Source organism: Pseudonocardia ailaonensis (assembly GCF_039531635.1).
In the GTDB taxonomy this organism is placed as follows: domain Bacteria; phylum Actinomycetota; class Actinomycetes; order Mycobacteriales; family Pseudonocardiaceae; genus Pseudonocardia; species Pseudonocardia ailaonensis.
The window spans coordinates 276,128-332,590 of the sequence record NZ_BAAAQK010000005.1 but is presented as its reverse complement, the minus strand read 5'-3'; the positions used below and the strand labels follow the sequence as shown (position 1 = coordinate 332,590).

The window sequence follows — 56,463 nt, the reverse complement described above, 5'->3', positions numbered from 1 at the left end:
ACCATGGAGGCTTCGTCGGGTGACCACACCGGAGGAACGGGGACCTCATGACCTGGCAGGACACCATCAAGGATCTCGTCGACAAGGCGAAGCCCTACATCGACGAGGTCGAGAAGAAGGCCGGCCCGTACCTGGACAAGGCGCAGGAGAAGGCCGGGCCGTACGTCGACCAGGCGCGCGAGAAGGCCGGCCCGCTGCTGGAGAAGGCCGCCCGGAAGGTCGACGAGGCCACCGGCGGCAAGTACAGCGACCAGATCGGCTCGGTGACGAGCAAGGTCGGTGAGGCGCTGAGGAAGGACGAGCCGACCCCGCCCCCGGCGCCCGGACCGACGGGGGCCGGACCCTCGAGCACCGGGCCGACCCACGCCGGGCCGACATCTGCCCCACCCACGCCGCCTGCTCCGCCCACAGCGACCGGAGAGCCCACCACCCCGGCGCCGCCGAAGCCCACGCCGCCGAGCACCGCCCCCGACCCGGACGAGCCCGGTCCCACGCCGTCGTCGGGCACCGCACCGGGAGCCTGACCCGGGGTCGGCTGCCGGACGGCGCACGGGTTCGACCCGACCCCCGGGGCCGGACCTGCGGGCCCGGCCCGGGGAGGGCTCAGCCGGCCTCGAGGCCGGAGAGCTCGCCGATCACGTGCGCGACCAGCGGCGACAGCGTGGCCATCCCGTCGCGCACCGCGGAGCGTGAGGACGCCAGGTTGACCACCAGGGTGCTCCCCGAGATGCCGACCAGGCCTCGGGAGAGCCCGGCGTCGACCGCGCCCGCGGCGAGCCCGGAGGCCCGCAGCGCCTCGGCGATGCCCGGGATCGGACGGTCCAGCACGCCGGCGGTCGCGTCCGCGGTGACGTCCCGCGGGGACACGCCGGTCCCCCCGACCGTGATCACGAGGTCGACGCCGCCGATCACGGCGGTGTTGAGCGCGTTGCGGATGGCCACCGCCTCGCCCGGGACGGTGATCGCGCCGTCCACGACGAACCCGGCCTCCTGGAGGAGCTCCGCCACGAGCGGGCCGGTGCGGTCCTCGACTTCGCCGTGGTTCACCCGGTCGTCCACGATCACCACGAGGGCACGGCCGAGTTCCGGGTTCGCCATCTCCATGGGCTCACCGTAGTCGGGCCATCACCGACGATCTCCTCGGGTGGGCCTCGCCCGGGAGGCGGGTCCGCGCCGGCACTGGGAGGGGGTGCCGGCACCGACGCGGGCCCTGTTCCGCGCCACGGGGCACCGCGGCGCAGACCCCCACTATGTCCCCGGAGAGCGACCCCCGCCGACCGGGAGCGCGCCCTCCGCCGGACGTACGAGAACGTCACCGCAAGCGGGTCAAGAGGGCTCCCCCGCGAGGACGACGGTCACCTGGCGATCGCCCAGCGTGACTCGAACCCGGTCGCCCGGGGCATGGGCCCGGACGGCGGCGATCAGCTCGTTCCCGTCGGCCACCAACCGCTCGTCGAGCGCCCGGACGACGTCGCCCGGCCGGACCCCGGCCTGGGCTGCCGGACCGCCGGGCGTCACCTGTCCCACGACCGCGCCGCCGGACGCCGGGCGCCCCGCCGAGATCGGGGCCAGGCCCAGCACGGCGTGGGTCGCACGGCCGGTGCGGGCCAGCTCGTCCGCCACCCGGCGGGCCTGGTTCACCGGGATCGAGAAGCCGACCCCGATGGACCCGCCCTGCGCCGAGCCGGTGCTGGCGATGGCGGAGTTGACGGCGACGACCCGGCCCTGCAGGTCGACGAGCGGGCCGCCGGAGTTGCCGGGGTTGATCGGGGCGTCGTGCTGCACGGCGTCGAGGACCGTGGACTGCCCACCGCCCTGCGGCCCGCCGACGTTCACCGCGCGGTCGAGCGCGCTGACGATGCCGGTCGTCACGGTGCCGTCGAGGCCCAGGGGTGCCCCGACCGCGACGACCTGCTGGCCCACCCGCAGCGAGGCCGAGTCGCCGAGCTCGGCCGCGGTCAGGCCGGTGGCGCCGTCGAGGCGGACGACGGCGAGGTCCGAGCCGGAGTCGCGGCCGACGATGCGGGCGGGGAGCGAGCGGCCGTCGTGCAGCTCGGCCGTGATCGTGCCGCCGGTGGCCGCGGGCGCGACGACGTGGTCGTTGGTGAGGACGAGCCCGTCGGCGCTCAGCACGATGCCGGAGCCCTCGTCCTCCCCCGGCCCGCCGCCCTCGACCCGCAGCTGCACCACGCTCGGCAGCACCTTCGCGGCGACCGCCTCGACCGGTGTGAGCGGGCCCGTCGCGGGATCGACGGCGGGCATCGGCGCGGACACCGCCCCGGGCACGGGACGGTCGGGGGTCGCCAGCGAGTGCCCGATCCATCCGCCGACCCCTCCCGCGACCAGGGCGATCACGAGCGCCGCGGCGAGCAACGGCAACGACCGGCGGAGTCCGGTGCCCCACGGCGAGCGCTCCGCGGGCGCGTGGGCGCTCGGCGAACCGGCGGCAGGCGGGCCCGCGCCGTGCTGCGCGGATCGTCCCGGATCGGCGGTCCCGGCGGTCAACCCCTGCCCGCCAGGGGATGCCTCCTCGCCCCCGAAAGCGTGCTGCGGCGCAGCCTCCACCGGCCGTGACGGCACCGGATCGGCGATCACCGGGGCAGCCCGCGGCTCCACCAGGGCGTGACGACCGGTGTCCGACAGGGGATCCGGCGCCGGAAGGCCCTCCATGACGGGCGTCCCGGCCGGGGGTGTGGGCACTGTGGGGTCCACGGCCGCCGGCCCCTCGGCGGGGATGCCCGACGCCGGCGTCCGGGAGTCGACGGACGGGGTCGCGACACCCACGCCTGCCTCCGACACGGTCGGCGGCTCGGCACCACCGTCGGATCCCTCGCCCCCCGCCGACCCGACCGACGCTCCCGGGGCGCTCGCCCAGCCCCCACCCGGCAGGCCCGAACCACTTCCGGTCCAGGCCCTCCCGCCACCCGGCAGGGCCGCCTCGCCACCCGGCACGGCTGTGCCTGCCCCCGGTAGGGCCGTACCCCCACCCGGCAAGGCCGTGCCCGCGCCCGGTAGGGCCATGCCCCCACCCTGCACGGCTCCCTCGCCGGGCAAGGCCGGCTCCTCATCAGGCAGACCCACCGTTGCGCCCGGCAAGGCCGGCTCCTCACCAGGCAGACCCGGTGTTCCGCCCGGCGAAGCCGCACCCCCGCCCGGCAGGGCCGTCTCGCCCTCGAGGAGGCCCGTCCCCTCACTCGGCAGGCCCGTCCCGTCCCCCTGCGGCTCCGGCCCGCCGCTCGCCGGTGGACCGTCCTCGGAGCGCTCGTGCTGCGTCATGCCCTCACCCGTGTGTGGCCGGCCGGTCGGGTGCGAAGGCTAGGGGGTCCGCCGGCCGCCCGCTCCCCGACCCACCGACAACAAACACATTCTTGACAGGACTTGTTGTCGGTGGGACCGTCGCCCCGTGACGAACCGGACAGCGGTGATCGAGGACCATGCCGCGGCCGCCGTGGCGCTGGACCCCGTCCGCGCCCGGCTCCTGGCCGCGCTGCGGGAGCCGAGATCCGCCACCACGCTGGCCGCCGAACTGGGCCTGACCAGGCAGAAGGTGAACTACCACCTGCGCGCCCTGGAGGCCCATGGCCTCGTCGAGCTGGTCGAGGAGCGGCGCAAGGGCAACATGACCGAGCGGGTCCTGCGGGCGAGCGCGGACGCCTTCGTCATCAGCCCCCAGGCGTGGGCCCTGGTCGCTCCCGATCCGGAGAGGCAGCCGGACAAGCTCTCCGCGCAGTGGTTGCTGGCGCTCGCGGCGCGGCTGCTGCGCGAGGTGGGCTCGCTCGTCGTCGCCAGGAGACGGGTGGCCACCTTCGCGATCGACGGCGAGATCCGGTTCGCCTCCGCCGCGGACCGGGCGGCGTTCGCGCGGGAGCTGGGCGAGGCCGTCACCGATCTGGTCGCCCGCCACCACACCGCGAACGGCCGGCCGCACCGGCTCGTCGTGGCCCTGCACCCCACCCCGACCGAGGAGACCTGAGTTGAGCAAGAGGTTCGAGATCCGCCGAGAGGTCACGTTGGCCGCCACCCCCGAGGAGGTGTGGCGCGCGATCGCGACCCGCGAGGGCCAGGCCGGCTGGTTCATGACGTTCGAGGAGGAGCCGCCCGGCGCCGAGATCGAGATGGACGAGCCGCACCGCCTCGAGCAGCGCTTCGGCACCCAGGCGATCGAGTACGTCGTCGAGGCGCGCGACGGCGCGAGCACCGTGCTGCGGTTCGTCCACAGCGGAATCCTCGAGGAGGAGTGGGGCGACGAGTTCGAGACGATGACGGCCGCCGGCTGGGACCTCTACCTGGCCACCCTCGGGGAGTACCTGCGCCACTTCCCCGGCCGCCCCGCCGTGTACGCGGAGGCCGAGGCTCCGTCCACACCGGACGCCTGGAAGCGGGTCCTGGCGGCGCTCGGCGACCCCGCGGAGGGCGACGAGGTGGGCGGCCCGTTCCCCGGCGTGGTCGACGTGCGCCACGAGCACTACCTCGGCATCCGCACCCCCGATGCCCTGGTGCGTTTCCACGAGCGTTCCCTGATCGGCATGCCCGTCGCCGTCGGCCACCACGAGATGACGGCGGACGCGGACCCCAAGGCCCTCGCGGACACCTGGCGCACCTGGCTGGCCGACCCCACGAGCTGAGCGTCTCCGCAGGTCAACCCGGGTCGTGAGTCCTCAGAGGGGGTCGGGGCGACCGGGGAGGCGGAGGGACAGCAGGGCGCCGCCCTCGGGGGCCTTGTCCGCCCAGACCGCGCCGCCGTGGCGGACCGCGACCTGGCGGACGATGGCGAGGCCCAGGCCGGAGCCGGGCATCGTGCGGGAGGTGTCGGCGCGGTAGAAGCGGTCGAAGACGTGCGGGCGGTCCGCCTCGTCGATCCCGGGGCCGGAGTCGGCGACCTCGATCACGACCGTCCACTCGTCGATCGGGACCATGCGCAGCCGCACGTGGCCACCGGGCGGACTCCATTTCACGGCGTTGTCCAGCAGGTTCAGCACCGCGCGCTCCAGCGCCGGGGCCTCGCCGACCAGCGTCCACGGGACGAGAGTGACGTCGAACCCGACGTCCGGCCCGGCCCGCCGGCGGACCCGCTCCAGGGCCCGCTCCACGACGTCGACCAGCTCGACCGGGCCGCGCTGGGCGTTGGGGGCGTCGTCGCGGGCGAGCTCGGTGAGGTCCCCGATCAGCTGGGTGAGCTCCTCGACCTGCGCCCTGACGTCGGTCAGCATCTCCTCGCGGTCCTCGCGCGGCAGGATCGGGGCGCCCGGCTTCTCGGCCGCGGCGAGCAGCTCGAGATTGGTGCGCAGCGAGGTCAGCGGGGTGCGCAGCTCGTGGCCGGCGTCCGCGACGAGGCGCCGCTGCTGTTCCTGGGAGGCCGCGAGCCCGCCGAGCATCTCGTTGAAGCTCTGGGTGAGCCGGGCCAGCTCGTCGGAACCGCTGACCCGGATCGGGGTCAGCTCACCCGTGGCCGTCACGCGCTCGGTGGCCGCGGTCAGCCGCTGCACGGGCCGCAGGCCCGCCCGCGCGACCGCGACGCCGGCGAACCCGGCCAGCACCACGCCGATGCCGCCGATCACGGGCAGGGCGGTGGCCAGCTGCGACAGCACGGCCTGGGTCGAGTCCATCTTCTGCGCGATCACCAGGGCCCGCCCGGCACCGGCCTGCACGGCCACCACCCGGTAGCCCGCGGCCGTGCGGAACGACTCCTCCGACTCCCCGCGCGCGACCGAGAGCTCCTCGTCCGAGAGCGGCGGCGCGGAGGCGGCCCCCTCCGCGGACTGCGCGAAGCCGGAGGCGTACACCAGCGCGAGCCGGATGTCCCCGGCCCCGAACACCTCGGTGGGCACGCTGGCCAACAGCTCCGGCTTGGCGAGCTCGCTCTGGGCCGCGGCGGTCGCGCGCTGGGAGAGGTTGTCGTCGAGGGTCTGCAGGATGCTCTCGCGCACGATCAGGAAGGCCGCGAGCGACACGAGCACCACCACCGCGGCGGCCACGGCGGCGGCCAGGATGCCGATGCGCGCGCGGAGGCTGACCCGGTCGAGACGCGGATACCGGCCCGCGAGAGTGCTCTGGTCGACCTCGGTCACGGGGGTGTCTCGCGCAGGACGTACCCGACGCCGCGCACGGTGTGGATCAGCCGCGGCTCGCCCTCGGCCTCGGTCTTGCGCCGTAGGTAGCCGATGTAGACCTCGAGCGCGTTGCCGGTGGTCGGGAAGTCGTAGCCCCACACCTGCTCGAGGATGTTCGCGCGGGTGAGCACGCGGCGCGGGTTCGACAGCAGCAGCTCCAGCAGCGAGAACTCGGTGCGCGTGAGCGAGATCGGCCGCTCCCCGCGCCGGACGTCCCGGGTCTCCGGATCCAGCGACAGGTCCGAGAACTCCAGGGCCGGCACGTGCCCGGCGGCCGCCGCGATGTCGTCGATCGTGCGGCGGCGCAGCAGCGCGCGCAGCCGGGCGAGCAGCTCCTCCAGCGCGAAGGGCTTGGGCAGGTAGTCGTCCGCCCCCGCGTCCAGGCCGGCGACCCGGTCGGACACGGCGTCCCGCGCGGTGAGCACGAGGATCGGCAGCTCGTCGCCCGCCGCGCGCATGCGCCGGCAGACCTCGAGCCCGTCGAGCCGGGGCATCATCACGTCGAGGACCATGGCGTCGGGACGCTGCGCGTCGACCGCCTCGAGCGCCGCGAACCCGTCGGAGGCCAGATCGACCTGGTAGCCGTTGAACGCGAGCGAGCGGCGCAGGGACTCCCGCACGGACCGGTCGTCGTCCACGACGAGGATTCGCATGGCTGCAGTCTCGCGCGCGGTTCTGAGAAGCGCATGAGAGCCCCCTGATATCCGACCGAACTGTGACGCGTGTCCGTTCTGGTTGGATCGAGCCGTGGGTTTCGCCCTGGGCATGATCGCCCTGCTGCTGCTCGTGCACCTCTACCTCTACAAGCGGGTGGTGCACGACGTCGTGTCGTCCCGTCGCGGACGGATCCTCGGCGGCGCGGTGCTCACCCTGCTCGGCCTCACCGTCACGGCCGTGTTCCTCACCCGCCGCGTGCTCACGGCACAGCAGGCGGAGGCGCTGAACTACGTCGGCTACTTCTGGTTCGCGCTCGCCCTCTACGCCGGGCTCGTCCTGCTGGTCGGCGAGCTGGTGCGGCTCGCCCTGCGCCGCACCATGAACCCGGAACGACGGCGCTTCCTGTCCCGGGTGATCGCCGGCACCGCGGGGGTGGTCGCGATCGGCACCGTCGGGTACGGCGCGATCGAGGCGCGCCGGCCGCGGGTGGAGCGGCGCGAGATCACCCTCGACCGCCTGTCCCCCGCCTTCGACGGCTTCACCATCGCCGCCGTGTCCGACATCCACCTCGGACCGCTGGTCGACGGCGCCGACCTACGGGGGTTCGTCGCCACGATCAACGCCGCGCGGCCGGACGCCGTCGCCGTCGTCGGGGACCTGGTCGACGGGTCGGTGGCCGACCTGGGCCCCTACGCCGCACCCCTGCGCGATCTCGACGCGGACACGTTCTTCGTCACCGGCAACCACGAGTACTACTCGGGCGCCGCCGAGTGGGTCGAGTTCCTGCCCACGCTCGGGATCCGGGTGCTGCGCAACGAGCGCGTGACGCTGCGCCGCGGGACCGACGTCCTTCACCTCGCCGGCTGCGACGACCGCACCGCCGCGGCCTCGGGCGTCCCCGGGCACGGCTTCGACCTGGACCGGGCGCTGACCGGCCGAGGACCCGACGAACCCGTCGTCCTGCTCGCGCACCAGCCGGTGATGGTCGACCAGGCCGCGCGGGCCGGCGTCGACCTGCAGATCTCCGGTCACACGCACGGCGGCCAGCTGACGCCGTTGACGCACGTGGCGCTGTTCGACCAGCCGGTTCTCGCGGGTCTGACGAAAATCGGCGGGACCTGGCTCTACGTCACCCGTGGCATCGGGTTCTGGGGACCACCGGTCCGCGTCGGGTCACCGCCGGAGATCACGGTGCTGACGCTACGGGCTCCCTGACCGGCGCGCGCCGCTCGACCACCAGCGCGATCGTGGCCACCACCAGGCCCGCGGCCGCGACGATCGCCGCGACGACGTTCGGCGAGGTCAGCCCGAAGCCCCAGGCGATGGCGAGCCCGCCGAGGTAGGCGCCCAGCGCGTTGGCCAGGTTGAACGCCGCGTGCATCGAGCCGGCAGCCATGTTCGGGGCGCCCGCCGCGCCGTCGATGATCCGCAGCTGGGCGCTCGGGATCAGCGAGAACGTGGTCACGGCGAAGAGGAACAGCACGATCGCGGCGCTGACCGGGTTGTGCAGCGCGGGCACCATCGCGAGCGCGACGACGACGTCCGCCGCCAGCACGAGCTGGATCGACCGCAGGGGGTTCCAGTCCGCCAGCCGCGCCCCGATGACGTTGCCGACCGTCATCCCGACGCCGAACATCGCGAGCAGCAGCGTGATCGCGCCGCCGGGGAAGCCGGCGACGTCCGTGAGCATCGGCGCGACGTAGCTGTAGCTCGCGAAGAGCGTGGCGCCGCCGAGGACGGCGATCAGCAGGGTCAGCCAGACCTGACGGCGGCCGAGCGCGCGGAACTCGTCGGTCAGGCGGATCCGGACCTCGGTCCGGTCGTCGGGCACGAACAGCCGCACCGCCACCGCGGTGACGAACGCGATCGCCGCGACCGCCACGAGCGTCCAGCGCCAGCCGACCTCCTGACCCAGCCAGGTGGCGGCCGGCACGCCGATGATGTTGGCGACGGTCAGGCCGGCGAACATCTGCGCCATCGCCCTGGCGCGACGGTCCGGGGCGGCCATCGCGGCCGCGGCGACCGCGGCCACCCCGAAGTACGCACCGTGCGGCAGCCCCGAGACGAACCGCCCGACGATCACCAAGGGGTAGCTGGGCGCGAGGGCCGTGAGAACGTGGCCGATGCCGTAGAGCGTGATGAAGAGGATCAGCGCCCACCGCCGGGGCAGCTTCGTGGCCGCCGCGATCAGCAGAGGTGCTCCCACGACGACGCCGAGCGCGTAGGCGGACACGATGTGCCCCGCCTCGGGGATGGTGACCGACAATCCGTCCGCCACCTGGGGCAACAGCCCCATCACGGTGAACTCGCCGGTGCCGAGGGCGAACGCACCCAGGGCCAGCGACAGCAGCGCGAGCCGGACGGAACGCACGAACCCCCCTTAGGTACAACGAATGCAGAACTACCACCCTACGCCGAGTGTCGGACCTCCACCGGTGACCGCGGTCTCATTGCACTGAGTGCAACGGACTCCCTAGTCTCGCGGACCGTGGTCGCCGACACCGGAACGAGGGACGCCCGAAAGGCGCGCACCCATCGTGCGTTGCTCGACGCGGCGTTGTCCCTCACCCGCCAGCGCGGCCCCGGCGGGCTCACCGTCGACGCGGTGGCCGAGCTGGCCGGCGTCTCGCGGCGGACGGTCTTCTACCACTTCGCCACCCTCGACGAGATCGTCCTGGCCGCCTGCACCGAGGTCCTCGACGTGCTGGTCGACGGGTTCCTGGCGGAGACCGCGGCCGTCCCGCCCGGGGAGCCGAGCCCGGCCGCGGCGTTCGACGACGTCGTCTGGGCCCTGCGCGCGACCGACCTCGTCGGCCCGATGGCCTACCTCACCAACGCGCTCTGCGAGCACGACCCGCAGGACGCCCGCGCCCGCGCCTTCGTCGACACCGCCTTCGGCCGCTGCACCACCCACCTGCTCGCCGAGGTCACCCGCCGCTACCCCGCCGTCGACCCGTTCGATCTCGAGCTGGCCGTGTCGTCCCTGCTCTCCGGCGTGCTCGTGATCCACGGCCGCTGGTGGGAGCGCACCGGCGCCACGGCGGACGCGGCCTCCCGCGAGGTATGGGCGGAACTGCTCGACCGGCTCGTCACCACCCTGCGTTCCGGCTTCGGCCGCTGATCCGTTCCTGGAGAACCCCGACATGGCAGAACTGCTCCATCGCCTCGGCGCGACCGCGGCCCGGCGGGCCTGGCGCGTGGTCGCCGGCTGGCTCGTGGCGCTGGCGGCGGTCGTCGTCGCGTTCGTGCTGGCCGGGGGCTCACTGAGCTCCGCCATCACGATCCCCGGCACCCCGACCGACGAGGTGTCGAAGCGGCTCGCGGCGGAGCTCCCCGCCGCGGGCGGGGGCGTCGGTCTGGTCGTGCTCCACAACCCGGACGGGACGCCGTTCACCCCTGCCCAGCAGACCGCGATCACGGCGGCGCTGCAGAAGGCCGGTGCGGTGAGCGGAGTGCGCCAGGTCGTCGACCCGTTCGCGGTCGCCGCCCAGAAGGCGCAGGCGGAGCAGCAGATCGCCGGTGGCCGCGCCCAGCTCGACGCCGCCCGCGCCCAGCTCGCGCAGGGCCAGGCTCAGCTGGACGCCGCTCGCGCCGCCGGCCTGCCCGTGGACGCGCAGCAGGCCCGGCTCGACCAGGGCCGCGCCCAGCTCGACGCCCAGGCCACCCAGCTCCAGGCGGGCGAGACCCAGCTCCGGCTCGCCGCCGGGATCCGCACGGTCTCCGAGGACCGCAGCGCCGCCGTCGCGACGATCGTATTCGACCGCCCGCAGATGGAGGTCGCCCCCGCGACCAAGACCGCGCTGATCGACGCCGTCCGCGGCGCGCCGCTCGACGGCGTGCAGGCCGACTTCTCCGCCGAGCTCACCCAGAGCGTCGACGGCCTCGCCGGACCCGGCGAGATCATCGGCGTGGTGATCGCGGCGATCGTGCTGATGGTCATGCTCGGCACGCTGGTCGCGGCCGGGCTGCCGCTGCTCACCGCGCTGATCGGCGTCGGGGTCGGGGTGGCGGGCGCGATGGCCCTGTCCGGCGTCATCTCCATGACGTCCGTGACGCCGATCCTCGGCCTCATGCTCGGCCTGGCCGTGGGCATCGACTACTCGCTGTTCATCCTCAACCGGCACCGCCGCCAGCTGCGCTCGGGCATGGCGGTGCGGGAGTCGATCGCGCTGGCCAACGGCACGTCCGGCAACGCGGTGGTGTTCGCCGGGGCGACGGTCGTCATCGCGCTGGTGGCGCTCAACGTCACCGGCATCCCGTTCCTCGGCCTGATGGGCTCGGTCGGCGCGGCATGCGTGGCGGTGGCCGTGCTGGTCGCGATCACGCTGACGCCCGCCCTGCTCTCGCTGCTCGGGCAGCGGGTGCTGCCGTCGCGGCTGCGCGGGAAACCGCCCGTCGTCAAGCCCGCCCGTCCGATGTCGACGGTCTCGGCCGTCCTGCGGGCCGTCGGCGGGATCGCGCTGCTCGTGGTCGTCGCCCTCCCCGCGCTCTCGCTGCGCCTCGGCCTTCCGGACGGCTCCTCCGAGCCGCAGGACTCCACGCAGTACCGCGCCTACTCGGTCGTCGCCGACAAGTTCGGGGCCGGACAGAACGGGCCGCTGGTCGTCGTCGCCGATCTCGCGGACCGGGCCGCCGCGCCGCGGATCGCCGAGGCGATCGGACAGGTGCCCGGGGTGTCGGCGGTGGCGTCGGTCGCCACGACCCCGACCATCGCCGTCTACCAGGTGATCCCGGTCGGCGGACCCACCAGCGAGGCCACCGAGGCGCTCGTCCACACCCTGCGGTCGACCACCGCTCCGGGCGCCACCGGCACCCTCGCCGTCGCCGGGGTCCCGTCGGGCAACATCGACATCTCCGACAAGCTCGCCTCCGCGCTGCCGCTCTACCTCGGCGTCGTCGTCGGGCTGTCGCTGCTCATCATGATCGTGGTGTTCCGCTCGATCCTGGTCCCCGTGTCCGCGACGGTCGGCTTCGTGCTCTCGTACTTCGCCGCGATGGGCGCCGTGGTCGCGATCTACCAGTGGGGCTGGGCCGGCGCGGTCTTCGGCGTCCACGATCCCGGCCCGGTGCTGAACTTCCTGCCCACGATCCTGGTCGGGATCCTCTTCGGACTCGCGATGGACTACCAGCTGTTCCTGGTGTCCGGCATGCGCGAGGCGTTCGTCCACGGGTCGCCCGCCCGCCGCGCCGTCACCGAGGGCCTGCACGCCGGCCGCGCCGTGGTCACCGCCGCCGCGATCATCATGATCTCCGTCTTCGGCGGGTTCGTGTTCTCCCACCTCGCGATGGTCCGGCCCATCGGCTTCGGCCTGGCCTTCGGCGTCCTCATCGACGCCTTCGTGGTCCGGATGCTGATCATCCCCGCGGTCATGCACCTGGCCGGCGACGCGGCGTGGTGGCTCCCCCGCTGGCTCGACCGCATCCTCCCGGATGTCGACGTCGAGGGCGCCGCCCTGGAGAAGAGCCACCCCGCCCACGTCCCGGCCCAGCGGGAGGAGCCCGCGGCCCGCGTCACCACCTGACGGTCAGGGCACCAGCACGATCTTCCCGCGGGCGTGCCGGGTCTCGCTCAGCTCGTGCGCGGCGGCCGCCTCCTCCAGGGGGTAGGTCGCCGCGACGGGGACGTGCAGCAGGCCCTGCCCGGCGAGCTCGACCGCGATCCGCAGGCCGTGCACCGCAAGGGGATCGGCGGCGGAGCCGACGGCGTCACCGGTCTCGTCCGCCGGTGCCCCGTGGGACATGTGGACGCCGTGGGCCCCTGCCTCGAAGTCGGCGATCGTCACCACGCGGGCGGGGTCGCCGGTGATCTCCAGGAGGTCGGGCAACGCACCGCCGGCGCAGTCGAACACGGTGTCGACGCCGCCCAGCGCCCGGACCCGGCCGGGCAGTCCCGGCCCGTAGGTCGTGGGCTCGGCGCCCAGCGACCGCAGGAAGTCGTGATTGGACTCGCTCGCCGTCCCGATCACGGTGGCGCCGCGGGCGATCGCGAGCTGGACGGCGACCGCACCCACTCCACCGGCCGCGCCGTGGACGAGCACCCGGTCACCCGCGCCGACGCCGAGCCGGTCGAGCACGCGCGTCCCCGTCTCGACGCTGCCGGCCGCGCCACCCGCCTCCTCCCAGCTCCACGCCTCCGGCTTCGGCGCCCACTCCGCGAGGACCGCGAACTCGGCGTTCGCCCCGCGGGCCGTCACCGTGGCCATCCCGAACACCTCGTCGCCGACCCGCACGCCGGTCACCCCGGCCCCGATCTCGTCGACCACACCGGCGGCGTCGAAGCCCGTCCGGTAAGGCAGGACCATGGGCACCAGGTCGCGCAGCCGGCCGGACCGGATCAACGTCTCCCCCGGTGAGAGCCCGGTCGCCCGGACGGCGACGCGGACCGTCCCCGACCCGGCGTGTGGCTCCTCCACCTCGGCGACGTGCACGACGGCCGGTGGTCCGTACTCGGTGAACTGCACTGCTCTCATGTGGCGGAACGTAACGGAACACCCCGTCCGTTTGGCTAGAGTGAGAGTGGTGACGGGTGAAGTGATCCAGCGTTCCGATGCACGCGACAACCGGCTCCGCATCCTCGCCGTGGCGCGCGCCGCCTTCGCGACCGACGGTCTCGACGTCCCGATCCGCGAGATCGCGCGCCGCACCGGGGTCGGCCCCGCCACCGTCTACCGGCACTTCCCGACCAAGGAGGCGCTGTTCGCGGAGGCCTTCGCCGAGTCGATGACCCTCTGCTCCCAGATCGTCGAGGACGGCCTGGCCGACCCGGACCCCTGGCGCGGCTTCAGCGCGGTGGTCGAGCGGCTGCTGGAGATGCACTCCGTCGACCGAGGGTTCTCCCGCGCCTTCACCTCGCGCTTCCCCGAGGCGGCCGCCTACTTCACCTCGGACCGCGACCGGACGCTCCGCTCGATGGTCCGGCTCATCCGCAAGGCCCAGGACGCCGGGGACCTGCGCCCGGACTTCGTCCTCGAGGACGTCATCCTCGCGATGATGGCCAACGAGGGCATCCGCGCCGACTCCGTCCCCGCCCGCACGGCCGCCACCCGCCGCCTCGCCGCGTTCCTGCTGCAGTCCTTCCGCGCCGAACCGAGCGCGGCTCCGCTGCCGCCCGCGGCCCGTCTCCCGATCTCGGCCCGCTGAGCCGAACTGTCGGTGCCGGCTGCTATCCCTGCCCCATGTCTCTCCCGGGGTCGCGCCCCCAGCCTGTGTCCCGCCCCGCCGACCTCGACACGGTCCGCGACTCCTACGACCGCGTGGCGGACAACTACGTCGACATGATCGCCGCGACGGACCTCGGCGACATCCGCCTCCAGCCCTGGCTCCGCGCCGCGATGGACGTGTTCGCCGACGCGGTGAAGGACCTCGGCCCGGTCCTCGACGTCGGCTGCGGCCCGGGCACGATCACCGCCTACCTGGCCGAACGCGGACTCGACGTCTCCGGCGTGGACCTCTCGCCCCGCATGATCTCCCACGCCCGCCGCCTCCACCCGCAGTGCCGGTTCGAGGTCTCCTCCTCCACCGAGCTCGACCTGGAAGACGCGTCGTACGGCGGCCTGATGGGCTGGTGGTCCCTGTTCAACCTGCCGAGAGACGTTCTGCCCCAGGTCCTCTCGTCCTTCGCCCGAGCGCTGGTCCCAGGCGGCCAGGTGATCGTCGCGACCCACGTGGGCGACGGCGAGCGGATCCGCACCGAGGCCTACGGCGGGGTCCCGGTCCGGTGGACCACCCACCTCTGGCGCCCCGAACAGCTCGTGACACTGCTCGACGAAGCCGGCCTCGCAGTCTCGGCCGAACTCCGCCTACCGGGCTGGGGCGAGATCGGCCCCGGAGTCGTCCTCGTCGCCCAGCGCTGAGCTGCTCCGCCGAGCGCAGCGCCTGGACCCGGCACATCGCCGGTCGCCGCAACGACACCGAGGCCCCCGGGTAGGCTTCCCCCAGGCCCTCGTAGCTCAGGGGATAGAGCACCGCTCTCCTAAAGCGGGTGCCGCAGGTTCGAATCCTGCCGGGGGCACAAGGTCGGAGACGTGTTGAGCGATCTCTGACCTGCCACATGGAGCCATTCGTGGAGCGAGTCCGTCTACCATAGCTCCATGGCTCCAGGCGGGACTGCCCCGAAGCGGCGAGAGCGCGGCGAGATCGAGGCCCTGCCCAGTGGATCACTGCGAGTCCGCGTCTATGCCGGAGTTGACTCTCTGAGCGGCAAGCGGAACTACCTCGTCGAGACTGTCCCGGCCGGCCCGAAGGCCGCCGCCGAAGCAGAGAAGGTCCGCCGGCGGCTGGTCCACGAGGTCGACGAGCAGCGCAGCCCGCGAACGAAGGCGACCGTCAACCAGCTCATGGACCGGTACCTAGAGCTCGTCGACGTCGACGAGACGACACTGATCCGGTACGAGCAAGTCATCCGAGTCCACATCCGTCCGCTCCTGGGGCACCTGCCGGTCAGCAAGCTCAACGGCGAGACCCTCGACGCCCACCAAGCGCTCCTCCGCCGATGCCGCAGTCACTGCGATGGCCGACCGTTCATTGAGCACTTCACCGAGCAGCCGCATGAATGCAACGCGCGCTGCGGGACCCACCTCTGCCATCCCTTGGCTGTCTCCACGATCCGCAAGGCCTACTTCTGCCTCAGCGGCGCGCTGACGCGGGCCGTCCGCTGGCGGTGGATCACCGTCAACCCGATGGACCAAGCCGAGCCACCGCGCGGCGCGAAGTCCGACCCGGACCCGCCTTCCGCAGAGCAAGCTGCCGCGATCCTCAACGCGGCCTTCAAGGACGTCTGGTGGGGAGTCTTTCTCTGGGTCGCCATGACAACGGGCGCTCGACGCGGCGAACTCTGTGCGCTCCAGTGGGACCGCCTCGACCTGGATCGAGCCACCGCCACGATCCGAACCGCTATCGCTCAACAGAACACCCGGACTTGGGAGAAGGACACCAAGACCCACCAACAGCGGCGGCTGGCGCTCGACTCCAGCACTGTCGGGCTCCTGCGGGCCTACAAGCAACGGTGCATAGAGGAAGCTTCCGCCCTCGGCCTCGAGCTCGCGCCAGACAGCCGTGTCTTCTCCGCGGCTGTCGACCACAGCACTTGGCGGCGACCTTCCTCAATCACCAATCGGTACGTACGGATGTGCAAGCGGCTGGGATGGGACATGCACCCCCACCAGCTTAGGCACTACTCCGCCACGGAGCTCATCGCTGCGGGTGTCGACGTTCGGACGGTCGCTGGTCGACTAGGACACGGCGGGGGCGGTTCGACAACCCTGCGTGCCTACACAGCTTGGGTAGCCGAGGCAGACCAGCGAGCGGTTAAAAACCTCGGCGTGCGCATGCCCGAGCCGCCGATCCGCCTCGAGGAGAGCAGCGCAACGGCGGCCGCGGCCGCTACCGTCGACAGTCCTTACCAGAAGATCGCCGCAGACCTTAGAGCGGCGATTACTTGCGGCGCTCTGCTCCCCGGCGACTTCCTGCCGACCGTTGAGATGCTCAAAGAGCGCTATCAGGTGTCGGCCGGAACGGCTAATCGAGCAATCGCGGTGCTCAAAATTGAGGGAGCCGTCAGCGCCAGCCGAGGCAAGCGCGCAATCGTCGCCAACGGCGCAACGAGGCGCCAGACAGAGGCGAGCTGATCAACTTCGGCGGGGCGCTAGTACGGCGTGATCTGGCCAAGAACCGGCGAGTTGGACTGACGGGTTACCTCGTCACGGTGTGGCAACGATAGGGTTGACCACCTGATTACAAGACGACTCGTAGACGATCGCTAGCTCGTCTAGCTGCCGATTCGTTTGTCGGAACCACTGGACTGGCAGTCTGAGATGGAGATCTTGCCTCCAATTCGCACCATGTTTGATCCCACGGCAAGGTGCCACAGGCCCGCGACACGTGGCGCGTGCCGAACCGCCGGGCGCGCTAGTACTGCAACAGCGGTTGATCAGTCCGGTGGTCGCTCGGGTCTGCCCAGGGTCCAATTGACCCCTTGTCGGGTAGGTGGTCAGGCCGCGTGAGCGGCTGGCTGTAGGAGTGTCTCGAACTCGACGGGGGTGAGCCTTCCGAGGGTGTCTTGGCGTCGTCGGCGGTGGTAGGTGGCCTCGATCCAGGACACCACCGCCGAGCGGAGCTCGGCCCGAGTGGCCCATCGTCGACCGGTTGAGCACGTTCTTCTGCAGCAGGCTGAAGAACGACTCCATGGCGGCGTTGTCCGCGCGTTTTCCGACGCGGCCCATGGACCCGCGGAGCTGCGCTTCGCGGAGAACCCGCTGGTAGGTGTGTGATCGGAACTGGCTGCCTCTGTCGGAGTGCACGATCGCCGTTGAGTCCGGGGCGCGGAGGGTGATGGCGTTGCGCAGCGCGTCCACGGCGAGCTGTGAGGTCATTGCGGGCGTCGATGGAGTAGCCCACGATCCGCTTCGAGCAGGCGTCCTTGACCGCGCAGAGGTAGAGCTTGCCCTCTCCGGTGGGGTGCTCGGTGATGTCGGTGAACCACAACAGGTTCGGTGCCTGCGCGGTGAACTCGCGGCCCACGAGGTCGTCGTGGACCGGAGGTCCTGGCCGGCGCTGTGTGCCGCGTTTGCGGGCGTGGACCGACCAGAGCTTCTGCATCGTGCAGAGTCGGTTCACGCGGTTGCGCGACGCCTTCCAGCCCTTGCCGCTGAGTTCGTCGGTGATGAAGCGGTAGCCGAACTCGGGGTCGTCGTGGTGGACGTCGATGGCGGCGTTGATCAGGTGGGCGTCGTCGTAGTCGCGGTCGGAGACGGGCTTGGCCCGCCATTTGTAGAAGGCCTGCTTCGAGAAGCCCAGCACCTGGCAGGTCACCGTGACGGGGATCTTGTCGGCGGCGAGGTCGAGGACCAGCGGGTACATCATTTTGGGAGCACGTCGCGGGCGAAGTAGGCGGTGGCGCGGCGCAGGATCTCGTTCTCCTGCTCGAGCTGCTTGGCCCGCTTCCGCAGCTCGCGGTTCTCTGCCTCGAGGTCGCTCTCGCCGGGCTTGGCCGGCGGTGCGCGGCCTGCCGGCCATGGCCTCGCGCTCGTTGCATCCGAACTCTGAAGATCAGACGGCGCTCGTGCAGGCCTGCCTGCACGAGCGCCGTCGATGGACGAGAGTTCAGTCTGCAGCGCTTAGCCTAATTTGCTGTGGCGGCTCGACGCACCGAGGCTCCGTACTGATCAGTCGCCTTGAAAACCTCAGGAGTAGATTCTGGAGCAGCCCAGATAGCGATCTGATATACCTCCGTTCCTGAACGGGCGAGGTCCGTAGCCTCGTCCCTACCTCGCGCATGGACGCGAAGGCGGTACCAGCCCGGTCCCGCTGGAGCAAGATTGGCAAGCTCCTTTGTGAGGAAGCCGAAGAGGCTGGTTACGAGCAGATGGTCGCCCGGAACCTCTACTGAAACTCTGCCACCTCGTCCCAGTCGCCTACGTCAGGGGAGGCTGGGGCGGCGTCTCTAACCTCGACTGTCACAGAGACTTCGCCGGATGCGACTCCTGTCTGGACTACTACAGCGCCAGGGACGGACTGCTCGACTAGGCCGTTTGCCGGAATCACGCCTTCGCCGATGCCTGCCGGCGACGAGCGGTCAACTAGCCAGAACGCGTGATAGTCGGCGGGCACCATTCCGGTTTCAGTCAACGGCTCCGTCATTCGGGTCCTCCTTTCGCCTACTGGATCCACACGCGGAACGGGTCCGCATCGATGACCCTGTTATTGTTGTAGAACGTCGCCAGGTCGCTCCCCGCGCCGGTGTTCTGGGATCCATTGATCATACAGATACTGTACCCCGTAGGACCAGTGGCGGTAGGAATCTGCGGGAGGTCGCAGTTCACGCCGGGGATGTTCGTGTGAGTACGTGGACTACCTCCGCCCGTGAATGCGCCCTGGTAGGTCGACCGAAACGGGTATTCGTCGCACTGCTCGCCGGGCGGACGGGTGTAGTTGCCCTTACAGGCGGTGTCGCCATTCTTCTGGCGAAGAGTCTGATCGGTTAGCCGTGTAAGCGGGCGCCGTTCGGGTACGCTCCTGCGAGGCCAGATACCTGTGCAGCCTTGACATGCGCAGCAAACTCGGGTCGAAGGCCGTTGACCGGGTAAATGATGGCAGGCGTAAACCCACCAAAGACACACCCTGCCGAACGTCCGGGAAGCGCGTTGTCACAGCGGAGCGGCCCTGGCGGCGTGGCGGAGGTGTAGAGTTGATTGTCCCAAGCCGGGTTCGTAAGCGTCAGGTTCCAAACATTCTTGGTGAACCCGAATGCTCCTGAAGCGATGGAGTTGGCCGCGAAAGATGACTCCCCGCGTGCAGGGAAGTTCGGGTTCAACGGGGCGCTCGGTCCGAATGTGTTTGCGCCGATCCCCGTACAAGGGGACACCGGCATGCCGGGATTCGGAGCGGCGCAATACGCCACCCCCGTTACTTGGGTTCCGTACCCGGTAGCGTAGGCGCCGATCAACCCAAGGTCTACCTGGTAGCTCCAGTTAGTTTGGTTGCCGTTGGCGTACACGAAGAAGGTCCGCCAGAACTCTAGCCAGCCAGTCCGAACCCCTTGGGAATTGATAACGTCCAGACCCACCTCCTGATCGAGGCATTCCTGGGTTCGGCTCCACTGCCAGCCACTATTGCACCAGTCCGGTGGCGGCTCGTAAGATTGAGTGGATGCACCGGACTTCGCAGCGGTCCGCGAGGCGTCCCGGGCCGCCTTGCCTTTTGCGCTCAGTCCATTCTTTACCCAGGCTTCGCATACGATCGATTTTTGTCCCTTGCTTGTAAGGGCGGCTAGGTTCTTCTTGACGGCGTCGCAGGAAGCGTCGCCCCCTAAGCCGTCCTTGCCGAGGCGGGCCGAGGAGATGGAATTCCCGCCAGGCGCAGGGACTGCGGGTCCACCGGGAGGTGGTGTCCGCGTCCGAGGCCGAAGCCACCTGAGTCGCGGCAGATTCTGCTCCTTGCGCCGCACTCGGCGCGAACACTAGCGCCAAGGTGGTAAGGGCCACCACTGCGGTTATCGCTTTTCGAGCACCGAACATTGCACTCCGTTCAAGTGGAAGGACATGCAGTCTCGGCCTGACACCCCGAATGCCAGGGAACCCCGCAAGGAGCATGAAGGCGCCAGGACCGACTATGTGGATTCGCAGGGTAAGAGCCGCGATAGCCCTACTTCGGCCGTTGCGGATCACAACGGCTGGCCAACCGTAATTGTATTACCACGAACTGGTCAAGGAGTGTTCAAGATCACTCAATGGCGCTGAGTAGGCGGCGAGTTCGAGGCCTTCTCCATCGCGGGCAGGTGGTCGGAATGTTACATCTGTGTCACCTGGCAAGTACTTATTGCCCGAATGGCTCAAGTCTCAAGTGGTGGATTCAGACGCGCGCGGGCAGCTGCTCGGCCGGATGGCATAGCTAACTGTTGGGGCGGTCAACACTATGCGCCTGAGGGGGTGATTGCAGAGAGTGAGCTGTCACTCCCCGTGATTTCCCGCTCGGCATCACGCCAGCCAGAGAGAGTGGTTGGCGGGCTTAGGCTTCTAGTGATCCGATTGGCCCATCGGCGCCGGTCGATCGCGGCGTGTTTGTCGCTGAGGTTGTTGCGTCTGGCATGCACGGCGGAGCATTGAGCCCTTTCCAACCTGGCGAGGTACGGGCTCGGCACTCTGCGGCGTGGCGGCACCGGAATGAGTGAAGCTCCTGGTAGATGGGCAATTGACTAGATCGCCAGACCGTCGCGCCCGCGGACACCACGCTGCGCGACCTGGTCCGGGTCGCTGGCGCGCGCTGGGCGATCGAGGAGTGCTTCCAGACCGCGAAGAACGAGGCCGGGCTCGACCACTACCAAGTCCGCTCCTGGCGGGCCTGGCACGCCCACATCACCCTCGCGATGCTCGCCGCCGCCTACCTCGCCGTCACCCGCGCACCCGAACATGGCCGCGAGGTCGAAAAGGGGGGATCCTGCGCGGGTCGGCGCACGCTGATCCGGTTGTCGGCAACGAGATCCGCCGCCTCCTCGCCACGCTCGTCCTCGCCCCGGTCACCTGCCTCGACCACGTCTCCACTGGTCGCTGGGCCGAGCCGACGTGCTCGATTTCCACGACCTCGCCGCGGTCCTTCGCCACCAGCTGGACCGCGACCGCGCCCGAGGCCGTCCGCACCCGACGCACGAACCACGAGCTCACCGCCGAGAGGCCACCTACTCACCCGACCGGATCCCCGCCGCTCACCCCGACAACGACCAGGTCAGCACACCACCCGAGCTCGACTCCCGCCCCGCTGTCCCGAGTCAGGCCTGACAGGAGGCGCGTACCCACGCCAAGATGATCAGAGCCGCCGTGCGTGGTGCGCCGGACAATTGGATTCTCCGATAGGGGCAGGCTCATACGCAGAATTGCGTACGCCCCGGAGCGAATTCGTCCGTCTGGCCGCTTGTCACTGCGGTCAAGATCATTGGATGGTCGACGCCGTGGGCTGTGAGTGGGCCGCGGAAATGCGCCACGGCAATCATCGGCCGGCGTAGGAGCGGCTCGGGCCACGCCGGACGGGATCAGTTCGTCCGAGCGCCGGCTGATGGAGCGGTGCGTCCTCGCGTCACGAAAGGCCGGGAGTGACCACGGTGTCAGCGTGCCGCGTGTGGACGATTCTTCTGGTTGTCCTTGCGCTGTGCGCGACACAGGCCGTCGCCGGAGAAGCTGCGCACGCATCTCCGCCGGCCGCGGTCCCGCCCCCTCCGGCGTCAGGGGGGCCGGCCGCGCCACCCGAAGGTGCCATTACCAGGAGCGGCGCCCTGGCGACGATGAACGCGGGAAACAGCTCCGGCGCCTTCACGACCTCGGTACCGATCATCATTCCGCCATTCCACGGCCACCAGCCGGGCATCGAGCTGCAGTACAACTCGGCGCAGGGCAACGACTGGCGCGGCGTCGGCTGGAGGGTCTCGGGACCGTCGACGATTCTTCGGCTCTCGAAGGACCACGGCGTCCCGAATCTCGCCGACAATGACGTCTTCCAGCTCGACGGCCGGGACCTCCGCCCCTGCAACCGCCCTGCGGAACGTCCGGACCACTTCGAAGCCGGATGCACGATCCCACCACCGGAACCCACGCCGGTAGGCTCCGCTCCACCGGTTGGCTGTTCGGCCGCGTCCAGCGGTGTTCACCAATACTTCACGACCGGCGAGGAGTCCGGGCAGCTCATCTGCCGCACCACGTCGCCGGGCGATCTCGCCGTCGACCTCTGTGGGCATCACCGACTCCGACGGGCTGCGCGCCGACCTCGTCCCCGTACTGCGCAGCCCTCGTGGCGCGGTGCGGTACTCCACGGCTCGGACACGTGATCTTGCCGGCCATGAAGTCACATACGAGTGGAGCGCACCACGGCAGGGGGGCGTCCCGACCCTCGAGGAGATCGCCTACAACGGCACCCGGGTCCGGTTTCTCTCCGACACCCGACCGGACGATGTCGACATCTTGGTCCCAGGTACGGACGCGGTGCTGAAGGACCGGCTCGCCGCGATCGGGGTGTACTCGAGAGACCAGCTCATCCGGGCGTACACGTTGCAGTACCAGGAGAGCCCGGCCAACGGGCGTTCCGTCCTGACCCAGGTGCAGGCGGACGGCGCCGACGCGCACCTGAATCTGCTGGGTCAGGTCACGGGTACGGCACTTCCTGCTCAGACCTTCCGGACGGCGTCGGAAAGCTCCGCGCCGTTGAGGTCGGACACAAACGGTGCGGTGACCGGTGGCCTTACCCGGCCCCCGACTCCAGCGAAAGGACCGACGGGTTCACGTAGCGCTGTCGGCCTGCAGGACTACTCGGGTGAGTTCCGGACAGGCACGCTGATCAACGGCGGCGGCACCGGCACGGCCCTGCTTCGGGCCGTCGGAGACTGCGCCGTAGGAGTGGTCATCGCTGTCCGAGCGGGCGGACCGACGACCTTCCGCGCTTCCCTCGACTCGCGCGTTCACCCCTACGGACCTCTGTGCCTGCGCAAGAACCGCTGGTGGCTCGCCGACCTCGACGGGGACGGGGCGGACGACCTCACCTTCGTCGCCACCTCCCCGGCGCAGGGGACGGCGAGGAAGTCCCAACATGTCGTCGTCTATCGCAACCGGGGGGACGGGTCCTTCGAGTCCGCCGGGCGCGCGGTGGGCACCGCCCTGACCTATCGAGCGGGCGAGACCGACTGCGCGGTCGGGGACATCCAGGGCACGCGACGCATCTCCGTGGTGTGCGCGCTCCCGCTGCTCGAGGACCCCCTGGCTCAGGATCAGGAGTTCGAACTCGCCAGCTACAGCCTCGGTCCGTCCGCCCTAGACGACACCACACAGACCACGCGCAGTGCCCGGATCAGGTTTCCCGGAGCGACCTTCCCCGGTCCGTTGATGCTGGGTGACGTCGACGGCGTCGGGCTGGCCGACGCCGTGATGGTCGGGTTGAGCGGGTCTTTCGGCGGGAACGTCATCGGTAACGACATCGCGACCATGACCAGCGCCGGGCGGGGCGCCTTCGACCCACCCCTCCACACGGACTGGCTGCGGGAAGAGAACTGGGGCAACTGGTTCCTGAATCCACAGTTGATGCTGGGAGACGTCAACGGCGACGGACTCGCCGACGTCATCAGCTCCGTCAAGGTCGTCGTCACCAGCGGCGACTCCTACGGCTGTTGACACATCACAGGGCGACGAACCGACCTGAAGCTGGTATGCAACCCAGAGAGTCGCGTAAGCTCACCTCGAAGCTGAAACAGCACTACGTGTATCCAATGTGCGGCAGTTCTCGGAGGCGAGATTGCGAAGGCCTGGAATATTTCTTAGCTACGCACATACAGACAAAGTACTAGCCGAGGCAGTTCGCATAGAGATTGAGAAGGCAGGCTTCACAGTTTGGCAGGACTCCGAGCAGCTTCTAGCAGGAGATTCTTTCGAGTCCGATATTCGCGCAATACTGAACTCATCTGACGCATATGTCGTCTTGATTACACCTGCGTCGCTTGCCAGCGCTTGGGTATTGATGGAGATCGGGGGCGCCTGGATCGGCGGCCTCAAGATCTACCCGCTCATTAATGGGGTCAGTCCGACTGACCTCCCAGGCCCGCTTCGCCAACTTAGCTGCTGCACGGTTCCAGAACTGAAGAGCAAGCTTCTACCCGCATTGGAGAAGCTTGAGGCTTCATTCACGATATCCGAGCCGACAGTGCGCTCACAATCGGAGCTTAGAGCACTAGCGTCAAGCGTCTGCGTCGAGATTACGATCACTTCATCAGTGAACGCCTTGTCAGACGTAATTGCCGATGCCCTATCCGGCGAAAGAAGCACACGGCGGCTGGCACATACAGCCATTCAAGGTTCTTCTTGGCAGTTTCGTCTAGACTTTCTCGCAGTAATGAAGCGTCTCACCGGCGACGCCGACGACAGGATCCGTGGTGAAGCGTACTACTGCCTTGGGTACATTCACATATCCCCAACAGAACGCGCCTGCAGTGAGGAGTTCTTGGCGCAAGGCCTAGAAGACGAGAGCATATTTGTCAGAGCATGCTGCGCTAATGCTCTGAGTCAGTTCACTCCCTTACTAGAAAGCACACTTGCTAAACTCCAAGAAACACTCAGCCTATACGCGTACCGGACACAGACGAGTGAACAGGTCACCCAACTTGTGTACTACTCCTCCAACACCATCCGTCAGAATTTGATCGGGTCAGACCGGTAACCTCCATGCATCCCGATGACTATGCAAAAGACTCTTCCTTAATTAGGGAGCGACTGTCGAATCCCGAAGTACTGTCACCTAGTTGCGTTCTTATTCATGCGACCGACAAATGTAATCATAAATGCAAATGGTGCTGGTTTGAAAGAGGACCGACTGAGATTGACGTCGAGGGATTGCGGCTAACACTGGGATCAATGCCGCGGCTCAGCCCGGAAGAGTTTCTCGTATCGGGTGGCGGTGAGCCGATGCTCCATCGCAACTTCAGTGGCTTGTGCGGACTGTTGTCCAGCAAGCAATGGGCTCGACGGTCGCTCTACACGAACGGTTCACTAATTGGACACTACTTCGAAGAGATTCGGGTCGCATTCGATCGAGTTCGCATCAGTATCGATGCAGGCACGGCGGACACGTACGCCAAGATCCACGGAGTGCACTCTAGAACATTCGGTCGAATTCTTAAGTCAGTCGAACGCCTGGCTCATCTAGGACGGGAAGTCGACCTCTCGATGGTTGCAACTCACGAAAGCATCGATGAGATTCCGGACCTTATCCGAGTCGCAAAGGGTCACGGAGCTCGGGCTGTCCTTATCAAACCGGTCTTGGAGGACAACTTTCCTTCGCAAACGCCAGCTCTGCCCACTCTCCACGACTTGCCGTCGAAGACGAACAGCGTCAACTTCCTTTCAAGGGTCCCGGCACATCCCGCTGAATATCGATCCATGCCCGCGCTACCGGTAACCGTCGCGGCCTTTACTATCGGGGCAATGCCTGACGGTTCCCTCACGCCCTGCTGTCACCGCGTCTCGCAAGAGTGGCAGATCGGAAAGGTAGGCGAATCACTCGACCGCGCCTTCCGAGCCAGCCACGAACGGGTGCTACGGCGTTACGTTACCGAGGTACACTCATGTAGAGTGTTTGAGGCTTGGAGATGGTACACGCGTGAGGATGCCCGCACATGAGCAACGAAATCGTTCGACAGCTCGCCAAAGCTGGCCATCCCCCCTTGGTATCGGTCGCTTCGAGAATCGCGTCCGGACTAGTCGATCTAGCTCGGGGCCAGGTCGTCGGCGTCACGGGGCCCAGTTCAGTTGGCAAATCGACATTCTCTCAAGCCATCCGCGAAGAGGTGCTGCGCAGAGGCTTAACAGTCGAGGTTGTCGGTGCGGACCATTTTCTTCGCCCAGAGCTCCGCGGAGAAACACATTATCGCGAAGGTCAAGACACACCACTCACACCTGAAGACTTCGATTTTGATGCGCTTAGTCGCCTCATTGCGGCACTCCGCGCTGGGTGCTCGGTAGACTTCGATACCTACGATCGAGGGCTTGGCTGGCGAGGTATCGACCGCCACCTCGAACCGGTAGAAATACTGCTTGTTGAAGGCCTCTTTCTAGACTCCGTGCAAGCAGCTAGGGCGATAGACTTCGATCTTGTTATCTTACTGGAGGCGCCTTGGGACACAATCGCTTCATCTCGGCGACACAGAGACGAGCAGTTCAGGCAGACTGGATCGGGATCATTCAGATCGAGGCAAGAGACAGAAGAGGAGATCCGCAGGACTCAAGAATCCTACCTGAAATATGAACGTTCCAAGCTGCCGAGAAGGCGGCTAGCGATGCGCTTTGACTCCGATTTACACCTTGCCGATGTGCGATAGCTCCGTTATCATCTTCGCGGTCTCCGACCGTCCAGAGTGATGCAATACGGCGAGGAGCGCCACGAGCATCTGTGGCGTGAGGCGCTGGAGAAGCTCAGTAGGTTCGGCGGCGTGGCCCTCGGCGGCAACACGGACCTCATTGCCCTTCGCACTATGCCTAGCTGCATGGCTGTCTATGCAGCGAGCCTGGGTGCGGTCTTCCGTCGGCGGTGGGACAACTTCCGGGTCGTGACCATAGACGCGGTCGCCGAGGACTACCGGGAACGCCGAAACATGGTCGACGATGCCCACCCCTAGCGACCCTTCAACAAGGAACCGACGAACGCAGCCTTGGCCTGCCGGAACTTCGGCAGGATCGACCGTGGACAGGAGCTCTTTACCAACACGGCACGACGCAACGCGCCTGCATCTGAGTACCTAGCCCTGTGCTTGGAGCAGTCTTTCCGGGAGATCTTTTCAGCAGACCAGGAAGACCTCCAGCGAGCGTTTGACCGCACCGAGGTATACCTCCGCATGATCGCAACCGACGCCGCCATTCACGCGCCGGAGACGGTGCACCAAGCGGGCGCCTTCTCCGGGTTATTTGTCTACCGTAGCGGCCGGCCGTGGGAAGACACCAGCAAGCGGCTCGAACGCCAGATTATGAGTGAGATGGTTAGAGCCGAGGAGGAGTGGCCTCTCGTTAAGGCTGGACTCTTTGGTAGATCATACCAGCGTGCTGAGAACTCTGTGGACAAGTATGTGGGGCAGCTCGACGCAGCCCGTAGCGATCGCTGGTAGACCCGTGACCCGGTTTAGTCGTTCTTTTGCTTCTCTCTGCCTTGCCGGACGCCCTGTTGGTAGCTACTGAGCCTTCTTTTGATCGCGTCCGCGTCTCGCTCAACCTTGTCCGCCCCGTGAGTGGCCGGATAGCTGCCCGGGCGTCTGCGGGCCTTCGGCACACGGACAGGAAGATCGGCCCCTGGCCTCTGCGTTGACTCAGGCTCGAGCGGCGCGGGTGCAAAGGCAGGTAGCTGGACCCAGGTGCCCCAGCCCGCTTCGCGGCCAGTGCGGCATTCTCGAATATCAGGTCAGAGGCTTTCGGTACAGCGGGGGCTTTACTACTCGCCTTCCTGATAGCGGTGACGATCGACTCAGAGTCCTTGGGGAAAGAGACGTGATCCAGCGTCATGCCGTTGCGACGGCTCAGCGAGCGGATGTTCTGTGGGAGGGTGCTAGCGCGAGGCATGCGTGCACCATCGAGCAGGACAGGGATAACTCGTAAGCCGGACGCCAGCGCCTGGTTCACCTCGATGCGCACGAGGTCGTCTTCATCGTCTATACGGCGGGTGTCGTCGACTCTAGTGCCATCCCATCGCGTACCGATCATGGCAAGACACACGGTGCTCGATGCGAGGGCGCTCTGGACAACGTCGACGAAGTCCAGCCCCGGTTCGATGCTCTCTACGTCCATGAAGACGGAGTCCGCACCAAACGTGGCACGCAGGCGATCGCCCAGCCGAGCAGCCGCGTGCTGAGTGTCCTCACGCCGGTAGCTTAGGAAGATCCGGACGGGCCCGTCCGAGCCAGCTGGGCGTTCCTGGCTCATTTAGCGATGTCCTGCAATGCCGCGCTTCTCACCCTGCTAGATGACCGTGACGCGCTAGCCACATCGTGTGCTCCCGTGAGATGGCTTCTTCGGATTCAGCCACGAACTGCGGCCAATCATGGTCTGACACCTGGTCGATGGTATCACGGATGATGATTAGCTCGCGCGCAGTCACAGCGTAAGCAGTCGCCTGGTTCCGGTGTTGGTTGAGCTGGTTCCATGCAATAGCGGACGAGGCGAACGCAGCGAATACTCCGAGCAGGTCGACCTCAATAGAGAAGAACTTGAAGCCAGCGGCCAGGATGCCCAAGGCGCTGAAGACCATTGCCGTACCAAGCCAAGACTTAGCCGACTTTTTATGTTCACCGCTCCTGCGCTCGTACCAGCTGAGCTGGTTCTCAATGCGGTCCCGCTTGTAGACGGCGCGCTGGGTGGCTAGGTCGGCAGCACGGAGCTGCTTCATTGCAGCGGTGAGCTCTTCGTCTTCCCTGGTCGGCGGGTCGAGCTTTGAGTCGGGGAGCTGCGCGACGACCTTGCGCAGACGCCGCAGGAGGTGGACGGCGACCGCCGGCTCGTCACCGTTGGCGGCAAAGGGGTTCGAGCCCATCGCGAACTTCCAGGCGAGCGTCCGTGCTGACTCCGCCGCGGCGCGTCCCTCGTACCAGTCTTCCTCAGGCTTCGAGAGCGCCCGGGTGACCGTCGCGGACATGGCGACGATGAACGCCAGGGCCGAGACGACGGCCAGGATGTCGTACTCGCCCACACGCAGGGTCGTTACACCGGCAGCGCTAGCCACAATAAGCGCAATGAGCTCAGTGCGCACCAGGTTCTTCGTGCGCCGCTGGCCTGCGCCAGAGACCTTGTCTGCTGCCAGGTAGATGGCCGAGAGCTGGCCATCGGCCAGGGTGACAGCCGGTCCTGTTGTGGTCATCCCGCCCTCCTTGTTGGAGTGTTCGACCTTAGTTGGCGTTAGCGTAAGGTTCCCCCGCCGGCTCGGAGTGCTGGTTAGTTGATCGGGCCGAGGGCGGCCCAGGTGCCCGGTGATGCGGGTCGATCCTCCAGGACGCCGGCTGGGACACGCCAGGAAGTAGGGGCCGCATGGCCGGGTTCTGGTGCTGCCGCTGCGTACGCGGCGCGCTCGCCATCCGCGATCTCACGCCAGCCGTCGGGATCGCCGCTGACCGCATCACCCGCCACTGGCACCGCGCCAAGCCCTTACCGACTAGGTCGGTGTGGAACGGTCGAGTAGTCGACAGCCCGCGTCTACTGCCAGTAGCAGCGAGTCCTGAAGGAGCTGTTCGTCTACGCAGGTTGCTTCTTATGCATCGACGATGGCCGATCTTTCTCAGTGCAACGAGCGCGATTTCTCTAGCCTGCCGGGCCCACCAACGCCTCGCCTAGCAAACAAAATCCCGACTGGTTTCAGCGGTAACTGGATACGAGCAAGGCCTACGACAAAACGATCGCACACGTCGCGGTAGACAGCTTCGTGACCACCCGGTCTATACTCGCTTATCGCGCCGCCCTGGTTCTCCCACACGGAGATCGGCACGAAACGCTCGCGTTCTGAGGAAGCGTCTGGCCGCGTCGCCGGGCGGCGTCTCGCAGGGCGAGACTGCTGTAGAATACAGGCCATGGACAGCAGGTGCGCCTCCTCAGGTCAGATTCGTGAGGCGCTCGAAAGTATCGGGGTGGCGCTCAGCGACATCACTGAGATTGTCGATAAGATCTCCAGAAATACGTCTGGACTACTCCTCTATGGAAGTCGCGCTCGAGGAGACTACCTCCCGACATCAGACTTCGACATACTCAGACTGTCTTTCTTAGGAATGCCGACCTTCTCGGTTGGCAACGTGTCAATCAGTTCTTACACACCCGTGCAGCTGGAAAGTGCGTCCCGCACACTCTATGGCACACACATTCAGCGCGATGGCAGAGTAATCCTTGATCCGACTGGCCGCCTCCGTGAAATTGTTGAATCCCTTAACCCCGCGGATCCGGATACTCTAATAGAAACCGTTCACGCATACAGCGTCGTATTGAATCAACCCATCGAAGAGCGGCAAGCGCACCTACCTGGCCTAACAAGACTTGCGCGCTACCTGCTACGCACCGCCGTGTACGCCCGTTCCATGAAAGCTGGAAAGCCTTGCTTCTCGGTAAGAGAACTGGCATCCCGATTTAGAGATCCGGCGCTCGCAACAATCCTTGCATCAAACCCTGAGATTACCGGCCCCCCGTCCATGGAGCTACTCGAGGAACTAGTGCTACGTTTGACGAAAGAAGCCGGTGCACTCCCCAGGAATCAGCATTCCTCTCTACAGCACCTCGCGGTCGCGATGTGGGATTCAGACCGCCTTATATCTGCGCTAGCATTGCGGGCCGAAGACGAGAATACTGACGGATTCGATTATTCGGATCTACCGAAGGTACTGCTTTGAGTACCGAGATTGCAGTAGTTGGCGATGTCCACGGGAACCTCGCCGCACTGCGGGCAATACTGAGGGCTTCAGAAGACAGCCAGCCTAAACAATTCGTCTTTGTCGGAGACTACATCAACCGAGGCCCGGACTCAAATGGCGTACTTGAGGAACTCATCGAGTTGAGACGTAGACGGCCAAACACGACACTCCTCCGCGGGAACCACGACGAGGAGCTCAGTCAAGTTCTAAGCGGTACCCCTATAGGAAAATTCCTCGCAATGGGGGGCACCACAACTCTGACATCCTACGTGGGCCGACCTGGTCACGGCGACCTTGCAGCACAGCTCCGCTCAGCGGTACCGATTACGCATCGAGATTTACTCTGCAGTCTTGCACCAATGTATCGCTACGGCAAGCTTGTTGTATCGCACGGCGATAAACCAATAGAACTACGTCGTGACGATTTCCACGTTTTTGGCCACACTGTTCGACAGAATCGCTACCCTCAGATATCGAGGGGTCATGCTGCGATCGACACTGGATGCTCGACCATCCCGGGTGGCCGACTGAGTTGCCTCCTGTGGCCCTCGCTCCGCGTTATACAAGTCAGTGATCTTGGCAATCTAGTCACTGGTTAGTCGGCTACTGGTCCAGTCCTACCTGCGCCCTGAGGGAACTATTGGTGAGCCCACTGGCCAGGAACTTCGCACGTGCCAGTGCCTCGCTGGCCACTCCTTCGTTGCCATTCTTCATCTGCGCCTGCGACAGATGTAGCCTTGCCCAAGCCTCGCCGGTCGGATTCCGCATCGTCGCATAGTCGTCTGCCGCCTTCTCCAGCATTCCGGTTGCCAGATCATAGCGGTCTGTCTTAAGGTAGATCCTACCAAGCAAGTGCCGTGAAGCAGTTAGGCCTTCATGATTTGATGCCCGATCATTCTCATCGAATGACCGCTGCGCGTTCCGTTCGGCCGCTGCCAGGTCTCCAAGTTCGATCAACACTCTTGAGACCTGCGTAAGGCTCAATGCCACCAGATCGGGCATCCCGAGCGACTCGTTTATCGACAACCCAGTGGAGAAAGACGCCTGGGCACCGTTCAAGTCCCCCTCAGCTTCGAGAATCTCGCCCATCGCAGCGTGCGCTGAAGCCAGTGCTGCCTTGTCGCTTCCACCGCTTAAGTGAGCGATCGCACTCTCGCACGACTCTTTTGCAGAATCAAGCTGACCTGTCCGCCTATAGAGCCGGGCGAGGTTTGTCAACGTATTAGCGGCCTGGACTGAGTCCCCCGCTCGCTCTCGGACTGCTAGGGCCTCTTCCAGGTGCTTCGCAGCCTCCTTATCGTCGCCATGGCGTCCGACCGTGATGCTGAGATTGTCGAGTGCGTAGGCGAGCGTCCCCAACAATTCAGGGCCAGCTGACCGTGCTGTCTCAACAGCTTCCCGAAGGGATGCCCGTGAGCTATTTAGGTCGCCCGTCTTTCGCTGAATTATGCCTATGTTGCATAATGTTCGCGCCCGAACTTGTGGCGAGACTTCCTCCGGCGTCGCACCCGACAGCTTATCCAGAACTTGCTGATTTACCTCTAGCGACTTTGATAGCCTACCGGTTCGCCGGAGGAACCGTGCATATCGCTCGAGATTCTGAGTATCCCCGTCTGCCGTCGCTCTCACGAATGCAGCATCTGCCTGCACTGTCAAGCCTTGCGATGCATACTTCTCGGCGATCTCTATCGAATCCTCTGCGATACACTCCTCTTTGACGTCCTGAAGTGTGGCCTCGCTCTCGACCTCGGTAGGCCTGATCGACTGCATGCCCCTCGAAAGCCGAGGGACCCCCGCACCTCTTTGATCCAGGGCCCAGCGTTCCAACCTGATCGTTACCTCTTTACGAAGGCCGTCAACATCATCGAATGACTTATAGAACAGCTTGCGTTCGTCGTCGAGTTTCTGGCGGAACTCAAGCACCTTCTTTAGCTGGTCGCCGGGGTCTCGGAGCTGCTCATCCGAGACCCCCTTAAAGAGAACCAGCGTATCCGCCATCGGATGATCTGGCTTCGAGAGGCAATCTTGAGCAATATGGAACTCCTCCTCCGTTCCCGACGTATATATCCCGTCGCCCGCAGGATTCGATCCCCACCGACTACCCAGCATGAGAATCATGTAGTCGCACTGTTCGATTTCCTCGTTGATTGCTGCCTGAGGCCGCCTCATACCTCCGGGGACACCCTCCCAACCGTAAGAAGAGAAGACGCATCCAAAATCGAGCATCCGAGACTCATTGAACAGGGATATCTGCTCGCGAACAATAGCCCGTTCCTGGTCCAGGCCTCCAGGCGATGCGATGAAGACTCGGTAGGCATAAATTTCACTTGGCACGCGCACAGCCTAGCGAAGGATCTCAAGACTTCAAAGTATCGCCTAGGAAGGCTGCCACTCCAGGCCCTACAGACGACATCCACCCAGCCCCCATCGACCATCTAGTAGCTACTGCACACTCAGGGATAGCGACCTCGAGACAAGCCATCCGCATGGTGTGTTCCCGTGAGATTGAGTTCTCAGAGTCGCTAACCAACTCCACCTAGACGTCCTCGAGAACAAGGTATATCTGGTTTCCGATAGTACTGAGCTCCGAGCAGCAGCTGCGTATTCTGTTCTTTGATTTCGATGCTGACTGAGTTAAATCTAGGCAATAGCGAATGGGGCGACAGCGACGGACACGCTTGGGAGGTCTACCCGACCAGCTCGTCGAGATCCTGCAGCTATTACTGCAACAGCATTCCGATCTCTCGTCAGCGGCTGACAGCCGTTGCGATCCCCGAATTGGCAAAGAGGTACCTCGGCTCCACGTAGCACCCGCCGGACTGTCGTAAGCCGGGTTATCGGCTACACGCCCACCGATTGCACGGGCCACTCCACTCCGAGCCAGCGCCGAGCTACGCATGACGAGAATTGCCGTCCACACGTTCGTGACAGGCATGATGGGCATCGGCGCAGCTCAGTGGCTCGCAATGAGCCAGCACTGGCATCGCCGGGACGAGTTGGAGGCCACGAAGGAGGCCACGGTGCCGCCCTAGCCGATCAAGCATCGATCGCCACCTACGGGCATCGCTGTTCCGTCGAGCACTCAGCCTCCTGACGTATGGACTTCGCGAGCCTCAGCTTCATCCTGGCAGCGATCGAGGTAGCGCTGCCAGAGGGCGTCCCACTCCACGTGGCCGTCTTCCCACTCCGCCCAGGTAGCCGAGAGAGTTACCGCCAATACGCCAGCGCTGAGGCCACAATCCTCCGCAAGCCAGGTGACGACGTCTTTCCAATCCGTCGGCCGAGGTGCGTACTGACGGCCCGGGTGTTGAAACCGTGAATTCTTGTCGACGGGCAAGGCGGCCTCGACGGCGAACCATCGGCTGGTCCATATCCCTTCGACCGACTCAAGTAGACCTTCCATCCCAGAGGCCTCAGAGGCCGCCATAAAGAAGGGCTCGCCCATCCGAGCACGAAAAGGAGTCTCACCGAACTCAAATCTGGCAGCACGCGCCGAGGCAAAGGCTTCGACAACAGGACGATACGGACGCCACGACGGGTCCGAGTTAATCCTCGCTATTGTCCCGCTTGGTGGCTCCAAGGTGATTGGTCCCGGAATGATGGCATATCCTGGCGACTCTGGTTCGTCTGGATGCACGGGCCAGCCCATGAAGTAGGCAGCAGTCATTCGAGGGCCACCCGCCGCTGGAATCACGGCAAGATGCTCAGCGCGGCCGCCCGAAAGGTCCGGGACATCACCAAGGATCAGTACACGACGACCTGAGTCTGTGACATAACGTGCAATCCGACTTATGTCTCGCCCGAGCGCGGAGTCGTCTCCCTTAGCCTCAACAGTCCAGCCGTCGGACGGGAGCACAAAATCAGGAAGGTAGGTCGAGCCATCCGATAGGATGAAGCCCTCTGGCTCGTAACGCCAGGTAATTCCTAGTTGATCGAAGACAACAGCCCAGCGGGCTTCAAGGCGAGATCTAAAGCGGTGGCCAGCATAGGCCGTCTGAATGGCTCGCATCATCACCGTCTGAAGTCGTCGAGTATGGTACACCTATAATTGTCCGAGGTTGGCGATTCCTGGAAGTCGATATCGATAGCCAGCCTCCACGACTGGGACCGCGTGACGCCGCCGAGAGCCCTCAGGAGAGGGCTTCCCAGGAATCGAGTCTCCATCCCAAAGACCCGCCTTTGCTAGGCGGTAGGAGCAGTTGAAGCAAGTGACCTGCGAGAACCAGTCTGCTCGACTAGCAGGGCCGAGGGCAACCCCATGGATCGACGCTCCACTCAAGCGGCAGATCGTCGTGTCGCCATCGAGAGACACATGAACTCGCTCCGGCGAACTCCCCGTCCGACGAGAGGCGCGGTCGGCACTCGACTGCGAGCGTTTCACCGGCTGACGAACCGGCTTACCCTTCTGCAAGTCGCGCTCTCTTTGATTTTCCCCTCGCCGCCATTCCGGGATAGAGTTCTGACCAGTTGGCGCGTAGACCCACCGCCCTCTCACGAAGACGTAGCTATGCCGTCGACTCGGCAATTTCAACTCTGGCGGTGGCGGCGAGTTGCGGTCACTCAAGGTCGGCCTAGCTGGTGATTCTCCTCGCTCAAAGCGCGCCTCTCGGGCAACAAGGTATGCGCGTTGGACTTCCACCGGCGCCGATTCGGGACGGAAGCGCTGATTCAGGTTTGCCACCGTCTGACTGCTCGCCATGATCTCAACCTGCTCAGAAGCATGCCTGGATCCTGTAAAATAGGCATCAAAGAGGCCCGCCGCACCCGAGCCCAAGTGTATTGGATATACGTCGGGATCGACGTGAGGAACACTGCCTAGGATGACCACATTCTGACCCCCCGCAGCGAATTCGTTTATCCGTCGAGCGTCTCGCTCCAAGAGTTTACTACTGCCCTTGACCTCTACGTAAAGGTCACAGCTCGGCAGGTGGAAGTCCGGCAGATACGCAGAGCTGCTCTCGAGAATATAGCCCTGCCCCTCGTATTCCCACGGAACACCGAGCCAGTCGAATGCCAATGCCCACCGAGCCTCTAAGCGCGATCGAAAGCGGCAGCCTGCATACCGCGTCTCGATCGCCCGAAGTTCACCCATACGTGAATCCTACTGCCAGCTGCCGGCCAGCGGTATTCCCTGACGATCGCAGGTCTGCCGAGAACTGGCGACCATCTATTGCCTGCTCAACGTCCCTACCCTGACGACGAGTCTGGAACGGCACCCGCGCGCAGACTCCATCGAGAGGACCTGATCGGCGGGGACCTCCGAACGCCGGACGTGCAGGGCTCAGCACCCCCGCCCAGCGTCGACAGACCCCCAACAACTCCTACATACGGCGTGCCAGATGCGGTCAAACGCAACTTCGCTGGCATCCTCGGGTCGGTGCCGACCGAGCAGGAGTACGACCGCCTCGCGGCGGCCGGCATCCTCGAGGTCCTCGACCAGGAGCATGCGGTCACTGTCGCCGAGCTCGACGCACGACTGTCTGAACGCTACTTCGAGCGGTCCTCGGGCAACATCGACCCGCACCACGTCACCAGGGCTCTGGGCACCCTCCTGGCCTCAGGGGTGCTCATCCGCGACGCCACCCCGAGCCGCGGCACACACAACGTCGACACCATCCAGCCAGCCGACAAGGGCAGACGCGCAACCAAGATCGCCCAAGCGGCGCGTCGTAAACGTCTCCTCGCCGCTCGGTACAACGGCTGGGCTCAGGGCACCCGCCGACACCCCAACGGGCTGATCGGCCCGGCAGGAGAACGTGCTGTCCGCGCCGCCATCCTCGACTCGCAGGCCCTGGTACCCGCGACGACCGGCGCCGGCGAGGTCTCCAACCTGCTCGGCGTCGAACTCCCCGGCGCCGCGGACAGCGGGGGCTTCCTCGTCCCGCTCGTCAGCGGCATCCCGGGCCCCACCGTGACCGTGCTCATTGAGGTCAAGAACATCCGCTCCTGGATATACCCCAGTGCAGCCGAGCTCTACCAGCTCCTGCACAAGGCAACGGTCCTCCAGCAAGCCCGCCCGGACAGCCCAATCGTGCCCGTGCTCGTGTGCCGTCGAGCACACCACACCACCTTCAAGATGGCCCGCCAGCTCGGGTTCTTCGTCATCCCCATGAGCAGGCAGTTCGCTGGTGAAGTCGACGAAGAGGACGTCGCCGAGATCCGGACCGAGCTTCACTTCCAGGATCTTGTGCGCGGAGCCGATGCAAGCCAGCGAGTCGCAGATCGCCTTCGGAAGACCCTGCCCGAGAACGCCACCAGCTTCGCCGCCACCTGGCGGACGACCGCGCTCGACGTCGATCTCACCACGACGTTGGGTGCCCTGCGCCGGAACGAACTCAAGCCCTGGGAACGTCAACGACTCGTCGGAGACCTGCGTGACACCGCTATGGAGCTTGGTCTCGACGGCGGCTGGTAGTCAGTCCTGCGCGTAGTGCTCAGCTACCCCGCCACTTGCCGGGCCCCTATCCCTGCCGATCACCGGATTCGTCCTGGCCACCTCGAACGGGAGCCCGCAGAGCCCACAGAGGATCGGCCCTGCGACGAATGCGGCCTTCGCAACGCGCATCTGGCGATCGCAGGGGCTCTCCACGATCGAGCGGGGATTGGGCGCCTGGACCCGCCCCGTGGTGCCTCAACCGACCGGGCCAGGCGCAACGCCTGTTCGAGCTCAATGATGGTGCCGCGTACGACCGCCGCATCTCGTTGTGGAGCGTCGTAGGCGACCAGCCGATCTTCGGGTCCTTCGTGACGGCGATCCCGAGCTCCTCGGCAAGCGCCTTGAACTTGGCGTTGTGCCACCGTCCCTGACGGCTGGTGTCCTTGATCCCCCGCACATGGGCCAGGGCGTGGGCGGCCTCGTGCAGGAGGGTCGCGAGTACGTCAGCCGGTCCGCGGGCGAGCCCCTCGCCGCCGACGAACACCTCGGGCAGCCGGTCCGGCTTTAATCCGTCCGCCGCCGTCTCGTCGGGATCTGCACCCCAGCGCATGGCGGCGAAGTGGCCGAGCTTGAGCTCTGGCCCGGTGCCGGATCCTGCGCCGACGACGATCACAACGGCAGGGATCTCAGGGTGACGGGCCCGGATGGCGGACCAGGCGCGCTCCAGCGCGCGGATCATCGTCGAACTCTCCGTTGACGTCGCGCTGTCAACGAGGTCGACGAGCTGGATCGAGGCGTCGGTCTGAACCGCCCCGGCGTGTCCGGAGACTTTGATGTGCCCCGGCTTATGTGGAGTCAGCTTCCTGGGTTCACGCGGTGGCTGGGGTGTGGAGCTTCTCGTACTCGATGGGCGTGAGCATGCCTAGGGCGCTGTGTCGGCGGCGGCGGTTGTGGAAGATCTCGAGGTACTCGAATAAGGCGTTGGCGAGCTCGATGCGGGTGCGCCAGCGGCGGCGGTTGAGTAGCTCGGTCTGCACGCGGCCCCAGAAGGACTCGATGACGGCGTTGTCATAGCAGTCGCCGATTGAGCCCATCGACGGCACGAGCCCGGACTCCTTCGCGCGACGGGTGAAGGCCCAGGACGTGAATTGCACGCCGTGGTCGGAGTGGATCACTGTGCCTGCGGGGAGCGGGGAGCGGTTGCCGATGGCCATGCTCAGCGCGTTCGTGGCCAGGGCGGCGGTCTGAGAAGAGTCGATGGACCAGCCCACTACTCGGCGGGAATGCACGTCGAGCACGACCGCGCAGTAGACCTTCCCCTCGCGGGTGGGGTGTTCGGTGATGTCGGTGACCCACAGCTGGTTCGGCGCCGGCCGGGTGAAGTTGCGATCCACGAGGTCGCTCGAAAACGCGGTCTCGTGGACGTGTCGGCGGCGTTTGCGCCCAGGAAGCCCGGCCAGTCCAGCGCGGCGCATGAGCAGCTCGACTGCGCCGTGGCCGACCAGGATGCCGTGGCCGAGGCGGAGTTCGGCGTGGACGCGGCGGGCGCCGTAGGTGCCGAAGGAGGCGGTGTGGATGGCCTGGATCTGTTCGGTGAGCCAGGCGTGGCGCAGCGCTCGCGGGGAGGCCGGACGGGAGCGCCATTCGTAGAAGCCGGACTCGGCGACGCCGAGGACCCGGCAGGCGTGCTGGACGGGCAGCCCTTCTGAGGCCATCACCGCGATCGCCTCAAACCGCCTTTTGGGGACACCACCTCACCGAGCAGCTCAGCGGCGCGGCGGTGGATAGCTACCTCGGCCTCGAGCTGGGCGATGCGCCGCCGGGCGGCGGTGAGCTCGGCTTGCTCAGTGCTGGTGGCCCCGGGTAGCTGTCCGCTGTCGATGAGCTCTTGGCGGCGCCACACGTAGATCGTCTGCTCGCTGTTGTCGAGATCAGAGGCAACCTGCGCGACACGACGGCCGGATGCAACGAGGTCAAGGACCTTGCGGCGGAACTCGGGTGGGTACCTCTTCGGCACGGTGCTGATGATCCTTCTCGCTCGGAGAAGCGTGATCATCCAGCAAGCCGACTCCGCGGTTTCCGGGGCACATCAAGCTCTCCGGACACGCCGGGGCGGTTCACTGGGCTGACCGCTACCGGCTCCACGGTAAGGCCGGCATGACCGACCGCTCCAGCCGCCCGCACCACAGCCCACGCCGGACCCCGACCCGGATCGAGCGACGCATCATCAAGGTCCGCGTCATCAGACGCTGGGGCCCGGCCCGGATCGCGAGCCTGCTGCGGCCGGCCGCCTCGACCGTGCACGCAGTGCTGCGCCGCTACCGGATGGCGCACCTGACCGAGCTCGACCGCGCCACCGGCGCCATCATCCGCAAGACGGTGCGCCGCTACGAACACCCCGCCCCGGGCGACCTGGTCCACGTCGACATCAAGAAACTCGGCAACATCCCCGACGGCGGCGGGCACCGCGTCCTGGGCCGCGCCGCCGGACGCCGTGACCGCCGACGCGGCGTCGGCTACGCCTACCTGCACAACGCCGTCGACGACCACTCCCGACTGGCCTACACCGAGATCCACGCCGACGAGCAGGCCATCACCGCGGTCGGGTTCTGGGCCCGAGCCCAGGCCTACTTCGACTCCTGCGGCATCGCGGCGCGTCGGGTGCTGACCGATAACGGCTCCTGCTACCGCTCTCACGTCTGGCGCGACGCCCTGACCAGCGCCGATGTCGTCCACAAACGCACCCGGCCCTACCGCCCGCAAACTAACGGGAAGGTCGAACGGTTCAACCGCACCCTGCTCGAGGAGTGGGCATACGCCCGGCCCTACCAGCGTGAGAGCGACCGCCGAGCTGATCTACCCGGGTGGCTGCACTTCTACAATCACCACCGCAGACACACCGGCATCGGCGGCCACCCACCCGCCAGCCGCGTTCCCAACCTCTCAGGGCAGTACACCTAGCCATCCATGAAGGCCCGCATGGCCCGAGGGGCGTCCTGCGCCGCTGCCGGGCAGGGTGATCGCGGTGGACTTCCGAACACGTTCCGAATACTCTGGAACTGTGGCTACGGCAGCAGACCTTCCTACCGCGACGCGGCGTTCCTCAGACCTGAGCAAGCACTCGGCCGAGGTCTTCGCCGAGGCCGAGGACCACCCCGTCATCGTGACGCGCCGCGACGGCGAGTCGCTGGTACTCATGTCCCAACGCGAGGCCGACGGTCGCGCACACCTGCTGCAGTTCGCCGCACAGCTCATCACGGTCGCCCTGGACGACAACGGCTCACTCGCCGAGCGGATGGCCAAGGTCTACCCGTGGATGCTCGCGCTCTCACCCGCGGATCGGGACACCTGCGCACTGAACCTCGTCGACGCCGCACGCGCCTCCTTCGCCACCGACCAGCCACACCTGGCGATCGCCGAGCTCACCTCCTGGAAGGAGACCGCCACCGCCATCGCCGCGGGCCTCGGGCGCGCCGAGATCCAATGGCTCGACGACGAAGCCGCCGAAACCGTGGAGCGTCCCTGATCGTGTCGGCCGCCAAGAGGGGTGAGCTGGTCCCTCGCCCACCGAAGAAGATCGAGTACGAGATCCGCTACGCCACCAAAGACGCGCAGAAGGGATGGCGAGACCTCGTCGCAACCATCCGCAATCCCATGGCCGAGACATGGGATCTCCTCACCCGCACACCTCTGACCACGACACCGACGACCTACCGACTCAAGGGTGATCTCGCCACGATCCAGCGCGACGGCGAGACCCACGAACGCTGGCAGCACAAGCCGACGGCAAGCGGGACTGCACGCATCTGGTACTACGTCCACGAGCGCACGGTCTTCCTGGAGCAGGTGCACACAAGCCACCCGAACCAGACCAAGTAGCGGATCCTCGCACCCACGACAACCTATGGACGGCTTGCGGAAAGTGATCCCCTGGGAGCCATCGTGGGAGCGAAACGCTGAGACTGAGGGGCCACCGACGCTCTCCCTGTTCCCAGGAATGGCGACGAACGCGCTGGTAGATGACCTAGCCCCGGATACTCCTCAAGCGGGTGATCACGGACGACTTGTCCCTCGGCCACACCGCAGTCGGCGGCGACACGCTGCAGCTCTGCCGGGTCGAGCACGTCAGCCGGCTCCGTGGGCGGCGAGGGCGGCGTCGAGCGCGCTACGCCGACGCTGCTGACCCGCAAGGTCCTGGAGCTGCCCGACATCTGCCCGCGGCAACAGCGCGGCGATCGCCTCCGGGACCATGCCCGGGACACCGCCGAGTCCGGGTCGGGCGATCAGGTCCAGGACCGTCTGCTCGATCGTGGTCACCCACCCCTGCCCGAGTTCCGTCCGGTGCCGCTGGACGTCGAGACGAGCCACGTCGCGACGGACGAACAGCACGTCGGCGTCACGGTCGGAGAGCCGGAGCGTCCGCCGGTGCCGCTGCACGGCGACGACGGCGACGCCGAGTGCCCTGGGGATCGCGCCGTGAACCCGCGCAGCACTCACACCCATCAGAGCGCTCTCCGCGACATGCCCTCCGGTCCCTGCCACGCCGAGCGCCACGGCCTCCAACGACGGTCGCCAGCTCGCGCCCACCCGGTCGTCGGGCACCGCCGCGTACAACCCCGCTGCGAGCCTGTGCAGAACCCCGGCACGCTCCAGACGTGCGAACTCGGCACGAGGATTGCTGTACACGTGGTCCGCGTCGACCGGCCGCAGCACTCGACCGTGCTGCAGCAGCTCGGGTGGAACCCGCGCGGCGACGTGAGCGGCCATCGCTGTCACCTCCGTAGTCCAAAAGGCTACATTCGTGCCAGTCTTGCCGCCAGCAATGGCCGTACTGGATCGCAAAGCGCCATGGCGACATGAGAGAGGTCAGGCCGCTCGGCCGCCGAGCCACGCCGGGTCCGAGCGGATGCCCGCTCTCCGGGCGATGTCCACGCCGTAGGTCGCGCTCGCCTCACGGAGGCTGGCGCCCGGGACCGACAGCGAGGAGCGTGTCCCCATGGACTACCTGGTCCGTGTCAACGACACCACGCTCCTTCGGCCCGGCTTCTCGACCTTCCTCGACCTCCCCGACCTCCTCACCGCGATCTGGCCGGTCGCCCGGACCTGGACCTGGTCCATGCAGCGGATGCCGGAGACGTCTCTCCCCGAGGGCTCGGCCTTCGGTTCCCTCGCCGAGATCGAGGCCCGGATGGAGGGCCCGCGGGGGTGGGTGATGTCCTTCGAGGAGCTCTACGACTTCAGCCGCCAGGTGGGGCAGATCGTGTGGGGCGAGTTCCTCGCCGCCGAGCGACCCGACCAGCTCCCCCGCCCCGAGGACGACGACGTCCACGTGGCCGAGCACGCCTTCGCCGGGCTGTGCGCCTTCGACAGCTCCTTCTGGTACGTCGGCGGCCCGGCCCGCATGATCCAGCAGATCGAGGCCCGTTTCGACGACGTCGAGCACGTCGGCCAGGGGCACTGGGCCCGCGCGGACCGCTGACCGCTCAGCCCACGAGCCCGTTCTCGTACGCAAAGATCACCGCGTGGACCCTGTCCCGCAGCTCCAGTTTGGACAGCACCCGCCCCACGTGCGTCTTCACCGTCGCCTCGCTCAGGAACAGGGCGGCGGCGATCTCGGGATTGCTCAGCCCCCGCCCGATCGCGACGAGCACCTCCCGCTCCCGCGGTGTCAGCACCGCGGCCGGGTCGGCGGCCCCGACAGGGAGCTTGGCGCCGAACATGTCCAGCATCAGGCGGGTGATCCGCGGGGAGATCGCGGCCTCGCCCTCCGCGAGCGCGCGGACCGCAGCGACCAGCTCCTCGGCCTTAGTGTCCTTCAGCAGGAACCCGCTGGCGCCGGCGCGCAGCGCGCCGAAGGCGTACTCGTCCAGGTCGAAGGTCGTGAGCACCAACACCTTGGTCTCCGGCAGCGAGGCGGTGATGGCGGCGGTGGCGGCGAGGCCGTCCGTGCCCGGCATCCGCACGTCCATCAGGACCACGTCGGGGCGGGTCCGGCGGGCCAGCTCGACCGCCTCGGCCCCGTTCTCGGCCTCGCCGACGACCTCGACGTCCGCCTGCCCGTCGAGCACCATCCGGAACCCGAACCGGACGAGCTGCTGGTCGTCCGCGATCGCGACCCGGATCACCGGTCGCTCCCGGCCGGGAGCGACGCGGAGACCCGCCACCCACGGGCCCGGGGCCCGGAGCGGAACTCCCCACCGAGTGCGGCGACGCGCTCGGTGAGACCGAGCAGGCCCCGCCCGGCCCCGACGGACGGCGCGTCCGCAGGCCCACGCCCGTCGTCCTCCACCGTGACGACGATCGGGTCCGCCTCGGCGTCGACCGTCACCGTGACGGCGGTGGGGGTGCGCGCGTAGCGCATGCTGTTCGTCAACGCCTCCTGGACCACGCGGTAGATCGTCAGCTGCAGGGCCGGGTCCCCCGGAGCGGTGCCGCGGACCTGCGCGGTGACCGGTAGGCCCAGGTCGGCGAACTGCCGCACCAGGGCGGGCAGCTCGGCCAGCGAGGGCTGCGGGGCCAGGCTCGCCCGTTCGTCCCCACCGAGGACGCCGAGCATGCGGCGCATGTCCGTGAGCGCCGTGCGTCCCGTGTCGGCGACCTGGCCCATCGCCATCGTCGCCCGCTCCGGGGAGGTGGCCGCCGCGACCGCGGCGCCCTCGGCCAGCGCGACCATGACCGTCAACGAGTGGGACACGACGTCGTGCATCTCCCGGGCGATCCGGGCCCGCTCCCCCGCCGCGGCGAGCAGCGCCTGCTGGTCGCGCTCGCGGGCCAGTTGGTGCGCGCGGTCGACCAGCGCGGACAGGTACCGCCGCCGGTTCCCGACGTTGGTGCCCACCAGCGTCGCCACCAGCAGTGCGAGCGTGATCGGGACGACCTCGAGCAGCAGGCCCGGGTACTGCGTGACGAGCGGGGTGTGGCGGTCGCTGAGCAGCGCCGCCGCGCACGCGAGTGCCACGGTCACCCCGGTGGCCCACCAGACCGCGGGGCCGGGCCGGCGGACCGGGATGATGTACACGGCGAACACGGCCGCCGCGAGCACGAACGCGCTCGGGGCCCAGGCCCAGGCGACGACGCCGACCCACGAGGCGCCGAGCGTGACGAACGGGCGGGTGCGGTGGAACAGCACCCCGGCCGTCGCGACCAGCACGAACGGCAGGCCCCAGAGGAACCGCGGATCGCCCCAGTCCGCGCCGTCCGGGCCGGCCGCCCCGTCGAAGCAGGTCGAGCCGATCAGGAGCACGAGCACGACGTCCGTGATCCGCGGATGCCTCGCCCAGAACCGCCGGATCACCCCCGGTGCCCGGGGCAGCCGTAGATCCCCTCCGTCCACCGCGACGGAGGGGACCTGCGTGGCTGTCCGCCTGATCACACTGCGCTCACACGTCGCGACGCTTCACCAGAACGCCGGCCAGGACAAGCACCACCGCGTCCCAGATGCCCAGGTAGCCGAGCGCGGCCCAGCGGCCGAGCCCCTCACCGGTGCCGTCGCCCATGACCCGGGTGCCGAGCGACTGCGGCAGGTACTCGCCGACGGTCTGGATCCAGGCGGCATCCGTGAGCCCCCCGAGCAGGGTGACGACGACCGGGACGACCAGCAGCAGCCCCAGCGCCGTGGCCAGCGCACCGGCCGTGTTGCGCAGGATCGCGCCGAGCCCGAACGCCAGCAGCGCGATCGTCGTCAGGTACAGGGCCGCGCCGACCAGCGGCACCACCAGCGCCTGGGAGAGCTCCACCGCCGGCGAGCCCGAGATCGCCCACGACACCACGGCCGCGATCGCCACCGAGACCAGGCCGACCACGAACGTCGTCAGCGCGAGCACGGCGCCCTTGGCTGCCAGGACCCCGGTCCGCCGGGGCACCGCGCTGAACGTGGACCGGATCTGCCCGGTGCCGTACTCCCCGGTCACGATCAGCGACCCGACGACGGCCACGACGAGCACCGTGATCATGGTGCCCGCGGTCGCGCTGCCCACCAGTGAGCCCTGGCCTGCCGGCTGATCGCTCACCGCGGCGACGACGGCGCCGACGCCGACCGTGAACAGCACGATCATGGCGTAGCACCAGAGCGTCGACCGGACGCTGCGCAGCTTGATCCACTCCGAGCGCAGGATCCCCGCGGCCGACAGCCGGGGAGCGGTGGTGACGAGATCGGGAACGGGGGCGAGGGCAGGGGCGGTCATCGGGTCAGCTCCGCGTGGTATTCGACGTCGTCGCGGGTCAGCTGCAGGTAGGCCTGCTCCAGGCTGGCGGTGAGCGGGGTCAGCTCGTACAGCACGATCCCGGCCTCCGCGGCGGCCTCCCCGACCTGCCGGGCGGACACCCCGGTCACCGTCAGGGCGCCGTCGGGGGCCTGCTCGACCGTCACGTCCGGCACGGCCAGCACGTTCACGAGCCCCTGGGGGTCCGCGCTGCGGACGAGCACCCGGTTCCCGGCGCCGGCCAGCAGCTCGGCGATCGGGGCGTCGGCGAGGACCCGGCCGCGGCCGAGCACGATCAGGTGGTCCGCGGTCTGGGCCATCTCGCTCATCAGGTGGCTCGAGAGGAACACCGTGCGGCCCTCCGCGGCGAGCGCGCGGGAGAGCCGGCGGACCCACAGCACGCCTTCGGGATCCAGGCCGTTGACCGGCTCGTCGAGGATCAGCGTCTGCGGGTCGCCCAGCAGGGCCGCCGCGATCCCCAGCCGCTGCCCCATCCCCAGCGAGAAGCCCCCGACGCGCTTGCGCGCCACGCTCTCCAGCCCGGTCATGGCGATGACGTCGAGTACGCGAGACCTCCCGATCCCGTGCGTCGCGCCCAGCGCCAGCAGGTGGTGGTAGGCGCTGCGTCCGGTGTGGATCGCCTTCGCCTCCAGCAGCGCGCCGACCTGCCGCAGCGGATCACGATGCGCCGCATACGGTTTGCCGTTCACGGTGACCGATCCGGACGTCGGGGCGTCGAGCCCCATGATCATCCGCATGGTCGTCGACTTGCCGGCCCCGTTGGGCCCGAGGAACCCGGTCACCATGCCGGGCAGCACGGTGAACGACACCTCGTCCACCGCCAGTTTCGGCCCGTAGCGCTTGCTCAGGCCCGTCAGCTCGATCATGGCACCTACGCTAGGGGCGCCGGACGGTCCACCGCGTCGGTCCGCGAGCCCATTCCCCGGACGTGCGGGTCATACCCAGGTATGACCCGGGTGCGCGACACTCGTGTCGTGCAGCAACGGCTCGGCTCCGCCAGGACCGCGGACGGCACCGCCGTGTCCTACGCCGTCGCCGGCACCGGCCGCCCGCTCGTGTACGTCATGGGCTGGCTGAGCCATCTGGAGCTGAGCTGGGAGCTCGCCGCCGAGCGGCGGTTCTACGAGGCGCTGACGCAGGGCCGCCGGCTGGTCCGCTACGACCGCGCCGGGTGCGGGCTGTCCCCGGCCGTGGCGCGGCCCGCGTCGCTGGAGTTCGAGCTCGAGCAGCTGGCGGCGGTCGCCGGGACCCTCGACGGGCCGTTCGACCTGATGGGCACCTCGATGGGTGCCCCGGTCGCGGTCGCGTGGGCGGCCGAGCACCCGGACACCGTGCGCCGCCTGGTGCTCTACGGCGGCTGGGCGCGCGGCGACGACCTGTCCGCACCGGCCGTACGCGAGCACGTGCTCGGGCTGATCGAGTCCCACTGGGGCCTCGGGTCCGACGTCCTGACCGACATCTTCGCCCCCGACGCCGACCGCGCCACCCGCGCACAGACCGCCCGCTACCAGCGCGAATGCTCCACCGCCGCGACCGCGCGGGAGCTGCTCGCGCTGAGCTACGCGCTCGACGTCACCGACGCCCTGCCCCGGGTGCGGACGCCCACGCTGGTGGTGCACCGCGCCGGGGACCGCGCCGCGCCCGTCGCCCAGGCCGAGGCGCTCTCCGCCGGCATCGACGGTGCCGAGCTGGTGGTCCTGCCCGGCCGTTCCCACCTCCCGTACGCGGGTGAGCGCGACGAGCTGGTGGCCGCGATCCGCCGCTTCCTCGGCCTGCCGGTCACCCGGCGCCGCCCGGACGAGCTGACGCCGCGGCAGCGGGAGGTCGCGGAGCTGGTGAGCCGGGGCTGCACGAACCGCGAGATCGCCACGCGGCTGGGGATCGACGAGCGCTCCGCCGAAGGCCACGTCGAACGGATCCGGCTGCGTCTCGGCTTCCGGTCCCGCGCGCAGGTCGCCGCCTGGTTCAGCGCCCGCCACGAAGTGGGGTAGTTCCCCGCCTGACCGCGCCCGGGGCCCCGGCGCAGGGTGGACGGCGTGACCGACATCGATCTGACACCGGGATTCGTCGTGCACCGCGGGCGGGGCGCCTTCAACGCCGCGTTCTTCGGCGCGATGGGCCCGGTCCTCGAGCAGAGCCTGCGCCCCCACAAGCGGCGCGTGTTCGCCGACCTGCCCACCACCGTCGTCGAGCTCGGGGCCGGGGTGGGGGCCAACCTGCGCTACCTGTCCCCGGGATCGACGCTCGTCGCCGTCGAGCCCAACGTCCCGATGCACCGCCGGCTACAGGCCGCCGCGCACCGGCACGGCATCGATCTCGACCTCCGCGAGCGGGTCGCCGAGCACACCGGCCTGCCGGACCGCAGCGTCGACTGCGTGATCTCCTCGCTGGTGCTGTGCACGGTGGCCGATCCCGCCGCCGTGCTCGCCGAGGTCCGGCGCATCCTGCGGCCCGGCGGCACCTACCGGTTCGTGGAGCACGTCGCCGCGAAGGACGGCACCCCCACCCGGTGGGTGCAGCGCGTGCTGCGCCGGCCGTGGGCGTGGACCTTCGAGGGCTGCTCCTGCGAGCGGGACCTGGCCGTCGCGCTCCGGGCCGCCGGCTTCGACCACGTCGGGATCGACCCGTTCCGGCTGCACACCCCCTTCGTGCCCTTCAACACCCAGATCGCCGGCATCGCCCGTGCCTGACCAGGTGAACCCGTCCGTGCAGGTTGACAGCTCATTCGTCAATGCTAGGTTGACGGGCACCTGATGGGAGGTGCGCCATGTCGAAGAAGAAGAAGAAGGACAAGAAGGGCAAGAAAAAGAAGAAGTGACGCCCAGGGCGGGCCGGAACCCCGGCCCGCCCGGCCGCGGGGCACGGCCGGATCGGGCACATACCCGCACGGTGGCCCGCAGGGGTGCGGACGTCGTGGTGGCGACGACGCGGACCCCGGCCGCCACGCCCGCGGACCTCGAGGAGGTCGTCGCGCAGGGCCGCCCACGGGCGGTACCGCTGGAACCCGAGGACGCGGCGAACGCCGTGCTGTACCTGGGGTCCGAGCAGCGCCGGGTGCGATCGGGCGAGTCGATCACGCAGGCGAGCGGTCCGGGCCGGCGAGCACCGTCGCCGCCAGGGCCACGCGATGGTCCTTGGCCCACGGCGGGCCGAGTGCCGCTCGCGGTCCGTGGAGCACCTCGTGGGCGCGGTCCCCGAGGACCCGGGCCGCGGCGGCCTCCACGCTCTTGGCGTCGTAGAGGTGCACGGCCCAGCCGCGGGCGCGGGCGACGTCGTCGAGGATCGTGCGGTACATGACGGAGTCGGCGCGGGCCTCGTACGGCACGCGCCGCTGGGTGGCGAGGTCCTGCGGGAAGTCCGGGTCCCAGGCGCACAGCGAGAGGGACCGGATCGGGCCCAGGGCCGCCAGCTCCTCGAGGGCCGCCGCGGAGGCCCGGTGCACCGACGCCCGCACCTCGGCGAGCAGCTCGGCGAACGCCGCGTCCGGGAGGGACTTGCCCTCGTGATGGACGGGCGCGGCCGCCATCCCGGGCTCGACCAGCTCGATGCGGCGGCGGTCGACGACCCGGTGCTCCGCCGAGGCCGTGACCGCGACGGCCCAGCCGAGATGATGAGCGATACCCACGCGCACGCCGGCAGTCTGACATCCGGGTCCCGATGGCGGGAACCATCCACCCCGGGCAGGCTGGCAAGCCGTGCCGAGTCCCGAACGGACGCCCGACGGGCGATGGATCGTGGTGAACGGGAGGCGCTGGCGCGCAACCGATCCCGAGATCCCCGAGGAGATCCGCGACGAGCTGCAGCGACACCTCGGCCGGGCGCGCTCCGCCGTACGCACCTCCCGCGACGCCGGTGACGAGGAGGCGGTGAAGGCCGCGCGGCACCGGGTCGACGCCGCCAAGCGGGGGCTCGGGGAGCGCGGGGACCCGTGGTGGGAGCAGGACTCCGCCACCCGGGAGCGGCGCTGGCGCGCGGCGATCGAGGCCCTCGCGGAGCGCTGAGCTCCTCCACCCCACCGCTCCGCGCACGAACCGCTGCCATGCGGTCCCGGGCGGGAGGTGAGCGCTCAGCCCAGCAGCCCGCTGACGATCTTCCGGAGCGCGTCGGGGAGCGGATCGCCCGGCGCCGGATCCACCCGCAGCGCCGCGAGATGCGGATGGTTCCCCTGCGCCGCGACATGACCCACGTACCGCGCACTGCGCAGTGCGTCGACCGCGGAGGCCTCCGACCGCGAGGCGGCCGCGACCACCGCGGTGAGCATCGCGAGCGCCACCAGCTTGTCCGAGTCCGGCGCCGGATGATCGGCGAGCACCGCGAGGACGTGCTCGGTGGCGTCGATCCCGTGCGGTCCCGTGACGGGCCGGGTGAGCACGAGCTCGGCCAGCCAGGGATGCCGGCGATGGATCTCCCGCGCCTGCAGGCCGAAGGCGACCAGGTCCGCCTGCCAGTCGCCCGTCGGGGGGTCGAGGTCGTACTCGGCCGCCACCTCGTCCGCCATCAGGTCCAGCAGGTCGTCGCGGTCGAGGACGTAGCGGTACAGCGTGCCCGCGCCGGTGCCCAGCTCGCCGGCGACGTTGCGCATGGAGACTCCCGCGAGCCCGTCCCGGTCCGCCAGCCGGATCGCCGCCGTGGTGATCTCCGCGCGGCTGTGCCCGGCGGGCCGCCCCGTCGCGGCCTTCTCCGGCCGCATCCAGATCAGCTCCCGTTCCACGGGGACAGTGTCCCCCGACCGCCCGACGTCCCCCGATCGCCCGACGCCGTGTCGTCCGAGGAGGGCCCGTCAGGCCGACGGCGCCGGAGCCCGATCAGGACGACCGTGGGGTCATCGGGGAACGACCCCCGCACCACGAAACGGAGTCCGCCATGATCTCCCTGCCCCGCCCCACCACGACCCAGTGGAAGGCCCTCGCCCTGGTCGCCGGGGCCGGGATCGCCATCGTGCTCGCCTCGAGCGAGCACGTCGCCGTCGCCGTCGCGCTGGCCATGCTGGCCGCCATGGCCTTCCTCCCCGGCCAAGCGAGCCGCGTCCGGCCGGCGGCCCCACGGAACGGCAGCATCCCCGCCGACCGGGACCGCGAGCGTGTCGAGCAGGAGCTGCGCGCGCACGTCTGACGGGGAGCACGGGGAACGGGGCCGGTCCGCGAGGGACCGGCCCCGTCCGGCGTGGGCGTCGAGCCGCCAGAACGATCACCCAGTATTGCCACAAACTGGCAGGAGACTAACACGGGCAGCACCGGCGGGCGCCGAGCCGCGCCTCACCGTCGCCCGCGCCGGCAGCGTCACCGTCCGACACGAAAGACCCGGCGGACCGGTCCGCTCGGCCGGCCCGCCGGGCCCGCTCCCGTGCCCTGGGAGCATCGTCCGACACGGACGCCGCCAGGTCGTCCGCGCCGGGGGTCCGTTCAGCCGGCCATGTGGTTGTTGCCGGTGGCCAGCATGTGGCTCAGCGCGGCCTGCGTCGCCGCGTCCATCGTCCCGGTCTGTGGCAGGTGCGCGTCGCGCTGCAGGTAGGTGATCGCCTGCGTGGTCTGCGCGTTCATCTGCCCGGTGACGGGGCCCTCGTAGTAGTTGAGCTGCCCGAGCTCCTGCTGCAGCGTGCCGACCGGGATGGTCGGCCGGGCCGGCGGGACGACCGGGGCGACGGGGCGCGCGGGCGACACCGGCTGGGCGGTGCGGACGACGGGAGTGAGCCCGGCGTAGCCGTGCACGGTGTGGGCCGCCGCCGAGGCCGCGGGGATCGTGGGGGCCGCGGCCGGCGCTACGGGGCCCCCGCTCAGGCCGACGATCAGCCCGGTGGCGACCGCCGCGGCGGCGACGAGCCCGCCCAGCCCGATCACCACGGCCTTCCCGCGGCCGGACCGCGGGGCGGCGGGACCGGCGTGGGTCGCGCCCATGCCGTCGCCGAACCCGTAGGTCAGGCCGGCGGGGAGGTCGGCGTAGGCGGCGATGCCGTAGGGGTTCGCCGGCCGCCCGGTGCCGTACGTGCCGGCCGACCCCTGCGACGTCGCCGGGTACTGCGGCGCCGGGTGGTCCGCGGTCGGGTACTGCGCGGTCGGGATCTGCGCGGTCGGGATCTGCGCGGTCGGGTACTGCGGGGTGCCGTGATCGGTGGGGCGGCCCTCCGGGCCTTCCGGAGCGGTGGGGGCGGAGGTGGTGGTGCTCATGGCGGGCTCTCCTGGGATCCGGGGGCGTCCGGTGTGGTGCGCTCCGACCCCTCCGACACTGCTCCCCGCAGAGCCCCCGGACCGTCGGCCCGACGGCCGATGCACCGGACGATCCCGCTGTCCCCCAACCGGTGGACCCCGAGGAGCGTCCGACGGCCCGCGCCGACGATCCCTACCGGATCCCCTCCCAGAGCAGCCGCTCCGCCCGGTTCGGGTCCGGGACCGCCTCCACCTTCTCGACGATCAGCCCCGTGATCCGACGGTCCCGGTCGTAGGCGTCCCAGCCCGGGTCGCCGCGCGTGACGAACGCCGTCCACGCCCCGTGCGCCGCCTCCGTCACCGCCGGCGACGGGTCCGGGCCGACCAGCCGGCGCGCCGTCGGCGCCTCCGCCGTCCCGAACACGAACGGGATCTCCACCGCGTGGCAGGCACCGAGCCCGCCGTTGGCCTCGGGGCCGGGGTGGTCGAAGCGGTAGACCCAGGTCCGGCCGGTGCCGGTGTCGATGCGGGCCTCGGCGTAGCGCTGCGCCGGCACCCCGAAGAACCAGTCGCTGACGAGTGCGGCGAGCACGTCGCCGTGGCTCGCGCCGGGCCGGGCCTCCCGGTAGGCCGCCACACCCTCGGGCCCCAGCCCGTAGGCCGCGGCCCCGCCGACCAGGGTCGGCTCGTCGACATGGTCGATCGCGCCGGGGGCGACCAGGAAGAGCCGGGCCTCGTCGCGGTTCCAGCCGGTCAGCATGTCGACGGGCGCGGTCCGGCCCGCGCGGGCCGCGGCCAGCGGGTCCTCCGGCAGCACTGTGCCGTCGACGACCGGGGCGAACGGCAGCAGGCTCAGCGCGAGGCTGCCCCACTTCTGCGGGTCCGGTGCGGTCTGCACCTCCACCACCAGGTCCGACGCCGCCTTCACCAGCTGCGCCAACGGCACCCCGGCGATCGCCTCCCGGGTCGGCTCCACGCCGAGCGACTCGGCGAGCAGCCGCCCGACCTTGAGCCCGAGCTCCGGGGTGAGCGTGTGCGCCCACGCCCCGGACTGGGTGATCGCCCGGGCGAACAGGCCGCGGGCCGAGGGCATGGCCGTCAGGGTGGTGACGCTCATGGCGCCCGCGGACTCGCCGGCCACCGTGACCCGCGCGGGATCGCCACCGAATGCGGAGATGTTGTCCCGCACCCATTCCAGCGCCGCGACCTGGTCCTGGAGCCCCAGGTTGGCGACCCCGTCGTTCAGGTGGAGGAAGCCCTCCGCGGCCAGCCGGTAGTTGACCGTCACGCACACCACGCCGTCGCGGGCGAACGCCGCTCCGTCGTACTCCGCGACCGAGTTCGAGCCGTTCATGAACGAGCCGCCGTGGATCCACACCAGGACCGGCAGCCCGCCCGCGCCGGGATCGGGCGTCCACACGTTGACGTTGAGGCAGTCCTCGCCCGGGATCACGACCTCGGGCAGCAGCGGCTGGTACTGGGGCGGGTAGTCGCCCTTGGGCACGGTCGGGCCCATGCTCCCGGCGTCGCGCACGCCCGCCCACGGCTCGACCGGCCGCGGCGGCGTCATCCGGTTCGCCCCGAACGGCGGTGCGGCGTAGGGGATGCCGAGGAACGCGGCGACCCCCTCGTGCCACCGCCCCTCGACGGCGCCGGCGGCGAGCGTGACCCGAGGGTTGTCCGGCATCCGTCGGCTCCTTTGCCACAGATCGGTGATCCCGCCGCACGCTGCCCGGCGCCGCTCCCGCTGTCAACGCCCCGGAGCGAGTACCTTTCGTCCTCCATGAGCGTCACCTTCCGCCGGCTGACCGCCGCCGACCTCCCACTCCTGCGCAGCTGGCTGCAGGAGCCGCACGTCGCGCGCTGGTGGAACCACGAGACGTCGCCCGAGGCGGTGGAGCGGGACTTCGGGCCCGCGGCCCGCGGCGAGGAACCGTCGGAGGACCTGGTGGTGACGGTCGACGGCGACGACATCGGGCTGGTGCAGCGGTTCCGGCTGCACGACTACCCCGAGTACGTCGCCGAGCTCACCCCCCACGTCCCCGTGCCCGTCGAGGCGGTGTCGCTGGACTACCTGATCGGCGATCCCGCGCGGATCGGCCACGGGCTCGGCCCGGTGGTGCTGCGCGAGGCCGTCGAGGACACCTGGAAGAACTATCCGCAAGCACAGGAGATCCTGATCCCGGTGGTCGCCGGGAACCAGCGGTCGTGGCGGTCGTTGGAGAAGGCCGGGGCGGACCGGATCGCCAGCTGTCACATGGAGCCGGACAACCCGATCGATCCGCCGCTGCACCACGTCTACCGCTTCGCGCGCGCCACCTGGTGAAAGAACGGAACCTTCGCTCACCTCCGCGGGGCGAACGGCACCCTCGCTCACATCTGGTGGGCGGCGGTGCCGTTCGCTCAGGTGTCAGCGGGCCGCCGGGACGCCCAGTTCGGCGTGCACGCTGCCGGCCACCTCGCTGACCCGGGCGCCGAGGCCGTTCAGGACGCCGAGCGCGGCGACGTTCCCCGCCGCCGTCTCGGCGACGACCGGGCCCTCCGCCATGTCGACGAGCGCGCGGGCGGCCGCCCGGGCGATCCCGCGGCCCCGGGCCTGCCGGGCGACCCAGATCCCGACCTCCACCGCGTCCTCGACCGGTTCCAGACGGGCGCCACCCACGACCGCCCCGTCCGCGACGATGGCGAAGGTCTGCTCGGTCGGGTCCGCGGCGCCGAGGGAGCGGCTGCGGTGGAAGGTGAGGAAGGCGGCCCGCCGGGCCTCCGTCCATCCCGGACGGCCTTCGACCGGCGGCATCACGTCGTCCGGCTCGGCGCCGGCCACAGCGGCGTCGAGCAGGGCGACGAGCAGCGGCTCGTCCAGGGGGCGGAGTTCGACGGACATCGCCGCCGAGGGTGGCCCCCACGGGCGCCCGGGTCCAGCGAATTGCTCAGCGACTCGCCGCGATCACTCCGTCGAGCACACCGCGGAGCTTCTCGAGCTCCTCGATCGGCATGCCGAGGCGCTCGACGACGGCCGGCGGGATGCGCTCGGCCTGCTCCCGCAGCGCCCGGCCCTCCGCGGTGAGCGACACCGCGAGCGTCCGCTCGTTGCCGGGTACCCGCCGTCGGTCGACGTAGCCGGCGGCCTCCAGGCGTTTGAGCAGCGGCGACAGCGTGCCGGGATCGAGCGCGAGCACCCGGGAGAGCTCGGTGACCGAGCGCGGCTCCTGCTCCCAGAGCGCGAGCATCACCAGGTACTGCGGGTGCGTGAGGCCCATCGGCTCGAGCAGCGGGCGGTACAGCGCGATGACTTTCCGGGCCGCGACCGCCAGCGCGAAACAGACCTGTCGGTCGAGGCGGAGGAGATCCTCGTCGCTTCCCTGGCGCGTCGGCACCCTCGCAGCCTACATTGTTTGTGCACCAAGAGTTGGGGTGAGAAGAATGACGGAGATCCGTCGGCCGGGGCCACTGCGCTGGCTCGCCTATGCCTTCGGCGCGGGCCTGCCGGCCCGCAACCGGGACTGGGTGCTCCACGACGTCACCTGCCGGACCTGGGCCCTGCGCCACTTCGGCCGGGCCGCCGTGCAGCTCGCGCCCTTCGCCGTGGCCCTGTACGTGGTGATCCCGGGCGAGTCCTGGGTGCGCGCCATGGCGGTCATCGGCGGCCTGCTGATCGGCTTCTTCTACTCGTTCGCGTACCTGAACGAGTCCGCCGAGCACCGGGCGATGAAGGCCGGCTGGCCCCAGGGCCACGCCGCCCTGGTCCGGAGCGAGGCCACGGCGGACGACCGCTCCGCCGCCCAGGCCCGCTACGACGAACGCTGGCGCTGACCCGTCCCGAACCCCCGCGAGTCGGCAGTTTCGGGAGGCCGAGTCGCACATCTGCGACGTCGTGAGCGTGTGACTCGGCCTCCGAAAAGTGCCGACTCGCGGGGGTGGGGGCGTCGGGCGGCAGACTGGGCGGGTGGATCTCGCCGCCGCGGTGCTCGAGCGCGCCCCGGGGCCCGGTGGGTGCCGGCTCGTGGCCGTCGACGGGTTCTCCGGATCGGGGAAGTCCGCGCTGGCCGGGGAGCTGGGACGGGCTCTCGACGCCCCCGTGATCTCGGTCGAGGAGCTCTATCCGGGCTGGTCGGGGCTGACGGCGTCGATCCCGCTGGCGCTGGAGTGGATCGGCGCCCCGCTGTTCCGGGGCGAGCCCGCCCGCTGGTGGCCCTGGGACTGGCCCCGGGAGGAGCGCTCCCCGCACCCGCGGACCCAGGCCGTCGTCCCGGTCGTCGTGCTGGAGGGGTGTGGGTCCGGGGCGGCTGCGCTGCGGCCGGTGATCAGCACCCTGATCTGGGCGGACTGCCCGCCCGGGGAGCGGGAGCGGCGGCTGCGCGCCCGACCGGACTGGCCGGGGTACGCCCCGCACCGCGCCGCCTTCGCCCACGACGAAGCGGCGCACTTCGCGGTGGATCGCACCGCGGAGCACGCCGACCTCGTCGTGGACACCCTCAGGACACCGCCACCCTGATCACCAGCGGGCCTCGGCCCCTCACCGCCCGCTGGTGATCGGAGGAGGCGTCCCGGTCGATCTCGACGGCCGCCTGCGCCCGGGCCCCCCGCCCGTCCGCCGCGACCTCCCCCGGTCGAGATCGACCGGCCGAACCTGCCCCCGACCGTGGGCTCCCCCGCCGTCACGGTCGCCCCCGCCGGGGCCGATCCCCGGGACCGGATGTCCGGTCCCGGAGATCACGGCATGGCGCGTCGCAGGAGCAGGTACCCGACCGCCGCGGCGACGGCGGCGAGGATCGCCGGGTAGCCCGCGAACAGTGCCAGCGGCGACGTGTCCGCGAAGAAGCGCCCGACGGCCGGCCAGGCGTTCTGCCAGGTGATCAGGATCGCCGCGAGGCCGCCGAGCACCAGGCCCAGGAGTCCGACGGTCCACATCCCGATCTGCCCGAACCGCTTGAAGACGGTGCCGCCGACCACGCTCAGGAAGCTGAACAGCAGGAACGGCACCGTGTAGACGAGCCACTGGGTGAACCAGTTGCCGGTGACCAGGAAGGGCACCGAGAAGAAGTGCATCTGCTGGCCCCACCCGTTCGTCGCCTCCTCCACCGCCAGGAAGAGGGTCATCAGCAGCCCCTGGACCGCGGACTGGACGACGATGAAGCCGGCGTTGCCCAGGAAGAAGTCCCGTCTGGTGACCGAGAGCCCCAGGGCGAACGGGAAGATCTGCGTCATCGTCACCAGGTGCGTGACCAGCGTGAAGATGTAGATCGTGATGATCGCGCCGGTGATCTTCGGGCTCCCGTCGTTCGGGACGAGCGCGAAGATCACGAGGTTGACGACGAACGAGAGCGCCAGGACGCCCCACGGCATGATCATCTGGACGGGGACGTTCAGGGTCTGGATCCGGGCCACCTGCAGCGGCCGCGGGAGGCGCCGGGCGGGCGCGACTGCGGTGGTCATCGTGCTGCCACCTTCCGGTTCTCGTGCAGCTCGGACGTGGCCTGCTGCGTGGTGCGGACAACGAGCTGCTGCAACGACACCGGCTCGAACTCGAGCCCCTCGCTGCGCAGCGACGGCACCGGCTCGGCAC

Annotated in this window: 54 protein-coding genes, 1 tRNA gene and 4 pseudogenes (1 of these 59 running past the window's edge); 32 read left to right on the top strand and 27 right to left on the bottom strand. The window is 68.8% G+C overall.

Annotated features, from left to right (window positions below):
• Nucleotides 1–47: 47 nt before the first annotated feature.
• The gene (locus tag ABD324_RS10240) at nt 48–524 is read left to right on the top strand and encodes an Rv0909 family putative TA system antitoxin (RefSeq protein WP_344414911.1); all 477 of its coding nucleotides are present in this window, start codon (nt 48–50) and stop codon (nt 522–524) included.
• 79 nt (nt 525–603) lie between these two features.
• Here the strand turns inward: ABD324_RS10240 and ABD324_RS10235 are convergent, their stop codons facing one another.
• A complete protein-coding gene (locus ABD324_RS10235) occupies nt 604–1,098 on the bottom strand; it encodes a MogA/MoaB family molybdenum cofactor biosynthesis protein (protein WP_425565841.1) in 495 nt (164 codons plus the stop codon).
• A gap of 228 nt (nt 1,099–1,326) precedes the next feature.
• Entirely contained in the window at nt 1,327–2,784 is a 1,458-nt protein-coding gene (locus ABD324_RS10230) for a trypsin-like peptidase domain-containing protein (protein ID WP_344414907.1), read from the bottom strand.
• A gap of 619 nt (nt 2,785–3,403) precedes the next feature.
• Here ABD324_RS10230 and ABD324_RS10225 point away from each other — a divergent pair.
• Both ABD324_RS10225 and ABD324_RS10220 read left to right on the top strand, forming a co-directional pair.
• Nucleotides 3,404–3,973 carry an ArsR/SmtB family transcription factor gene (locus ABD324_RS10225; RefSeq protein WP_344414905.1) on the top strand — a complete coding sequence of 190 codons (570 nt, stop codon included), beginning with the start codon at nt 3,404–3,406 and terminating at the stop codon, nt 3,971–3,973.
• A gap of 1 nt (nt 3,974) precedes the next feature.
• A complete protein-coding gene (locus ABD324_RS10220; RefSeq protein WP_344414902.1) occupies nt 3,975–4,625 on the top strand; it encodes an SRPBCC family protein in 651 nt (216 codons plus the stop codon).
• A 33-nt stretch (nt 4,626–4,658) separates the two neighbouring features.
• Here the strand turns inward: ABD324_RS10220 and ABD324_RS10215 are convergent, their stop codons facing one another.
• Together ABD324_RS10215 and ABD324_RS10210 are read right to left on the bottom strand one after the other, a co-directional pair.
• Nucleotides 4,659–6,068 (bottom strand): sensor histidine kinase, encoded by a 1,410-nt coding sequence (locus ABD324_RS10215; RefSeq protein ID WP_344414900.1) that lies wholly within the window; start codon nt 6,066–6,068, stop codon nt 4,659–4,661.
• Nucleotides 6,065–6,763 carry a response regulator transcription factor gene (locus ABD324_RS10210; RefSeq protein WP_344414897.1) on the bottom strand — a complete coding sequence of 233 codons (699 nt, stop codon included), beginning with the start codon at nt 6,761–6,763 and terminating at the stop codon, nt 6,065–6,067. The genes ABD324_RS10215 and ABD324_RS10210 overlap by 4 nt, the downstream gene beginning before the upstream one ends.
• Before the next feature lie 94 nt (nt 6,764–6,857).
• Between ABD324_RS10210 and ABD324_RS10205 the strand changes: the two genes are divergently transcribed.
• Entirely contained in the window at nt 6,858–7,982 is a 1,125-nt protein-coding gene (locus ABD324_RS10205) for a metallophosphoesterase (protein ID WP_344414896.1), read from the top strand.
• On the opposite strand, the gene ABD324_RS10200 is transcribed toward ABD324_RS10205, so the two are convergent.
• Complete coding sequence (locus ABD324_RS10200) at nt 7,954–9,138, bottom strand: MFS transporter (protein ID WP_344414895.1); 1,185 nt, start codon at nt 9,136–9,138, stop codon at nt 7,954–7,956. The genes ABD324_RS10205 and ABD324_RS10200 overlap by 29 nt on opposite strands.
• A 117-nt stretch (nt 9,139–9,255) precedes the next feature.
• Between ABD324_RS10200 and ABD324_RS10195 the strand changes: the two genes are divergently transcribed.
• Both ABD324_RS10195 and ABD324_RS10190 read left to right on the top strand, forming a co-directional pair.
• Entirely contained in the window at nt 9,256–9,888 is a 633-nt protein-coding gene (locus tag ABD324_RS10195; protein ID WP_344414894.1) for a TetR/AcrR family transcriptional regulator, read from the top strand.
• Between the two features lie 22 nt (nt 9,889–9,910).
• Nucleotides 9,911–12,289 (top strand): MMPL family transporter, encoded by a 2,379-nt coding sequence (locus ABD324_RS10190; protein WP_344414892.1) that lies wholly within the window; start codon nt 9,911–9,913, stop codon nt 12,287–12,289.
• 3 nt (nt 12,290–12,292) lie between these two features.
• On the opposite strand, the gene ABD324_RS10185 is transcribed toward ABD324_RS10190, so the two are convergent.
• A complete protein-coding gene (locus ABD324_RS10185; protein ID WP_344414890.1) occupies nt 12,293–13,237 on the bottom strand; it encodes an NADP-dependent oxidoreductase in 945 nt (314 codons plus the stop codon).
• A 49-nt stretch (nt 13,238–13,286) separates the two neighbouring features.
• Here ABD324_RS10185 and ABD324_RS10180 point away from each other — a divergent pair, with 49 nt between their 5' ends.
• The 4 genes from ABD324_RS10180 (at nt 13,287) to ABD324_RS10165 (ending at nt 16,393) form a co-directional block, all read left to right on the top strand.
• Nucleotides 13,287–13,907: a TetR/AcrR family transcriptional regulator gene (locus ABD324_RS10180; protein WP_344414888.1), complete on the top strand. Its 621-nt coding sequence runs from the start codon at nt 13,287–13,289 to the stop codon at nt 13,905–13,907.
• A gap of 35 nt (nt 13,908–13,942) precedes the next feature.
• Nucleotides 13,943–14,620 (top strand): class I SAM-dependent DNA methyltransferase, encoded by a 678-nt coding sequence (locus ABD324_RS10175; RefSeq protein WP_344414886.1) that lies wholly within the window; start codon nt 13,943–13,945, stop codon nt 14,618–14,620.
• An 85-nt stretch (nt 14,621–14,705) separates the two neighbouring features.
• Nucleotides 14,706–14,778: transfer RNA gene (locus ABD324_RS10170), tRNA-Arg, on the top strand.
• Nucleotides 14,779–14,857: 79 nt separating this feature from the next.
• Nucleotides 14,858–16,393 (top strand): tyrosine-type recombinase/integrase, encoded by a 1,536-nt coding sequence (locus ABD324_RS10165; protein WP_344414884.1) that lies wholly within the window; start codon nt 14,858–14,860, stop codon nt 16,391–16,393.
• 362 nt (nt 16,394–16,755) lie between these two features.
• On the opposite strand, the pseudogene ABD324_RS10160 reads toward ABD324_RS10165, so the two are convergent.
• The 3 genes and pseudogenes from ABD324_RS10160 to ABD324_RS37190 all read right to left on the bottom strand — a co-directional run bounded on the left by ABD324_RS10160 (nt 16,756) and on the right by ABD324_RS37190 (nt 18,883).
• Nucleotides 16,756–17,878: pseudogene (locus ABD324_RS10160) on the bottom strand (IS3 family transposase).
• Between the two features lie 268 nt (nt 17,879–18,146).
• On the bottom strand, nt 18,147–18,404 hold the full coding sequence (locus tag ABD324_RS10155; RefSeq protein WP_344414882.1) for a hypothetical protein: 258 nt from the start codon (nt 18,402–18,404) through the stop codon (nt 18,147–18,149).
• 17 nt (nt 18,405–18,421) lie between these two features.
• Nucleotides 18,422–18,883, bottom strand: a complete 462-nt coding sequence (locus ABD324_RS37190) for a NucA/NucB deoxyribonuclease domain-containing protein (protein WP_425565789.1) — start codon at nt 18,881–18,883, stop codon at nt 18,422–18,424.
• A gap of 1,595 nt (nt 18,884–20,478) precedes the next feature.
• Between ABD324_RS37190 and ABD324_RS10150 the strand changes: the two are divergent.
• From ABD324_RS10150 to ABD324_RS10130, 8 genes and pseudogenes are all read left to right on the top strand, one after another.
• A pseudogene (locus tag ABD324_RS10150) lies at nt 20,479–20,661 on the top strand (transposase); the annotation flags it as partial.
• A gap of 876 nt (nt 20,662–21,537) precedes the next feature.
• Nucleotides 21,538–22,077 carry a SpvB/TcaC N-terminal domain-containing protein gene (locus tag ABD324_RS37185; protein WP_425565788.1) on the top strand — a complete coding sequence of 180 codons (540 nt, stop codon included), beginning with the start codon at nt 21,538–21,540 and terminating at the stop codon, nt 22,075–22,077.
• A complete protein-coding gene (locus ABD324_RS10145) occupies nt 21,980–23,410 on the top strand; it encodes an FG-GAP-like repeat-containing protein (RefSeq protein WP_344414879.1) in 1,431 nt (476 codons plus the stop codon). Before ABD324_RS37185 ends, ABD324_RS10145 begins: the two co-directional genes overlap by 98 nt.
• A 97-nt stretch (nt 23,411–23,507) precedes the next feature.
• Nucleotides 23,508–24,449 carry a toll/interleukin-1 receptor domain-containing protein gene (locus ABD324_RS37180; protein ID WP_425565786.1) on the top strand — a complete coding sequence of 314 codons (942 nt, stop codon included), beginning with the start codon at nt 23,508–23,510 and terminating at the stop codon, nt 24,447–24,449.
• Nucleotides 24,450–24,454: 5 nt separating this feature from the next.
• Complete coding sequence (locus ABD324_RS37175) at nt 24,455–25,408, top strand: radical SAM protein (RefSeq protein ID WP_425565785.1); 954 nt, start codon at nt 24,455–24,457, stop codon at nt 25,406–25,408.
• A complete protein-coding gene (locus ABD324_RS10140) occupies nt 25,405–26,106 on the top strand; it encodes a uridine kinase family protein (RefSeq protein WP_344414877.1) in 702 nt (233 codons plus the stop codon). The genes ABD324_RS37175 and ABD324_RS10140 overlap by 4 nt, the downstream gene beginning before the upstream one ends.
• 39 nt (nt 26,107–26,145) lie before the next feature.
• Nucleotides 26,146–26,403 (top strand): hypothetical protein, encoded by a 258-nt coding sequence (locus ABD324_RS10135; RefSeq protein ID WP_344414875.1) that lies wholly within the window; start codon nt 26,146–26,148, stop codon nt 26,401–26,403.
• 33 nt (nt 26,404–26,436) lie between these two features.
• Nucleotides 26,437–26,886, top strand: coding sequence for a hypothetical protein (locus ABD324_RS10130; RefSeq protein WP_344414873.1), 450 nt, complete (start codon nt 26,437–26,439; stop codon nt 26,884–26,886).
• Here the strand turns inward: ABD324_RS10130 and ABD324_RS37170 are convergent.
• Together ABD324_RS37170 and ABD324_RS10125 are read right to left on the bottom strand one after the other, a co-directional pair.
• Nucleotides 26,789–27,694, bottom strand: a complete 906-nt coding sequence (locus tag ABD324_RS37170; RefSeq protein ID WP_425565784.1) for a toll/interleukin-1 receptor domain-containing protein — start codon at nt 27,692–27,694, stop codon at nt 26,789–26,791. The two genes, ABD324_RS10130 and ABD324_RS37170, sit on opposite strands and share 98 nt — an antisense overlap.
• 28 nt (nt 27,695–27,722) lie before the next feature.
• On the bottom strand, nt 27,723–28,625 hold the full coding sequence (locus ABD324_RS10125; RefSeq protein WP_344414871.1) for a DUF4231 domain-containing protein: 903 nt from the start codon (nt 28,623–28,625) through the stop codon (nt 27,723–27,725).
• Between the two features lie 703 nt (nt 28,626–29,328).
• Between ABD324_RS10125 and ABD324_RS10120 the strand changes: the two genes are divergently transcribed.
• On the top strand, nt 29,329–30,135 hold the full coding sequence (locus tag ABD324_RS10120; protein ID WP_344414869.1) for a nucleotidyltransferase domain-containing protein: 807 nt from the start codon (nt 29,329–29,331) through the stop codon (nt 30,133–30,135).
• The gene (locus ABD324_RS37165; protein WP_425565783.1) at nt 30,132–30,755 is read left to right on the top strand and encodes a metallophosphoesterase; all 624 of its coding nucleotides are present in this window, start codon (nt 30,132–30,134) and stop codon (nt 30,753–30,755) included. Before ABD324_RS10120 ends, ABD324_RS37165 begins: the two co-directional genes overlap by 4 nt.
• 4 nt (nt 30,756–30,759) lie before the next feature.
• Here the strand turns inward: ABD324_RS37165 and ABD324_RS10115 are convergent, their stop codons facing one another.
• Nucleotides 30,760–32,490: a tetratricopeptide repeat protein gene (locus tag ABD324_RS10115; protein ID WP_344414867.1), complete on the bottom strand. Its 1,731-nt coding sequence runs from the start codon at nt 32,488–32,490 to the stop codon at nt 30,760–30,762.
• 3,043 nt (nt 32,491–35,533) lie between these two features.
• On the opposite strand from ABD324_RS10115, the gene ABD324_RS10110 reads away from it, so the two are divergent.
• Entirely contained in the window at nt 35,534–36,571 is a 1,038-nt protein-coding gene (locus tag ABD324_RS10110) for a hypothetical protein (RefSeq protein ID WP_344414865.1), read from the top strand.
• A 46-nt stretch (nt 36,572–36,617) separates the two neighbouring features.
• Here ABD324_RS10110 and ABD324_RS10105 read toward each other — a convergent pair whose 3' ends face one another.
• On the bottom strand, nt 36,618–37,271 hold the full coding sequence (locus ABD324_RS10105) for a hypothetical protein (RefSeq protein ID WP_344414863.1): 654 nt from the start codon (nt 37,269–37,271) through the stop codon (nt 36,618–36,620).
• A 130-nt stretch (nt 37,272–37,401) separates the two neighbouring features.
• Nucleotides 37,402–38,549, bottom strand: a pseudogene (locus ABD324_RS10100) (IS3 family transposase).
• Nucleotides 38,550–38,644: 95 nt separating this feature from the next.
• On the opposite strand from ABD324_RS10100, the pseudogene ABD324_RS10095 reads away from it, so the two are divergent.
• The 3 genes and pseudogenes from ABD324_RS10095 to ABD324_RS10085 form a co-directional block, all read left to right on the top strand.
• Nucleotides 38,645–39,493, top strand: a pseudogene (locus ABD324_RS10095) (IS481 family transposase); the annotation flags it as partial.
• Nucleotides 39,494–39,557: 64 nt separating this feature from the next.
• Nucleotides 39,558–40,058 carry a prevent-host-death protein gene (locus ABD324_RS10090; RefSeq protein ID WP_344414861.1) on the top strand — a complete coding sequence of 167 codons (501 nt, stop codon included), beginning with the start codon at nt 39,558–39,560 and terminating at the stop codon, nt 40,056–40,058.
• Nucleotides 40,059–40,060: 2 nt separating this feature from the next.
• Nucleotides 40,061–40,411: a hypothetical protein gene (locus ABD324_RS10085; RefSeq protein ID WP_344414859.1), complete on the top strand. Its 351-nt coding sequence runs from the start codon at nt 40,061–40,063 to the stop codon at nt 40,409–40,411.
• Nucleotides 40,412–40,657: 246 nt separating this feature from the next.
• Here ABD324_RS10085 and ABD324_RS10080 read toward each other — a convergent pair whose 3' ends face one another.
• Nucleotides 40,658–41,299 carry a type IV toxin-antitoxin system AbiEi family antitoxin domain-containing protein gene (locus ABD324_RS10080; RefSeq protein WP_344414857.1) on the bottom strand — a complete coding sequence of 214 codons (642 nt, stop codon included), beginning with the start codon at nt 41,297–41,299 and terminating at the stop codon, nt 40,658–40,660.
• A gap of 229 nt (nt 41,300–41,528) precedes the next feature.
• Between ABD324_RS10080 and ABD324_RS10075 the strand changes: the two genes are divergently transcribed.
• Nucleotides 41,529–42,011 (top strand): hypothetical protein, encoded by a 483-nt coding sequence (locus ABD324_RS10075; RefSeq protein ID WP_344414855.1) that lies wholly within the window; start codon nt 41,529–41,531, stop codon nt 42,009–42,011.
• A gap of 4 nt (nt 42,012–42,015) precedes the next feature.
• Here ABD324_RS10075 and ABD324_RS10070 read toward each other — a convergent pair whose 3' ends face one another.
• From ABD324_RS10070 to ABD324_RS10055, 4 genes are read right to left on the bottom strand one after another with little or no spacing between them, the layout of a single operon-like run.
• Nucleotides 42,016–42,657, bottom strand: coding sequence for a response regulator (locus ABD324_RS10070; RefSeq protein WP_344414853.1), 642 nt, complete (start codon nt 42,655–42,657; stop codon nt 42,016–42,018).
• Nucleotides 42,654–43,865 carry a sensor histidine kinase gene (locus ABD324_RS10065; RefSeq protein WP_344414851.1) on the bottom strand — a complete coding sequence of 404 codons (1,212 nt, stop codon included), beginning with the start codon at nt 43,863–43,865 and terminating at the stop codon, nt 42,654–42,656. The genes ABD324_RS10070 and ABD324_RS10065 overlap by 4 nt, the downstream gene beginning before the upstream one ends.
• 46 nt (nt 43,866–43,911) lie before the next feature.
• Entirely contained in the window at nt 43,912–44,715 is an 804-nt protein-coding gene (locus ABD324_RS10060; RefSeq protein ID WP_344414849.1) for an ABC transporter permease, read from the bottom strand.
• A complete protein-coding gene (locus ABD324_RS10055; protein ID WP_344414847.1) occupies nt 44,712–45,620 on the bottom strand; it encodes an ABC transporter ATP-binding protein in 909 nt (302 codons plus the stop codon). Before ABD324_RS10055 ends, ABD324_RS10060 begins: the two co-directional genes overlap by 4 nt.
• A gap of 90 nt (nt 45,621–45,710) precedes the next feature.
• Here ABD324_RS10055 and ABD324_RS10050 point away from each other — a divergent pair, with 90 nt between their 5' ends.
• Both ABD324_RS10050 and ABD324_RS10045 read left to right on the top strand, forming a co-directional pair.
• Entirely contained in the window at nt 45,711–46,745 is a 1,035-nt protein-coding gene (locus ABD324_RS10050) for an alpha/beta fold hydrolase (protein WP_344414845.1), read from the top strand.
• Between the two features lie 45 nt (nt 46,746–46,790).
• Nucleotides 46,791–47,444 (top strand): class I SAM-dependent methyltransferase, encoded by a 654-nt coding sequence (locus ABD324_RS10045; protein ID WP_344414843.1) that lies wholly within the window; start codon nt 46,791–46,793, stop codon nt 47,442–47,444.
• Between the two features lie 383 nt (nt 47,445–47,827).
• Here the strand turns inward: ABD324_RS10045 and ABD324_RS10040 are convergent, their stop codons facing one another.
• Nucleotides 47,828–48,385 carry a hypothetical protein gene (locus ABD324_RS10040; RefSeq protein ID WP_344414841.1) on the bottom strand — a complete coding sequence of 186 codons (558 nt, stop codon included), beginning with the start codon at nt 48,383–48,385 and terminating at the stop codon, nt 47,828–47,830.
• Nucleotides 48,386–48,449: 64 nt separating this feature from the next.
• Here ABD324_RS10040 and ABD324_RS10035 point away from each other — a divergent pair, with 64 nt between their 5' ends.
• Nucleotides 48,450–48,755, top strand: a complete 306-nt coding sequence (locus ABD324_RS10035; RefSeq protein WP_344414839.1) for a hypothetical protein — start codon at nt 48,450–48,452, stop codon at nt 48,753–48,755.
• Between the two features lie 65 nt (nt 48,756–48,820).
• Here the strand turns inward: ABD324_RS10035 and ABD324_RS10030 are convergent, their stop codons facing one another.
• Complete coding sequence (locus ABD324_RS10030; RefSeq protein WP_344414837.1) at nt 48,821–49,465, bottom strand: TetR/AcrR family transcriptional regulator; 645 nt, start codon at nt 49,463–49,465, stop codon at nt 48,821–48,823.
• Between the two features lie 152 nt (nt 49,466–49,617).
• Between ABD324_RS10030 and ABD324_RS10025 the strand changes: the two genes are divergently transcribed.
• Complete coding sequence (locus ABD324_RS10025; protein ID WP_344414835.1) at nt 49,618–49,866, top strand: hypothetical protein; 249 nt, start codon at nt 49,618–49,620, stop codon at nt 49,864–49,866.
• A 290-nt stretch (nt 49,867–50,156) separates the two neighbouring features.
• Here ABD324_RS10025 and ABD324_RS10020 read toward each other — a convergent pair whose 3' ends face one another.
• Both ABD324_RS10020 and ABD324_RS10015 read right to left on the bottom strand, forming a co-directional pair.
• Nucleotides 50,157–50,918 carry a peptidoglycan-binding domain-containing protein gene (locus tag ABD324_RS10020; protein ID WP_344414833.1) on the bottom strand — a complete coding sequence of 254 codons (762 nt, stop codon included), beginning with the start codon at nt 50,916–50,918 and terminating at the stop codon, nt 50,157–50,159.
• Nucleotides 50,919–51,090: 172 nt separating this feature from the next.
• Nucleotides 51,091–52,584 carry a carboxylesterase/lipase family protein gene (locus ABD324_RS10015; protein WP_344414831.1) on the bottom strand — a complete coding sequence of 498 codons (1,494 nt, stop codon included), beginning with the start codon at nt 52,582–52,584 and terminating at the stop codon, nt 51,091–51,093.
• Between the two features lie 96 nt (nt 52,585–52,680).
• Between ABD324_RS10015 and ABD324_RS10010 the strand changes: the two genes are divergently transcribed.
• Nucleotides 52,681–53,223 (top strand): GNAT family N-acetyltransferase, encoded by a 543-nt coding sequence (locus ABD324_RS10010; protein ID WP_344414829.1) that lies wholly within the window; start codon nt 52,681–52,683, stop codon nt 53,221–53,223.
• An 84-nt stretch (nt 53,224–53,307) separates the two neighbouring features.
• Here the strand turns inward: ABD324_RS10010 and ABD324_RS10005 are convergent, their stop codons facing one another.
• Both ABD324_RS10005 and ABD324_RS10000 read right to left on the bottom strand, forming a co-directional pair.
• Nucleotides 53,308–53,781 (bottom strand): GNAT family N-acetyltransferase, encoded by a 474-nt coding sequence (locus tag ABD324_RS10005; RefSeq protein WP_344414827.1) that lies wholly within the window; start codon nt 53,779–53,781, stop codon nt 53,308–53,310.
• Between the two features lie 46 nt (nt 53,782–53,827).
• Nucleotides 53,828–54,274, bottom strand: a complete 447-nt coding sequence (locus ABD324_RS10000; RefSeq protein ID WP_344414825.1) for a MarR family winged helix-turn-helix transcriptional regulator — start codon at nt 54,272–54,274, stop codon at nt 53,828–53,830.
• 46 nt (nt 54,275–54,320) lie between these two features.
• Between ABD324_RS10000 and ABD324_RS09995 the strand changes: the two genes are divergently transcribed.
• Both ABD324_RS09995 and ABD324_RS09990 read left to right on the top strand, forming a co-directional pair.
• Nucleotides 54,321–54,710, top strand: a complete 390-nt coding sequence (locus ABD324_RS09995) for a DUF5313 family protein (protein ID WP_344414823.1) — start codon at nt 54,321–54,323, stop codon at nt 54,708–54,710.
• Nucleotides 54,711–54,843: 133 nt separating this feature from the next.
• A complete protein-coding gene (locus ABD324_RS09990; protein ID WP_344414821.1) occupies nt 54,844–55,392 on the top strand; it encodes a nucleoside/nucleotide kinase family protein in 549 nt (182 codons plus the stop codon).
• 218 nt (nt 55,393–55,610) lie between these two features.
• On the opposite strand, the gene ABD324_RS09985 is transcribed toward ABD324_RS09990, so the two are convergent.
• Nucleotides 55,611–56,333: a DUF4052 family protein gene (locus ABD324_RS09985; RefSeq protein WP_344414819.1), complete on the bottom strand. Its 723-nt coding sequence runs from the start codon at nt 56,331–56,333 to the stop codon at nt 55,611–55,613.
• Nucleotides 56,330–56,463, bottom strand: the 3' portion of a protein-coding gene (locus ABD324_RS09980; RefSeq protein WP_344414817.1) for an ATP-binding cassette domain-containing protein. The gene runs 775 nt beyond the window's last position; only the last 134 of its 909 coding nucleotides appear in the window; the start codon falls outside the window, past its right edge; it ends in the stop codon at nt 56,330–56,332. Before ABD324_RS09980 ends, ABD324_RS09985 begins: the two co-directional genes overlap by 4 nt.

Coding starts and splice junctions, on each gene's coding strand:
- ABD324_RS37185 (WP_425565788.1), top strand. CDS start 21,538: ATGAACGCGGGAAACAGCTCCGGCGCCTTCACGACCTCGGTACCGATC.
- ABD324_RS09995 (WP_344414823.1), top strand. CDS start 54,321: ATGACGGAGATCCGTCGGCCGGGGCCACTGCGCTGGCTCGCCTATGCC.
- ABD324_RS10080 (WP_344414857.1), bottom strand. CDS start 41,299: ATGGCCGCTCACGTCGCCGCGCGGGTTCCACCCGAGCTGCTGCAGCAC.
- ABD324_RS10240 (WP_344414911.1), top strand. CDS start 48: ATGACCTGGCAGGACACCATCAAGGATCTCGTCGACAAGGCGAAGCCC.
- ABD324_RS10125 (WP_344414871.1), bottom strand. CDS start 28,625: ATGACCACAACAGGACCGGCTGTCACCCTGGCCGATGGCCAGCTCTCG.
- ABD324_RS09985 (WP_344414819.1), bottom strand. CDS start 56,333: ATGACCACCGCAGTCGCGCCCGCCCGGCGCCTCCCGCGGCCGCTGCAG.
- ABD324_RS37170 (WP_425565784.1), bottom strand. CDS start 27,694: ATGAGCCAGGAACGCCCAGCTGGCTCGGACGGGCCCGTCCGGATCTTC.
- ABD324_RS10020 (WP_344414833.1), bottom strand. CDS start 50,918: ATGAGCACCACCACCTCCGCCCCCACCGCTCCGGAAGGCCCGGAGGGC.
- ABD324_RS10185 (WP_344414890.1), bottom strand. CDS start 13,237: ATGAGAGCAGTGCAGTTCACCGAGTACGGACCACCGGCCGTCGTGCAC.
- ABD324_RS10165 (WP_344414884.1), top strand. CDS start 14,858: ATGGCTCCAGGCGGGACTGCCCCGAAGCGGCGAGAGCGCGGCGAGATC.
- ABD324_RS10010 (WP_344414829.1), top strand. CDS start 52,681: ATGAGCGTCACCTTCCGCCGGCTGACCGCCGCCGACCTCCCACTCCTG.
- ABD324_RS10190 (WP_344414892.1), top strand. CDS start 9,911: ATGGCAGAACTGCTCCATCGCCTCGGCGCGACCGCGGCCCGGCGGGCC.
- ABD324_RS10155 (WP_344414882.1), bottom strand. CDS start 18,404: ATGACGGAGCCGTTGACTGAAACCGGAATGGTGCCCGCCGACTATCAC.
- ABD324_RS10015 (WP_344414831.1), bottom strand. CDS start 52,584: ATGCCGGACAACCCTCGGGTCACGCTCGCCGCCGGCGCCGTCGAGGGG.
- ABD324_RS10075 (WP_344414855.1), top strand. CDS start 41,529: ATGGACTACCTGGTCCGTGTCAACGACACCACGCTCCTTCGGCCCGGC.
- ABD324_RS10210 (WP_344414897.1), bottom strand. CDS start 6,763: ATGCGAATCCTCGTCGTGGACGACGACCGGTCCGTGCGGGAGTCCCTG.
- ABD324_RS10055 (WP_344414847.1), bottom strand. CDS start 45,620: ATGATCGAGCTGACGGGCCTGAGCAAGCGCTACGGGCCGAAACTGGCG.
- ABD324_RS10060 (WP_344414849.1), bottom strand. CDS start 44,715: ATGACCGCCCCTGCCCTCGCCCCCGTTCCCGATCTCGTCACCACCGCT.
- ABD324_RS10135 (WP_344414875.1), top strand. CDS start 26,146: ATGCAATACGGCGAGGAGCGCCACGAGCATCTGTGGCGTGAGGCGCTG.
- ABD324_RS10235 (WP_425565841.1), bottom strand. CDS start 1,098: ATGGCGAACCCGGAACTCGGCCGTGCCCTCGTGGTGATCGTGGACGAC.
- ABD324_RS10105 (WP_344414863.1), bottom strand. CDS start 37,271: ATGATCCGCGCGCTGGAGCGCGCCTGGTCCGCCATCCGGGCCCGTCAC.
- ABD324_RS10140 (WP_344414877.1), top strand. CDS start 25,405: ATGAGCAACGAAATCGTTCGACAGCTCGCCAAAGCTGGCCATCCCCCC.
- ABD324_RS37175 (WP_425565785.1), top strand. CDS start 24,455: ATGCATCCCGATGACTATGCAAAAGACTCTTCCTTAATTAGGGAGCGA.
- ABD324_RS10005 (WP_344414827.1), bottom strand. CDS start 53,781: ATGTCCGTCGAACTCCGCCCCCTGGACGAGCCGCTGCTCGTCGCCCTG.
- ABD324_RS10025 (WP_344414835.1), top strand. CDS start 49,618: ATGATCTCCCTGCCCCGCCCCACCACGACCCAGTGGAAGGCCCTCGCC.
- ABD324_RS10175 (WP_344414886.1), top strand. CDS start 13,943: ATGTCTCTCCCGGGGTCGCGCCCCCAGCCTGTGTCCCGCCCCGCCGAC.
- ABD324_RS10120 (WP_344414869.1), top strand. CDS start 29,329: ATGGACAGCAGGTGCGCCTCCTCAGGTCAGATTCGTGAGGCGCTCGAA.